Here is a 56,513-nt window from a genome sequence, read left to right as displayed (position 1 = left end):
CCCGCGACGTGGGTCTGTGCTTCATCGGGGACGGCTTCATCTCCGGCTACGGCGACCCCAAGGCCCTGGGCTGGGTCAGCCGGGTGGTGGGCCGCAGCGACGTCGCCGCGGCGGGGGCCGACCTCACGGCATACAACCTGGGGGTGCGCGGGGCCAGCTCCGCGGACGTGATGACCCGCTGGCGCACCGAGTGCCCGGCGCGCTGGGAGGGTCGGTCGGAACGGCGCCTCGTCGTCGGTGTCGGGGGTGAGGACGTGGCCCAGGGGATCACCACGGCGCGCTCCCGGCTGAACCTGGCCAACGTCCTGGACGAGGCCAGCTCCACCGGCATCTCCACCTTCGTGGTGGGGCCCACCCCGACGCTGGACAGCGAGGTCAACGAGCAGCTGCGGGTGCTGGCCGCGGCGCAGGCCGACGTGTGCGCCCGCCGCGACGTGCCCTTCGTCGACTGTTTCGCCCCGCTGCTCAGCCACGACCAGTGGCAGTCGGACCTGGCTGCCGGGGACACCGTGCACCCCGGCCAGGCCGGCTACGGGCTCATCGCCTGGCTGGTCCTGAACGGCGGCTGGGCCCCCTGGCTGCGGCTCTGACGCCGACCTGCTGACCCGCGTCAGCCGCGGGTCGGTCGGGCGAGCCCGGCCAACCAGGCGCCCGCCTCCTCGTAGGCCTGTTCGTCGGCGTGCAGCGGCACGGCCGGGACCCGGCCGTCCGCCCGCGGGTAGGACCCGAGGAAGCGCACGTCACGGCAGGTGCGTCGGAGTCCGAGCAACGCCTCGGCCATCCGCGGCTCGTCCAGGTGCGCGTCCGCGTCGATCCAGAAGCAGTACTCCCCCAGCCCCTCGCCGGTGGGCCGGGACTCCAGGCGCGTGAGGTCGATGCCCCGCACCGCGAACTGCTCCAGCAGCTCCAGCAGGGCACCGGGGCGGTTCTGCCAGATCAGCGCCACCAGGGTGGTCCGGTCCGCGCCGGTCGGTGGCGGCACCGGGGCGCCGTCGCGGAGCACCACGAAACGGGTCATCGCCCCGGCCCGGTCGGCGATCCGCTCGGCGACCGCCTCCAGTCCGTAGGCCCCGGCCGCCCGGGGGGCCGCCACGGCCGCGTCGTAGGAGCCCTGGGCCACGGCCTGGGCGGCCCGGGCCGTCGAGGACTCCGGGACCAGCGTGGCCGCGGGCAGCTCGGCCGCCAGCCAGTCCCTGGTCTGCGCAGCCGCGTGCGGGTGGGTGGCCACCACCCGCACGTCCTCGAGCCGGACGCCGGGCCTCGTCAGCAGGCTGAACTGGACCTCGACCAGCACCTCCTCGACGATCCGGACGCTCGGGTCGTCGGTGAGGGCGGCCAGGGTGGCCGGCACGGACCCCTCCACCGAGTTCTCGAACGGGACGACGGCGATGTCCGCCGTGCCGTCCCGCAGGGCGGCGATCGCCGCCGGGACGGTCGGTGCCGGCCAGGTGGTGTGCCGCTGGTCGGCGTCCCACTGCCGGACGGCCTGCTCGGTGAAGGTGCCCTCGGGGCCGAGGTAGGCGATGCGGGTGCTCACGCCTGGCACCCTATCCGGCACCAGCGGGTCAGTAGGCGCCGCTCTTCTCGGGGTTGAGCACGACCATCGCGGTGCGCCACAGGATCATCAGGTCCAAGATCGGCGTCCAGTTCTCCACGTAGTAGAGGTCGAGCCGGACGGCCTCGTCCCAGGCCAGGTCGCTGCGGCCGCTGATCTGCCAGAGGCCGGTCATCCCCGGCCGGACCAGCAGGCGGCGACGGGTGTCGGTCTCGTACTCGGCGACCTCACGGGGCAGCGGCGGACGGGGGCCCACCAGGCTCATCTCGCCGCGGACGACGTTGAGGAGCTGGGGCAGCTCGTCGAGGGAGAACTTGCGGATGACCGCGCCCACCCGGGTGACCCGCGGGTCGTCCCGCAGCTTGAACAGCGGGCCGGCCCCGTCGTTCACCGACGCCAGCTCGGGGAGCCGGTCCTCGGCGTCGGTCACCATGCTGCGGAACTTGAACATCCCGAAGCTGCGGCCGTCCCGGCCCACCCGGGTCTGCCGGAACAGGACCGGGCCACCGTCCTCGAGGCGGACCGCGATGGCCACCCCGATCAGCACCGGGGCCAGCAGCAGCGTGATGACCAGGGCACCGAAGCGGTCGCTGATGCTCTTGGCGATCCGCTGCGGGCCGTCGAAGGTCGGCGCCTCGACGTGGATGAGGGGCAGCCCCTGCACCGGCCGGGTGAGCACCCGCGGTCCGGCGACGTCCATGATCCCCGGTGCCACGACCAGGTCGATGTCGGTGGACTCCAGGGCCCAGCCGAGCCGGCGCAGCCCGGTGCCGCCCAGGCCGGCGGAGGAGGAGACGGCCACCACGTCGACGTCGAGCTTCATCGCCTGGATGAGCACGTCGGACTCCGGGCCCAGGACCGGCACCCCGGGGATCTCTGCGCCGGCGTTGTCCACACAGGCGCCGAGGACGTTGTAGCCGGCGTCCGGGGAGCGGCGCAGCGCGGTCACCAGGTTGGTGACGTGGTCGTAGTCACCGACCAGCAGCACCCGGTCCGAGAGCAGGCCACGCTGGCGCTGACGGACCAGCCACCGGCGGGCGATCCATCGGGACTGCAGCAGCAGCAGCGTGCCGAGCGGGAAGGCCAGCAGCACGAAACCGCGGGCGAACTCCAGCTGGAAGGCATACCCGACGATCGCGAGCAGCACGAAGAGCCACAACGAGGCCTGGAATACCTGCCGGTACTCCTGGACGCCGTGCCCCACCAGCCGTCCGTCGTAGGAGTTCTGCAGGTGCAACGCCATCATCCAGAAGGCGACGAAGGCGACCGCCAGGTACTCGTACCGGATCTGCAAGGTCCCCAGCACGGCCGGATCGGTGCCGAAGCGGCTGACGTAGGCCGCCAGCACCGCCAGCGACACGGCGACGAGGTCGAGGATGCGCACGGTCCGCAGGTACCCTGACAAGTACCGACGGGCGCGGTGCGGCATCCTGCCGACACCGATCCGGTCGGTGCCGGCCCCCATCCCCTCCGGCATGACGAACTGCGGGTAGGCGTGTGCGACGGACGACGTGTGGCTCTGGTTGAGCAACTTGTCGGCGGAAGCGTTGGTCAACGCGGTCACGGAATGTCCCATCTGTCCCAGAAGGAACTGTGTGCCCGCCCCACGAGCCGAAGTTCCTTACCATTTCTTTACTTACTTCACAGTAAGGCACGGGAGGGCTCCCGTCCACCCTTCCGGATGAGGTGTTTTGGGGAGAGATACATCTTTTAGGCTTCCGGGGTGTCCCTGACCCGTTCTTTTCCCCCGCAGATCGGTCTGGCCCGGGTCAGCGGTGCCTCCATGCTCCCCACCCTGCGCGCGGGTGACCGGCTCCTGGTGCTGCACGGCGTCCACCCCCGGACCGGCGACGTGGTGGTGGTGCGGCTGCCCCCCGCGGCGCACGGCCCCCGCCCGCTGGCGGTGAAGCGCCTGGACCACGTGCTCCCCGACGGCTCGTGGTGGGTGACCTCGGACGGCGTCGGCACCGACTCGACGGAGCTGGGCGCTCTCCCCGCGGGGGCGCTGCTGGCCGTGGCCGTGCTCCGGCTGCCCGCCCGCGGCAGACGGCTCAGCTGGTTGCGGCCCCGCCGCTGAGCGCCCGCTCCAGCGGGCCCAGGGCGGCCCGGACCTGGTCCCGCACCTGGACGTACACCTCGTCGCCCCGCCGGTACGGGTCCACGATGTCCAGGTCGAGCGGTCCACCGGTCAGCAGCGCGCCACGGGCGCCCCGCGCCCCTTCGGTCAGCTGCCGCAGGGCAGCGCCCGGGTCCTCCCAGGAGGGGAGCTCCTCGGCCGGCACGTGCCGCAGCAGGGCCGCGAACTCGCGCACCGTGAACGTGCGGCGCAGCGCCCGGGGATCGAGGCGGACCACGTCCGCGCGGTGCTCCCGGGCCGCCGTCAGCACCAGGGCCGCCTCCTGGACCATCCCCGCGGAGAGCCGGCGTGCGGTGAAGTCACCCGCGGGACCACCGCCCAGGTCGCCCAGCAGGGCAGCCGAGCGGACGTCCATCCCGCTGCCCACCAGGGCTGCGGTCCCGGCGGACCGGACCCGCACCGAGCCTGGTCCCGCCGCGCTGTCGAACCGGTCCTGCAACACCCTCTCCAGCAGGGGCGAGCGGCACACGTTCCCGGTGCACACGACCAGGACGACGGGCGTGCTCACGACGACCCCAGCCGGTCCAGGGGCACCCCCGCCCACCGGGGACCCACACCACGTAGCAGGACCGTGCGCACCTGGTCGTGCTCGTCCTGGCTCGCGGAACGGCGCAGCACCAGCTCCAGCCGGTCCGCCGCCAGCGTCTCGGCCAACCCCTCACCCCACTCGACCACCGTCACCGACTCCTCCAGCGAGGCGTCCAGGTCGAGGTCGTCGAGCTCCTCCACCCCCCCGAGCCGGTAGGCGTCCACGTGCACCAGCGCGGGTCCGCCGCTCAGGCCGGGGTGGACCCGCGCGATCACGAAGGTCGGTGAGGTGATCGGGCCGCGCACCCCCAGGCCCTCGCCGAGCCCCTGGGTCAGCGTGGTCTTGCCGGCACCCAGGTCGCCGGTGAGGACCACCAGGTCACCGGCCCGCAGCAGGCCGGCCAGGGCACGCCCGAGGTCCTGCGCGGCCTCCGCCGTGGCCACCTCCAGCCGCACGCCCGACGCATCCGCGCTCATGCCCCCACCCCCTGGTACACCCGGGGGACCCGCGGCCCGAACCGGGTGACGATCTCGTAGCTGATGGTGCCGACGGCTTCGGCCCAGTCCTGCGCCGTGGGCTCCCTGTCGTCCCCGGCGCCGAAGAGCACGACCTGGTCACCGGCCGCGACCTCCAGGTCGCCCACGTCCACCACCACCTGGTCCATGCAGACCCGACCGGAGAGGGTGAACCTGCGCCCATGCACCTGCACCGGCGCCACCCCGGACGCGTGCCGGGGTATGCCGTCGGCATACCCCAGGGGGACGTCGATCACCGTGCTCTCCTGCCGGGGCGCGTAGGTGTGCCCGTAGGAGACGCCCTGCCCGGCCCGGATCCGCTTGGCGAGCGCCACCGTCGCGGTCACCCGCATCGCGGGACGCAGCCCGAGCTCGGCCGCGCTGGCCAGCTGCGGGACCGGCGACAGCCCGTAGACCGCGAGCCCTGGGCGCACCATGTCCCACACGGCGGTCGGCTCGGTGAGGGTGGCGGCGGAGTTGCTCAGGTGCCGGACCGCCGGGCGCAGGCCGGCCCGCTCCGCCTCGTCCACGGCAGCGGCGAAGGCGTCCTGCTGGGCCCGCACCGAGGGGTGCCCGGGCTCGTCGGCGCGCGCCAGGTGGGAGAAGAGGCCCACCACCTCGAGCAGGCCGGTGGACTCCAGCCGGGCCGCGTGGGTCACCAGGTCGGACCAGTCCGTGGCGCCTCCTGCCGCGAGCGGGAGGGCGTAGGCACCGTTGCGGGCCAGCCCGGTGTCCGCCTTCAGCTGGGTCACCGCCGGGCGTCCGGCCGCCCGGGACGCGGTGACCAGGGCGTCCAGCACCCAGGGGGCGGCGGCGGCGACCTGCACATCGGCGGCGACCAGCGGGGTGAGGTCGGCCCCGTGCGGCACCAGCCAGCACAGCACCGGCGCCTCGACCCCCGCCTCCCGCAGGGCCAGTGCCTCGGTGGGCTGCGCCACGCCCAGCACGCTCGCGCCCCCGGCCAGCGCCGCGCGGGCGGCCGGCACCAGACCGTGCCCGTAGGCGTCGGCCTTGACCACCGCCATCAGGGCGGCGCCACCGGCCCGCTCGCGCAGCACCCGCACGTTGTGGGCGATCGCGTCCAGGTCGATGCTGGCCGCGGCGGGCCAGAGGTCCCTCACGCAGACATCACCCGCGCGAGCTGGCTCATCAGGCTGTTCTCCACGACCGGGGCACCGCCCTCCCGCACGGAGCCGGCGATACGCTCCCCCAGCTCCCGGGTGCTGGCACCCATCCCCTCCCCGGCGAGCGCCGGCATACCTGCCAGCACGCCCGCGGTGGCGGACTCGACGGCGGCGGCGGCCTCGCCCTCGCCGAGGTGGCCCAGCATCAGCGCCAGGGACAGGCAGGCCCCGGCCGGGTTGGCCCAGCCGCGCCCGGCGATGTCCGGCGCCGACCCGTGGATCGGCTCGAACATGCTGGGGGCCTGGCCGTCCAGGTGCAGGTTGCCGCTGGCCGCCACCCCGAGACCGCCCTGGAGCACGGCGCCGAGGTCGGTGACGATGTCGCCGAAGAGGTTGTCGGTCACCACGACGTCGAAGCGCTCCGGGCTGACCGGCAGGTGCATGCACATGGCGTCCACGTGCACGTAGTCGGTCTCCACGTCGGGGTAGCGCTCCCCCACGGCCTTCATCACGTCGACCCAGAGCGCACCCGCCTCCACCAGCACGTTGGTCTTGTGGCACAGGGTCAGCCGGCCGCGCCGCTGGGCGGCCAGGCGGTAGGCGAAGTCGACGGCGCGCTCCACCGCGAACCAGGTGTTGATCGACTCCTGGACCGCCACCCGCGAGGTGGTCCCGCGGTGCACGGTGCTGCCCTGGGCCACGTAGGCGCCCTCGGTGTTCTCCCGCACGATCACCAGGTCGCAGCGCTCCGGCGTGAGCCCGGCGATCGGGGTGGGCACCCCGGGGTAGAGGCGCACCGGGCGCAGGTTGATGGCCTGCCGCATGGCGCCGCGCAGCGCCAGGATGATGCCGCGCTCGAGCACCCCGGGGGTGACGTCGGGGCTGCCGATCGCGCCGAACAGGATGGCGTCGTGGGTCCGCAGCTCGGCGACCATCTGCTCGGTGAGCAGCTCGCCGGTGCGCAGGTAGTGCTCAGCTCCGAGCGGGACCTCGGTGCGCGCCGTGCTGAAGCCGAACCGCTCCTGGGCGGCGTCGAGCACGGTCAGGGCGGCCTCGGTGACCTCGGGCCCGACGCCGTCCCCGGGGAGCACGGCAAGGGTGTGGGAGCGCATGATCTGAAGGGACCTCCGTGACGTGGCGTCAATGTCGGGGATTACAGTGACCGCATTGTCTCTCACCCACCGCCGGCAGAAGGAAGGGGCCGACCCATGACCGGGCAGACCATGGCCGAGAAGCTCTGGGCACAGCACCTCGTGCGTGCCGTTCCGGGAGAGCCCGACCTCCTCTACATCGACCTGCACCTGGTGCACGAGGTCACCAGCCCGCAGGCCTTCGACGGTCTCCGCGCCGCCGGGCGGCCGGTACGTCGTCCGGACCTGACGCTGGCGACGGAGGACCACAACGTGCCGACCACCCTCGGCCCGGTCGTCGACCTCACCTCCCGCACCCAGCTCGAGGCCCTGCGCACGAACTGCGCCGAGTTCGGCATCGTGCACCACGAGCGTGGCCGTCGCGGCCAGGGCATCGTGCACGTCATCGGCCCCGAGCTCGGGCTGACCCAACCGGGGATGACCATCGTCTGCGGCGACAGCCACACCTCCACGCACGGCGCCTTCGGGGCGCTGGCCCTCGGGATCGGCACCTCCGAGGTGGAGCACGTACTCGCGACCCAGACGCTCCCGCTGCGGCCCTTCCGGACGATGGCGATCACGGTCGAGGGCGAGCTCCCCGAGGGGGTCGCGGCCAAGGACATCATCCTGGCGGTGATCAACCGGATCGGCACCGGCGGCGGGCAGGGCTACGTGCTCGAGTACCGCGGCTCCGCCATCGAGTCCCTGTCGATGGAGGGACGGATGACGATCTGCAACATGTCCATCGAGGCCGGGGCCCGGGCCGGGATGGTGGCCCCCGACGAGACCACCTTCAGCTACCTGCAGGGACGGGCGCACGCACCCCAGGGCGCCGACTGGGACGCCGCGGTGCAGGCCTGGCGGGAGCTGCGCACCGACGACGACGCCGTCTTCGACGCCGAGGTCGTCATCGACGCCGGCCAGCTGTCCCCGTACGTCACCTGGGGCACCAACCCGGCCCAGTCGGTGCAGCTGGGGCAGGCCGTCCCGGACCCGGCGGACGCCGGGGACGACGACGCGCAGGACACCGCCCGTCGGGCGCTGGAGTACATGGGCCTGAACGCGGGGACCCCGATGCGGGAGATCGGCGTCGGCGCCGTCTTCCTCGGCTCCTGCACCAACGGCAGGATCGAGGACCTGCGGGTCGGTGCCGAGGTGCTCCGCGGACGGCACATCGCCGACGGGGTCCGGATGCTGGTGGTGCCGGGCTCGCACGCGGTCCGTCAGCAGGCCGAGGCCGAGGGCCTGGACCAGGTCTTCCTCGAGGCCGGTGCCGAGTGGCGCCTCGCCGGGTGCTCGATGTGCCTGGGGATGAACCCGGACCAGCTGGCCCCGGAGGAACGCTGCGCCTCCACCTCCAACCGCAACTTCGAGGGCCGTCAGGGCGCCCGCGGGAGAACCCACCTGGTCTCCCCGGCGGTCGCTGCCGCCACCGCCGTGCGCGGCACCCTGTCCGGCCCTGCCGACCTGGAACCCGCCACCGCCCGGGAAGGGGCACTGCTGTGATGGAGCCGTTCACCACGCATACCGGCATCGGGGTCCCGCTGCGACGCTCCAACGTCGACACCGACCAGATCATCCCGGCGCACTGGCTCAAGCAGGTCTCCCGCACCGGGTTCGAGAAGGGGCTCTTCTCCCGCTGGCGCGAGGATCCGTCGTTCGTGCTCAACACGCCGCCCTACGACCAGGGGTCGGTGCTGGTGGCCGGTCCCGACTTCGGCACCGGCTCCAGCCGTGAGCACGCGGTCTGGGCGCTGCAGCAGTACGGCTTCCGGGCCGTGCTGTCCAGCAAGTTCGCCGACATCTTCCGCGGCAACTCCGGCAAGCAGGGACTGCTCACCGCCCAGCTCGACCAGGGCGACGTGGAGCTGATCTGGAAGCAGCTGGAGGCCGAGCCGGGCACCGAGGTGAGCATCGACCTGCCCGCGCGCAGCGTGGTCTGCGGCGACGTCACCGCACCCTTCGAGGTCGACGACTACGTCGCCTGGCGCCTGGAGAACGGGCTGGACGACATCTCGCTCACCCTGCAGCACGCCGAGGACATCGCCGACTTCGAGGGCCGGCGCCCGACGTGGAAGCCCGTCGTCACCGCCGCGGTGGACTGAGGAAAGGTGCGGGTTGACCCGGCGTCAGGAGTGTGGGCTAGAGTGCTGAGCATGACGCACCAGCTCCTTCTTGGCTGCCGCAGCGAGACCACCTAGGTCCGGCCCTCGCTGCGGAGTCCTGCTGTCCCCGGACCATCAGCCCCCAGCGAGAAGCGAGCCAGACAGATGAGCGTCACCACCCCCGCCGCCGGCAGCCACGTCGTCCGCGCGAACCCCCAGCAGCCCAGCGGTATGCCCTTCGCCCGGTACACCCCGTTCCCGGCGGTCGACCTGCCGGACCGCACCTGGCCCACCCGGACCATCACCCAGGCACCGCGCTGGTGCGCGGTGGACCTGCGGGACGGCAACCAGGCGCTGATCGACCCGATGACCCCGGACCGCAAGCGGCGGATGTTCGAGCTGCTGGTGCGGATGGGCTACAAGGAGATCGAGGTCGGCTTCCCGGCCGCCAGCCAGACCGACTTCGACTTCGTGCGGATGCTCATCGACGAGGACCTGATCCCCGACGACGTGGTCATCCAGGTGCTGACCCAGGCGCGGGAGCACCTGATCGAGCGCACCTACGAGGCCATCGCCGGGTGTCGGCAGGCCATCGTGCACCTCTACAACTCCACCTCCACGCTGCAGCGACGGGTGGTCTTCGGCGCGTCCGAGGACGAGATCGTCGACATCGCTGTGCGTGGTGCGCGGGCCTGCAAGAAGTACGAGGAGCAACTGCCCAGCGGCGCCGAGATCTCCTACGAGTACTCCCCCGAGTCCTACACCGGCACCGAGCTGGAGTTCGCCGCCCGGGTCTGCAACGCGGTGATGGAGGTCTTCGTGCCCACCCCCGACAAGCCGGTCATCATCAACCTGCCGGCCACCGTCGAGATGGCCACCCCCAACGTCTACGCGGACTCGATCGAGTGGATGAGCCGGCACCTGGACCACCGGGAGAACGTGGTCCTCTCGCTGCACCCGCACAACGACCGGGGCACCGGGGTGGCCGCCGCCGAGCTCGGCTACCTGGCCGGGGCGGACCGGATCGAGGGCTGCCTGTTCGGCAACGGCGAGCGCACCGGCAACGTCTGCCTGGTCACCCTGGGGATGAACCTGTTCACCCAGGGCGTGGACCCGCAGATCGACTTCTCCGACATCGACGAGGTGCGCCGCACCGTGGAGCACTGCAACCAGCTGCCGGTCCCGGAGCGTCACCCCTACGGCGGTGACCTGGTCTTCACCGCCTTCTCCGGCAGCCACCAGGACGCCATCAAGAAGGGCTTCGAGGCCCTGGAGCGGGACGCCGCCGCGGCCGGGGCGCCGGTCGCGGACGTCGGCTGGGAGGTGCCCTACCTGCCGGTCGACCCGAAGGACATCGGCCGCACCTACGAGGCCGTGATCCGGGTGAACAGCCAGTCCGGCAAGGGCGGTGTCGCCTACGTGATGAAGTCCGAGCGCAAGATGGACCTGCCACGCCGCCTGCAGATCGAGTTCAGCGCCGCCGTGCAGCGGCATACCGACAGCGCCGGTGGGGAGATGACCCCGGCCCAGATCTGGACGTCCTTCCAGCACGAGTACCTGGAGCAGAGCGGCCCGGTGGTGCTGCACGACTTCACCAGCTCGCACGTCGAGGGCGACCAGGTGCGGCTGGAGGCCCAGGTCAGCGTCGACGGGCGGGACCACGAGGTGACCGGTCAGGGCAACGGCCCGATCGCTGCCTTCGTCGACGCCCTGGGCTCGCTGGGTCTGGACATCCGGGTGCTGGACTACGCCGAGCACGCGCTCTCGGCGGGTGAGGACGCGCTGGCGGCGGCCTACCTCGAGTGTGCCGTGGACGGTGCCGTGCGCTGGGGCGTCGGCATCAACGCCTCCACCATCCGGGCCTCACTGGCCGCGGTCTGCAGCGCGCTGAACCGGCCCGCCGGCTGAGCTCAGCCGCGACCGTCGCCCAGCAGGGTCCGGCCGTCCTCGGTCACCGTCCAGTACGGGTTGTAGGCGATCTCCCAGACGTGCCCGTCGATGTCGGTGAAGACCCCGGAGTAGCCGCCCCAGAAGCGGGTGCAGGGGTCCCGGAGCACGGTGGCGCCGGCCTGCTGGGCGTCGGCGAGCTGCTCGTCCACCTCGGCGGCGCTGGCGACGTTGAGGCCGAGCAGCTTGCCGCCCCAGGTGTCTCCGCTGCCCGGGGTGTCCTCGGTGTCGTCCGCGATGTCGATGCCGGAGTCCACGGCGAGCGCGGCCCGCTCCCAGAGCGCGACCACCATCCCCCCGGTCTGGAAGAAAGCGATGTGCTCCGGTGAGGGTCCGGGGGTCCAGCCCAGGGACCGGTAGAACTCACGGGCACGCTCGAGGTCGCTGACACCCAGGGTCACCAGGGAAACTCGCTGCTCCATGGCTGACAACCTACACAGCGAGCAGGTCGGCCACCGTCGCGGGGATCGCGGCCGCCACCGCACGGGCCCGGACCGGGCCACCGGGGTTGGCACGGTGCGCGGCACGGCCGTGCAGGTATGCCGCCAGCGACCCGGCGTCCCGCGGCGCGAGGCCTGCGGCGAGCAGGGCGCCGGCGACACCTGCCAGCACGTCGCCGGCCCCGGCGGTGGCCAGCCAGGCGGGGGCGTCCGCCTGCACCCGCACCGGCACGGCCGGGTCGGGGTCGACGACCAGGGTGCTGGAGCCCTTCAGCAGGACCACGGCCCCGGTCAGGGCGGCGGCGCGGCGCGCGTGCCCGACCGGGTCCTCCTGCACCTGATCACGGGTCACCGGTGCTTCCTCCACGGTGCTGAGGAAGCTCGCCAGCTCGCCGGCGTGCGGGGTGAGCAGCGTGGGGGCGGTGCGCCGGCGCAGCTTGCCCTCCACCGGCACACCGTCGCGGCCGGACTGACGCGTCCAGAACGCCAGGGTCTGCAGACCACCGGCGTCCACGACCAGAGCCGTGTCAGCGTCCAGGGCCTCGCGTACCTTCTGCACCTGCCCGTCGGAGCACTCGGGCTCCTCGCATCCCTGCGGGTCGATCCCTGGCCCCACCACCGCTGCCTCCACCCGCCCGGGTCCGGGCACCGCCTCGGGGCAGCTGGCCAGCACCAGGTCCTCCGCCCTGCGCGGCCCCAGGTAGCGCACCATCCCGGTGCCGGTCTCCAGCGCCGCGGTGACGCACAGCACGGCCGCACCGGGGTAGCCCTCGCTGCCGGCCACGACACCCACCACGCCCCGGGTGTACTTGTGGTCGGCCGGCCCCGGCACCGGCCAGAGGTCAGCGGCATCGGTGTGCTCCAGGCGCTCCACCGCGGGGGGCACCTCCATCCGGACACCGATCTCCACCACCGTCAGGACACCGACGGCCGGCTCGGTCGCGGGCAGCAGGTGCACCGGCTTGAGCATCGAGAAGGTCACCGTCTCGTCGGCGAAGACCGCTTCACCGAGCGCCTCCAGGCCGGCCGGGTCAGCACCGCTGGGCAGGTCCACGCTGAGCAGGTATGCGCCGTCCGGCACCGCCCGCACGGCAGCGGCCATCGCCCCGCGCAGCCCGGCCCGACCGCCGATCCCGAGCAGACCGTCGACGACCAGGTCCGCCTCGGCGAGGGCCGCGAGCGCCGCCGGCGGCAGCAGCTCGGCGTCCGCCTCGGGGTCGACCAGGTGCACGCTGACCCCTGCCCGGTGCACCGCCTCTGCCGCCGGTTCGTGCAGGGCGGTCGCGATCCCGATGACCTCGACCGCGTGCTCGCCGGCCAGCATCCCAGCCGCGTAGAGCGCGTCCGCGCCGTTGTCACCCCCACCGGCCAGGACGACGATCCGGGCGGCGTCCTGCTGCCGGGCACGGATCGCGACCACCTCGGCCAGTCCGCGGGCGGCACGCAGCATCAGCTCGCCATCCTCGAGCCCGGCGCGCACCCGGTCCTCGGCGGCGCGCACGTCGGCGACGGCATACCCCTGGATCATCTCAGTCCTCCTCCTCGAGGGTGACGGGCTCGCCCTCGGCGATCACCACCGCCGAGGCGATCCCGGCGTCGTGCGAGAGCGAGAGGTGGAAGCGTTCGACGCCCAGCCGAGCCGCCCGCGCCGCCACCGTCCCGGTGGTGCGCAGGTGCGGGCGACCGTCGCCGGCGCGCACCACGGTGGCGTCCGTCCAGCGCAGCCCGACCGGGGCGCCCAGCGCCTTGGCGAGCGCCTCCTTCGCCGCGAACCTGGCCGCCATCGACGCAGGTCGCAGCCCGAGCTCCTCCTCGGTGAAGAGACGCTCCCCCAACCGGGGGTTCGCCTCCAGCCGGGCGGCGAAGCGCGAGATGTCGACGACGTCGATCCCGACGCCGACGATCACCGGCCACCACCGCCCCGCAGCACCGGCGGCCTACTCGACCGTGACCGACTTGGCCAGGTTGCGCGGCTGGTCCACGTCCAGCCCCTTCGCCGTGGACAGCTCCAGGGCGAAGACCTGCAGCGGCACCACGGTCAGCAGCGGGGCCAGCAGCGGGGAGGTCTTGGGCACCCGGATGACCTCGTCGGCGAAGGGGACCACGTCCTCGTCCCCCTCCTCGGCGATCACCAGGGTGCGGGCGCCACGAGCGCGGATCTCCTGGATGTTGGAGACGACCTTGCCGTGCAGCCCGTGCTCGCTGTCCGGCGAGGGGACCACGATGAAGACCGGCTGGCCGGGCTCGATCAGCGCGATCGGGCCGTGCTTCAGCTCACCCGCGGCGAAGCCCTCGGCGTGGATGTAGGCGAGCTCCTTGAGCTTGAGCGCCCCCTCCATGGCGATCGGGTAGCCGACGTGCCGGCCCAGGAAGAGCACGGAGCGGGAGTCCGCCATGAAGTAGGCGATCTCCTTGACCCGGTCCATCGTGGTCAGCAGGTGCTCGATGTGGCCCGGGATGGTCTGCAGCTCGGCCATGATCTCGGCGGCGTCCCGGCCGTAGGACTCCCCCCGCAGCGAGGTGAGGTAGAGCCCCAGGATGTAGGAGGCGGTGATCTGGGCGAGGAAGGCCTTGGTGGAGGCCACCGCGATCTCCGGGCCGGCGTGCGTGTAGAGCACCGCGTCGGACTCGCGCGGGATCGTCGACCCGTGGGTGTTGCAGATGGACACCGTCTTGGCGCCCAGCTCCTTGGCGTGCCGCACCGCCATCAGGGTGTCCATCGTCTCCCCGGACTGGGAGATGGAGACGACCAGGGTCTGCGCATCGACGACCGGGTCGCGGTAGCGGAACTCGTGCGCCAGCTCGACCTCCACCGGGATCCGGGTCCAGCGCTCGATGGCGTACTTGGCGACCATGCCCGCGTAGGCCGCGGTACCGCAGGCGACGATGACGATCTTGGTGACGCCGCGCAGCTCCTCGACCGGGATGTGCACCTCGTCCAGGATGAGGTTGCCCTCGGCGTCGGTGCGGCCCAGCAGGGTGTCGGCCACCGCGTGCGGCTGGTCGTGGATCTCCTTCTCCATGAAGGTGTCGAAGCCGCCCTTCTCCGCGGCCGCCGCGTCCCAGGTGACCTCGTAGGCCTTGCCGTCGCTGGGGGTGCCGTCGAAGTTGATGACGGTGTAGCCGTCCGGGGTGATGGTGACGATCTGGTCCTGGGCCAGCTCCAGGGCGTGCCGGGTGTGGCCGATGAAGGCGGCCACGTCCGAGCCGAGGAAGTTCTCCCCCTCGCCCAGACCCACCACGAGCGGGCTGTTGCGCCGGGCCCCGACGACGACGCCCGGCTGGTCGGCGTGCACCGCGAGCAGGGTGAAGGCGCCGTGCAGGGTCCCGACCACCTCGCGCATCGCCTCGGTCAGGTCCTGGGTCCGGGCGAAGGCCCGGTCGACGAGGTGGGCGACCACCTCGGTGTCGGTCTCGGAGGTGAAGCTCACCCCGTCCTCGAGCAGCGCACCCTTGAGGGCGTGGAAGTTCTCGATGATCCCGTTGTGCACCAGGGCCAGCTTGCCGTCGGCGCCACCCCGGTGCGGGTGGGCGTTGGCGTCGGTCGGCCCGCCGTGGGTCGCCCACCGGGTATGCCCGATGGCCGTCGCGGTGTCCGCCAGCGGGGCGTCCTCCAGGGCGGCGACGAGGTTGCTGAGCTTGCCGGCGCGCTTGCGCGTCCGGACGGCGTCACCGTCGACGACGGCCACCCCGGCGGAGTCGTAGCCGCGGTACTCCAGCCGCCCCAACCCCTCCATCACGACCCCGAGGGCCTTCTCGCTCGTCACCGGGCCGACGTAACCGACGATTCCACACATGGGGGCAAGCCTACGGGGGTCCGGACGGTATCCCCGCCTGCGCCACGGCACCGGCCTCGCGCGCGCCCCCGACGACGCCTTGGCAGAATGCCGACATGTCCTCCCACGGCAACGCCGGCCTGCCCTCCCCCTACGTCGAGCTCGACCGCGACGACTGGGCCCGGCTGCGCGAGGAGCACCCCATGCAGCTGGACCTGCACGACGTCGAGCGGCTGCGCGGCCTCGGGGAGCGGCTGGACCTGGCCGAGATCGAGCAGGTCTACCTGCCGATCAGCCGCCTGCTCTCCTTCTACGAGCGCGCCACCGAACGGCTGCACCACGTCACCAGCGACTTCCTGGACGAGCGGCACGAGCGGACACCCTTCATCATCGGCGTCGCCGGCTCCGTGGCGGTCGGCAAGTCGACCACCGCACGCATCCTGCGCGAGCTGATCTCCCGCTGGGACTGGCAGCCCCAGGTCGACCTGGTCACCACCGACGGTTTCCTGCTGCCCAACGAGGTCCTCGAGCGGCGCAACCTGATGGCTCGCAAGGGCTTCCCCGAGTCCTACGACCGGCGGGGCCTGCTGCGCTTCGTCAGCGAGGTGAAGTCCGGCAAGGCGGAGGTCTCGGCCCCGGTCTACAGCCATCTGGTCTACGACATCGTGCCGCAGGAGCGCACCGTGGTCCGGCGGCCGGACGTGCTCATCGTGGAGGGGCTCAACGTGCTGCAGCCGCCGCGGGCCGACGAGAATGGTCGGACCGGGATGGCGGTCAGCGACTTCTTCGACTTCTCGGTCTACGTGGACGCCCACGTCGGCGACATCAAGAAGTGGTACGTGGAGCGGTTCCTCGAGCTGCGCAGGACCGCGTTCGCCGACCCGGACTCGCACTTCCACCGGTATGCCTCGCTGAGCGACGACGCGTCCGTGGACATCGCCGAGAACATCTGGGACGCGATCAACGCACCCAACCTGATGGAGAACATCCGACCCACCCGGAGCCGGGCCACCCTGGTGCTGCTCAAGGGAGCCGACCACAGCGTGGACCGGGTGCGCCTGCGCCGCCTCTGACCGTCACCACGGACGGGCACCACCGCGCAGGGACACCCGCCCCTACATCCGGGCGTAGCGGGCCCGGATGACGCTGTAGACGCCGAAGAGGATGAGGCCGAGGGCCACCGCGAGCAGCAGCACGGTGCCGAAGGGCTGCTCTGCCAGGGCCTTGAGGGCAGCGTCCAGCCCGGCCGCCTCGTCGGCGTCGGCCCGCCAGGCCGCCACCCCGAAGAGCCCGCCCAGCACGACCAGGGCGACCCCCTTGGCGGCATACCCGAGGGTGCCGGTGACGACGATCGCCCGGCCCAGGTCGCCACCGCCGGAGGACCGCAGGTCCTCCAGGAAGCGGTGGGTGAGGCCCTTGAACACGTGGTAGGCGCCGACCGCCGCGACCGCGACCCCGACCGCGGCCACCAGCCACCGGCCCAGCGGCGCCTGCAGCAACGTCGCGGTCAGGTCGGTGGTGCTCTCCCCGCTGTCGCTGCTCCCGCCCCGCGCGTAGGTGAAGGTCGTCACCCCGAGCGCGGCGTAGAGGATGCCCTTGCCGACGGCCTTGAGCCGGTCCGTGAGGTCGGGCCCGCCGAGGACGCCCTCGACCAGCTGGAAGATCGCCAGCGTCGCGAAGCCGACGACGCAGACCCAGAGCAGTACGCCCCCGGCAGGGGCCTCCCGGACCGCGGCCAGCGCTCCTCCCTGGTCGGCCTCGCCACCACCCCCGAGCGCGACCCGCGCCGCGATCCAGCCGATCAGCAGGTGGATCAGCCCGCTGCCGGCGAACCCCAGCCGGGCGACCCGTTCGAACCAGCGGTGGTTGGTGGCCTGTCGGGCGGCGCGGGCGCCCTCGTCGACGATGTCGTTCACCGCCCTACTGTGACGTACCCCCGGCCGCTGGGCGACCGGGGGTACGTCAGGACGGTGGAGCGGTGGGGCTCAGTACCAGTTGTTGGCCTGCGAGTGCGCCCAGGCGCTGCAGGGGCTGCCGTAGCGGCCCGAGATGTAGGTCAGGCCCCACGAGATCTGGGTGGCGGGGTTGGTCTGCCAGTCGGCCCCGGCGCTGGCCATCTTGCTGGCCGGCAGCGACTGCGGGATGCCGTACGCACCCGAGCTGGGGTTGGTGGCGCTGGGGTTCCAGCCGGACTCCTTCTGCCACAGCGAGTCCAGGCAGCCGAACTGGTCCTGGCCCCAGCCGTAGCTGCCCAGCATCGACTGCGCGATGGAGCGCGGGTCGCCGGAGGGTGCCGGGGCGGGAGCAGGGGCCGGGGCAGGCTCGGGCTCCGGTGCGGGAGCGGCCTCACGGGCGGTGGAGCGCGAGGCGACCTCCTCGGCGGCGACCCGGTCGGCGGCCTCCTGCTGGGCGCGCTCGGCGGCGGCGGCCTCCTCGGCAGCAGCCTCCTCGGCGGCGGTCTCCGCTGCAGCAGCCTCCTGGGCGGCGCGCTCGGCAGCAGCCTCTTCCGCGGCCTTCTCGGCAGCGGCACGCTCCGCCGCGCGCTCGGCGGCCATCTCGCGGGAGATCTCGTCGGACTGCTCGCGCAGGGTCGACACGCTCTCGCCGAGGATGCCCGTGGAGACCCCGAGCGCCTCGTCGGCCTGCTGGGCGCGCAGCTCACGGGCCTCGGCGAACATGCCGGTGGACTCGGTGGCGGCGGTCGTGCTGAGGGCGGCGACGGCATCCGCGGCGACGGTCGGGGAGAACTGGCCGACCGAGGCGCGAAGGTCCGCGGTGGAGTCCTCGGAGGTGCCGGAACCGGCGGTGGCGGCGTACGTCGCGAGTGCCAGGGACCCGGCGGCGATCGAGGCGGTCACCGCGGTGGCGGCCGGGGACATCCGGCGACCGCGGGCGTGGCGACGCGCGGTGGCGTCCGTCTTCGGGGCAGGGCTCATGGGGGAAACTTCCTCACTGGGCAGGCGGCCGCCGTAGGACAGACAGGGAGCCCGACGTCAGGGGGACACGTGTCGGGACGACACGCTCGGGCGCACGGCGTTACCACATCGTGATCTTTCCACTCCACCGTGCCCGGCCTGCACCGGTGGCGTCAAACCCTCACCCCCGAGAGTGGCGAACGTCACACTTCAGCACGAACTCACGCCTCAGGAGACTTTGTGCGCCACATCCGTCACAACAACCCCTCGTTACCCTCCAGCATCTCCGTGACCAGAGCAGCGATCGGGCTCCGCTCGCTCCGCGTCAACGTGATGTGCGCGAAGAGCGGGTGCCCCTTGAGCGCCTCGATGACCGCCGCCACGCCGTCGTGCCGTCCCACCCGCAGGTTGTCGCGCTGCGCGACGTCGTGGGTGAGCACCACCCGGGAGCTCTGGCCGATCCGGGACAGCACGGTCAGCAGGACGTTGCGCTCCAGGCTCTGGGCCTCGTCGACGATCACGAAGGCGTCGTGCAACGAGCGCCCGCGGACGTGGGTCAGCGGCAGCACCTCGAGCATGTCCCGGTCGAGCACCTCCTCGACGACCTCCTTGGAGACCACCGCGCCGAGGGTGTCGAAGACCGCCTGGGCCCACGGGCCCATCTTGTCGTTCTCGGACCCGGGCAGGTATCCCAGCTCCTGCCCGCCCACGGCGTAGAGCGGGCGGAAGACGATGACCTTGCGGTGCTGCCGCCGCTCCATCACGGCCTCCAGACCCGCGCACAGGGCGAGCGCGCTCTTGCCGGTGCCGGCCCGACCGCCCAGGCTGATGATGCCCACGTCCGGGTCGAGCAGCAGGTCCAACGCGATCCGCTGCTCCGCCGAGCGCCCGTGCAGGCCGAAGGCGTCCCGGTCCCCGCGCACCAGCCGGATGGTGCGGTCCGGGGCCACCCTGGCCAGCGCGCTGCCGGAGGGTCCGAGGACGGTCAGCCCGGTGTGGATCCGCAGCTCCTGGGCGCTGGGGTGCTCCAGCCGACCCAGGTCGTACAGCTGGCGCATCTGCTCGTCGTCGACCTCGATCTCGCCCATCCCGGTCCAGCCGCTGTCGACCGCGAGCTCGGCCCGGTACTCCTGGGCGTCCAGCCCGACCGCGGAGGCCTTGACCCGCATCGGCAGGTCCTTGCTGACCACCGTGACGTCCCGCCCCTCCCCGGCGAGGTTCGCGGCGACCGCCAGGATGCGGGTGTCGTTGTCACCCAGCCGAAACCCGGCGGGCAGGGAGGTGACGTCGCTGTGGTTGAGCTCGACGCGCAGCGAGCCCCCCGCCTCACCGACCGGGATGGACTCGCTCAGGGTGCCGTGGTTGACCCGCAGGTCGTCCAGCATCCGCAGCGCCTGCCGGGCGAAGTAGCCGAGCTCGGGGTGGTGCCGCTTGCCCTCCAGCTCGGTGATCACCACCACCGGGAGCACCACCTCGTGCTCGGCGAAGCGCAGCAGCGCCCGCGGGTCGGAGAGCAGGACGGAGGTGTCCAGCACGTACGTCTTGCGGCCGGTGTCCGGCAGGGCGTCGAAGGGGGTCACGGACCGTTGGTCCAGCAGGTCGGTGGACCGGGTGCTCGGGCTGCTGCTCATGCTCACTCCCTGTCAGACGCGTGCCGGCGGGCTACGCGGCTGGGCGGTGGACTGGCCGGGACCGGGCCGCACCACGAGGGTGGGTGCCGGTGCCGGCCCTCCCCCGTGCACGCATGCGCTGCATGTGGTGGGCCTCCCGAGAGGCGGGGCGGGATGCTCCGCGTCTGCCTCGACGGTATGCCGCCGCACCGGCGACGCCACGGCATACCGCGGCGTGTCGCTCAGCTGCCGAATCGGCGCTCGCGCTCCGCGTAGGCGCGCAGGGCGCGCAGGAAGTCCACCTTGCGGAAATCCGGCCAGTAGGCCTCGCAGAAGTAGAACTCGCTGTGCGCGCTCTGCCAGAGCAGGAAGCCACCGAGGCGCTGCTCGCCCGAGGTGCGGATCACCAGGTCGGGGTCGGGCTGGCCGCGGGTGTAGAGGTGTGCGGCGATGTCCTCGACGGTGACCGTGCCGGCCAGCTCCTCGAGCGTCGACCCCTTGCCGGCGGCGTCCTGGAGCAGCGAGCGCACGGCGTCGGCGATCTCCCGGCGGCCGCCGTACCCGATGGCCACGTTGACGGCGATGCCGTCGACCTCCTCGGTGCGGGCGGCGGCCTCGGTCAGCCGGCGCGCGGTGTCCTCGGGCAGCAGGTCGAGGGCGCCGACCACCTGCATCCGCCAGCGCCCCGCGGCGGCGAGGTCCACGACCACCTGCTCGATGATGGACAGCAACGGCTCCAGCTCGGGCGCGGCCCGGTTGAGGTTGTCGGTGGAGAGCAGCCACAGGGTGACCACCTCGACGCCCGCCTCCTCGCACCAACCGAGGAAGGGCGCGATGTTCTCGGCACCGGCGCGGTGCCCGTCGGCCGAGGCCGCTCCCCGTCGCCGGGCCCACCGGCGGTTGCCGTCAAGCATCACCCCGATGTGCCGCGGCAGCCGTTCGCTGGGCAGATGCCGACGCAGGGAGGAGGTGTAGGCCCGGTAGACCAGGTCCCGAGGCGTCTGCATGGGGCCAACCTACCGGTGACCGCCCGCCCCGAAACCTACGGTTGCGTAACCTACGGTTGCGTAGGTTACGCTGGGGCGATGACGAGGAGAGCGCCCGTGCCCGGGGATGGCAGCCCGCTCGCGAGCGTCGTGGAGCAGGTCAAACCGCACCTTCGCGGGTGGCTGCACCTGGGCATGGTGCCGCTCGCGGTCGCCGCCTCGGCGGTGCTGGTGGTGCTCGCCGAGGGCACTGCGGCCCGCACCGCGGCCGTGGTCTTCGGCATCTCGGCGGTGCTGCTGTTCGGCACCTCCGCGGTCTACCACCGGGGCCGGTGGAGCCCGCGGACGGCGCGCATCCTCAAGCGCTGGGACCACGCCAACATCTTCGTGATCATCGCGGGCACCTACACCCCCTTCGCGGTCATGCTGCTGCCCGAGGGACAGGCCCGTCTGCTGCTCTGGACGGTCTGGGGAGGCGCGCTGGCCGGGGTCTTCTTCCGCGTCTTCTGGGTGGGCGCCCCGCGCTGGCTCTACACGGCCGTCTACATCGCGCTGGGCTGGGTGGCCGTCTTCTTCATGGTGCCGTTCTGGAACAACGGCGGCCCGCTGGTCGTCGTCCTCATCGCCGCCGGCGGACTGCTCTACACGCTGGGCGCCGTGGTCTACGGCACCAAGCGCCCCAACCCCTCGCCGCGGTGGTTCGGCTTCCACGAGGTCTTCCACGCCTTCACCGTCGCCGCCTTCGCAGCGCACTGGGGGGCCGCCTACCTCAGCGTCACCGGGCCCCCGGCGGCCTGACCGCGGTCGGGCCGCTGCTCAGCCGATCGGGTCACCCTCGTCGGAGCCGTCGGCCGGACGCCCCTCCTCGCGGGTGCGGCGCAGGGCGGCCTCCTGCTCCAGCCGCCGGTCCTCGGCCCGCCGCATCCGCCGCAGCCGGCGGGTCAGGTCGCGCCCCAGGAACCAGACCGCGAGCGCCAGGGCGAAGACGACCAGGAAGCCGCCCAGCCCTGCGGTGACCTCCACCCCGGTGGCATTCACTCCTCGTGACCTTCCTGGCGTCGGACGTCGTCCACCCCGTCACCGTCGGCGTCGTCGTCGACCGGCACACCTGTGGGCGCACCGGCCTCCTCGGGCTCCAGGGGCGGCAGCGGCGGCTCACCGCGGTGCTCCAGCACCAGCTCGCCCCCTTCGTCGCGGGGGTGGACCCGGGTGCAGCGACGGTCCAGCTCGTCGACCTCGAGCTCACGCAGCCCGGCGAAGAGGTCGTCCTCGGGGACGTCCACCGGGACCAGCGATCGGGCCAGCTCGAAGTCCTCGTGCGGCCAGACCCGGCGCTGGATCTCCATCGGCACCCGGAACCAGTGCCCGTCCGGGTCGACCTGGGTCGCGTGCGCGCGCAGCGCGTCGTCCCGGGCGCCGAAGTGGTCGGCGCAGGGGACGCGGGTCGTGATGACCCGGCGGGGGCGACGGCCCAGGTGCTTGCGCCAGTCGGCGAACGGCTGCTCGAGCCCGGCCGCCTCCATCGCCTCGTCCAGCCTGATCATCCGCTCCGGCGCCCACCCGTTGTAGTAGACCTTGAGCGGCTGCCACGGCTCGCCGGCGTGCGGGAACGCGTCCGGGTCCCCGGCCGCCTCGAAGGCGGCCATCGTCACCGTGTGGGTCATCACGTGGTCGGGGTGCGGGTAGCCGCCGTTCTCGTCGTAGGTCGTCAGCACGTGCGGACGCACCTCCCGGATGACCCGGACCAGGGCCTCGGTACTGACCTCCAGCGGCTCCAGGGCGAAGCACCCCTCGGGCAGCGGTGGCAGCGGGTCCCCCTCCGGCAGACCGGAGTCGACGAACCCGAGCCAGATGTGCCGGATCCCCAGGATGGAGGCGGCGAGCGCCATCTCGTCCCGGCGCACCTGCGAGATGTCGCGCAGGATGTGCGGGTCGTCCTTGAGCCTCTCGTTGAGCACGTCCCCGCGCTCCCCGCCCGTGCAGGAGACCACGCTCACCTCGACGCCCTGCGCCACGTAGTGCGCGCTCGTCGCGGCTCCCTTGCTCGACTCGTCGTCGGGGTGGGCGTGCACCGCCATCAGGCGCAGCCCGGTTCCCGTACGTGCCATCGCGCTCGTCCTTCCTCGCTGCTGCGTCGGCGACGCGCCCCGGCACGAGGCCGGCCGGCGCGTGCCGGACAATGGGTGACGTGCCGTCCTGCGGCACCGACCTATTCTCTCACCGCCCGGAAGGCGAGGCGCACGTGACCGCACCAGGGACCTCGGACGAGGGCCGGAGCCCGGACTGGGACGAGATCGAGGCGGAGGCCGAGGCGACCCCCCGCACCGGCAGCCGTCGCTGGTGGGTGATCGGCGTCGCGGCCGTCCTGGTGATGAGCGCGCTGGCGGTGGTCTGGGGGGTGTCGGCCACGCACGGCCGGGTGCACTGGGTCTACACCGGTCACCAGGTGGTCTCGGACACCGAGGTGGAGGTCCGCTTCGACCTGCGGCGGGACCCTGCCCGGGCGGTGACCTGCCGGATCGAGGCGCAGGCGGAGACGCACGTGGTGGTGGGCAGGACCGAGGTGGACGTCGAGCCCACCGAGTCCTCACCCAGCCGCCACATCGTCGGCGTCAGCACCGCCTCCCCCGCGATCACCGGCTACGTCGACCAGTGCTGGTATGCCGACGAGGCGCCCCGCAGCTGAGCTGCGGGGCGCCTCGGGGACCGTCGAAGGGTCGGCTCAGGCCTGGTAGGGCACGGCCTTGACGACCTTCACCTCGACGGTGCTGCCGTTCGGGGCCTCGTAGCTCACCGTGTCACCGGTCTTGGCGTTGAGCAGGGCCGCGCCGAGCGGGGAGCGCTCGCTGTAGACGACCAGGTCGCTGTCGTCGGCGATGATCTCGCGCGAGCCCAGCAGGAAGGTCTCGGTCTCCTCGAACATCTCGACGGTGACGACCATGCCGGGCTCGACGATGCCGTCGTCCTTGGGGGAGGAGCCGACCACCGCGTTCTGCAGCAGGTGCTCGAGCTGGCGGATCCGGGCCTCCATCTTGCCCTGCTCCTCCTTGGCCGCGTGGTAGCCGCCGTTCTCCTTCAGGTCGCCCTCCTCGCGGGCGGCCTCGATGCGTCCGCTGATCTCGGAGCGTCCCTCACCCTTGAGCTGGGACAGCTCGGCCTGGAGCCTGTCGTGGGCTTCCTGGGTCAGGTAGCTGGCTGCTGCGGTCTCGGTCACGTCGCTCTCCTTGTGGTGCATCGTGTGGCCAGGGCCTTCCCGGCCGCCGGCACGCGATCATGGGCATGAGGGTGTTCTCTGCCCCATAGACAAGGTCCGGGCACCAGGGCCCGGACCGTTGCGTCGAACCTCCAGTTTAGCCCGCGGCCGCGCGGGAGTCGACCCCATCGGGCCGGGCGGGCCCCTCCCCGCCCGGTCCGGCCGCTCGCGGCGGGGCGTGGGAGAATCGAAGGTATGCGCACCCACACCCTGTCCGGACGGCCCGACCCGCTGCCTGACATCCCGCGCGAGCACGTGGTGCTCGGCACCTCGATGCACGCCCCGTGGCCCGAGGGCACCGAGCTGATGACGGTCGCGATGGGCTGCTTCTGGGGTGCCGAACGGATCTTCTGGTCGCTGCCGGGCGTGGTCTCCACGGCCGCCGGGTACCAGGGCGGCAGCACCCCGAACCCGACGTACCAGGAGGTGTGCACCGGACTGACCGGGCATACCGAGGCGGTCCTGATCGCCTACGACCGGTCCCGCACCGACCCCGAGCGGCTGCTGGCCGCCTTCTGGGAGAACCACGACCCGACCACCCGGGACCGGCAGGGGAACGACCGTGGGACCCAGTACCGGTCGGCGATCTACTGGACGACCCCGGAGCAGGAGCAGGCCGCCCGCGCCACCCGGGAGGCCTTCGGCACGGTGCTCGCCGAGGCCGGCCATCCCCCGATCGTGACCGAGATGCTGCCCGCCGAGCAGGCCGGTCCGTTCTACTACGCGGAGGCGTTCCACCAGCAGTACCTGCACAAGAACCCGGGTGGCTACTGCAACCACGGCCCGAACGGGTACACCTGCCCGGTCGGGCTGCTGGCCCAGGACCAGCTGCCCTCTCAGACCTCCATCGCGCCGCCGGACTGACCGACCCCTGCTGTTCACCCCCTAGACTCCTGCCAGTCAGATCCGGTCGAGGACAGGGGCGAGCTTGGGCGACACCACCAGCTCCCGCCGTCCCGGCCGACCCTCGCTGGCGCAGGTCCGCGCCGTGGGGCAGCCCCCGGAGGTGCTGGCCCGTGGGAGCGCGGAGCACTGGACAGGTGATCTCTACCTGCGCCGGCTCTCCCCCCACCTCACCCGGCTGTTGATCCCGACCCCCGTCACCGCGAACGGCGTGACGGTGCTGATGATGGTCGCCGGCTGGGCCGCCGCCGGGGCGTTGCTGCTCCCCGGCCTGTGGGGTGCCCTGCTCGGCGCGCTGCTCGCCCAGCTGCAGATGCTGCTGGACTGCTCGGACGGCGAGGTGGCCCGCTGGAAGGGCCTGTCCGGTCCGGTGGGCGTCTTCCTGGACAAGGTCGGGCACTACACCGTCGAGGGCGCGATCGCGCTGGTCCTCGGCTGGCGCGCCGCCGGGATCGTGGCCGGTCAGGAGCAGGACCCCGCCACCTGGTGGCGGTATGCCTTCCTCGGCGCCCTGCTGGCCGCGGTCCTGGTCCTGAACAAGGCCCTGAACGAGATGGTGCACGCCTCCCGGGCGTCCGCCGGTCTCGGACCCCTGCCGGACACCGCCGCCTCCCGGGCGGTCCCTCCCCGCACCCTGCTCGGTCGGGTGCGTCGGGTCGCGGGCCTGCTGCCGCTGCACCGGATGTTCCACTCCATCGAGATGACGTTGGTCACGCTGGCGGTCGCCGTGCTCGGCCTGCTGCTGGGCGAGGAGCTCGCCGCAGCCCGGGTCCAGCTCGTGGTGATGACCGTGCTCATCGTCCCGGTGACGGTGGGCCACGCGCTGGCGATCCTCTCGTCCCCCCGGCTCGCCCGGGAGGACGCGTCGTGAGCCGCCCCAGCTTCGCGGTGGTGGTCCTCACCCAGGGGCGTCGCCCGTCGGAGCTGACCCGGGGGCTGGAGTCGCTGCAGCGCCAGCAGGGCGTCGACCTGGACGTCGTGGTCGTCGGCAACGCCTGGGTCCCCGTCGGGCTGCCGGACGACGTGAAGACGCTGGCCCTGCCCACGAACGTCGGCATCCCCGCCGGGCGCAACGCGGGGGTGCCGCACGTCGACGGTGAGTTCCTCTTCTTCCTGGACGACGACGCCTGGCTGATCGACGACGACGTGCTGGCCCGGGCCGCGACCTACCTGCGCGAACACCCCGAGGTGGGGCTGATCCAGCCCCTCGTGGAGGACCCCACGTCCCTGGACCCCACCCCCGGCCGGTGGATCCCCCGGCTCGGGGCCGGGCACCGGCACGCCGAGTCGGACGTCTTCAGCGTGGTCGAGATGACGGTGGCGATGCGACGGGACGCCTTCGCGGCCACCGGCGGATGGCCCGGCATCTTCTTCTACGCGCACGAGGGCATCGAGCTGGCCTGGCGGGTGTGGGCCGCCGGGTTCCGGGTCCGGTACGTGCCCTCGCTACGGACCGGGCACCCGGTGGTCGACCCGCGCCGGCACCCCGACTACTACTTCAAGAACGCCCGCAACCGGGTCTGGCTGGCCCGCCGCAACCTGCCCTGGCCGCTGAGCTGGGCCTACGTCGGCAGCTGGACGGGGGTGCAGCTGGCGCGCTCCGTGCGTCGCCCGGAGGGCCTCGGCTCCTGGTGGGCCGGCTGGCGGCACGGGTGGTCCTCCGACCCGTGGGAGCCGGACGAGGACCGTCGTCGGCTGCGCTGGCGGGACGTCGCGACGATGGCGCGGCACGGCCGGCTGCTGATCATCTGAGCCGCTGCCGGGCATAATCCGCCGTACCCACAGAAGGAGGAACCACCCAGTGCGAGTCATCACCTACGGGACGTTCGACCTGTTCCACGAGGGGCATCGTCGTCTGCTCGAGCGAGCCAGGGCCCTCGGCGACTACCTCATCGTGGGGGTCACCACGGAGAACTACGACGACGCACGGGGCAAGCTCAACGTCCAGCAGAGCCTGATGACCAGGATCAAGAACGTCGAGGAGAGCGGCCTCGCGGACAAGATCATCATCGAGGAGTTCGAGGGCCAGAAGGTCCAGGACATCCAGAAGCACAAGGTCGACGTCTTCGCCATCGGCTCGGACTGGGTGGGCAAGTTCGACTACCTCGGCGACTACTGCGAGGTCACCTACCTGGACCGCACCACCGGGATCTCCAGCACCCAGCTGCGCAACGAGGCCGGCGTCATCAAGCTCGGCCTGGTGGGGGCCGGGCGGATCGCGCACCGCTTCGTCCAGGAGGCCAGGTTCGTCAGCGGGGTCAGCGTCGAGGGGGTGCACAACCGGACGTTCCGCACGGCGCAGGAGTTCACCCGCGAGCACGAGCTGGACCAGGCCTTCGAGGACTACGACAGCCTGCTCGAGTCGGTCGACGCGGTCTATGTGGCGACCCCGCACGAGACGCACGAGGGGTATGCGCGGCGGGCCCTGGAGGCCGGGGTGCACGTGCTCTGCGAGAAGCCGATGACGCTGACCCGGGACGAGACGGAGCGCCTGTTCGCGCTCGCCGGGGAGCGCGAGCTGGTCCTGATGGAGGCGATCAAGACGGCTTTCGCCCCGGGATTCCAACGGATGGTGGCAGTGGCCCGCAGCGGTGCCATCGGCCAGGTGCGCTCGGTCGACGCCACCTTCACCAAGCTGGTCGACGAGGGGCGGGAGCTGCATCCGCCGGCCGGTGGCAGCATCTCTGAGCTGGCCAGCTACCCGCTGGTGGCCGTGGTCAAGCTGCTCGGTACCGACGTCACCCACGTCGCCGCCAGCTCGCTGCGCCCGGAGGGTTCGGAGGTCGAGGTCTACTCCCGCATCACCGTGGAGTTCGCGCACGGGGAGGCGACGGCACGCACCGGTCTCGGGGTCAAGGCCGAGGGCGACCTGGTCGTCGCCGGCAGCGAAGGCTACCTCCACGTCCCGGCACCGTGGTGGAAGACGGAGTACTTCGAGGCCCGGTTCGAGGACTCGCGCAACAACAAGAAGTACTACTACAAGTTCGACGGGGACGGGCTCCGGTACGAGCTTGCCGAGTTCGCGTGGCTGATCCGCAACCACAGCCCCGAGTCCTACAAGCTGCGCGCCCGGGAGTCGGTGGCGATCGCCGACATCATCGAGCGCGCACGGACCCAGGCCCGGACGTTCTCCTGATGGCCCGCCCCATCACGCCCCGCGCCCTCACCCGGGCCCGGTTGCTGCTCACCGAGAGCGCCGACGTGCTCGCGCTGCGGGCCCGCAAGGAGCTGCGCCGCCAGCTGACCGCCGTGTCGTCCTCGGACAGCCCGCGCCGGCGCCGGGCATACCAGGTGGGGCGGCAGGCCGCCCGCCGCGGCATCAACACGCTCACCCGTCGCCAGGTGGGCTGGGTGGCGACCCTGTGGCGTGCCCGCTGGCTCGCGGACAACCGGTACGAGATCACCGGCTGGGCCTACGAGCGCGGCTACGGCTACCCCACCCCGCCACGGTTCCGGGTGTTCCTGCGGCGTCCGGGGTCCCGGCTGCGTGTCCAGGCGCAGGTGCGCACCGTCTCCGAGATGGAGATCAACGGGTTCGCCACCCGGGCGGAGTTCGACTACGCCAACACCGGCTTCGTGGCAACCTTCGACCTCGCTCCGCTGGTCGCCGACCCCTCGCCGGAGAAGTGGCAGGTGCACGTCGAGGTCACCGGGGCGGACGGACGGACCCGGTCGGGGACGCTGAAGTACCGGCACCGGCGCGGGTCGGCCCGGGTGCTCGGGGCCGGGACCGACGCCTCCGGTGTCCAGCTGGTCCCGAGCTGGCGTCGCCGGCGGGGTCTCTTCTTCGCGCGCAAGGTGCCGACCGCGCTGGCCACCGGCCTGCGGCTCGACCGGCGCCACGTGCAGCTGGACGTGGGCCTGCGCGGGCTCGCGCCGGTGCGTGCGGAGCTCGTCTCGCGCCAGGCCCGGCGCCCGCTCCGGATGGAACGGACAGCGGCGGGCACGGTGCGGCTGGACGCCGACGTCCCCGAGACCTGGGTGGTCACCCAGGCCGCCGAGGAGCTGGAGGCCGAGACCGAGGAGAGCGCCCTGGACCGGGGACGACGCCTCGGCGACGAGAGCGAGGACGCGATCGAGGAGGTGGGCTCGGAGCAGGGCGGGGACGAGCGGTCGGCCGCCACCGTGCAGGAGCGTCTCGGTCAGCAGCTGGTGGCCCAGACCTACCGGGTGGTGCTCACCGACGCCGACGGGTCCGAGCACCGGGTCGCCACCGCGCTGGGCCAGGGCGACCCGGTGCAGAGCACCGGGTCGGGGCTGATGGCCTATGCCGGCGGAGGCGGCCTGCTCTACCTCAGCGACACCTCCTCGCGGCTGGTCGTCACCGAGGTCCGGCTGGAGCCGGGCGAGGCACCGCGGCTGGAGCTCGGGGGCACCTGGGGCGGCACCCTGGACGCCGTCGAGATGACCCTTCGGGGGCGGCGCCAGGAGCTGCCGGCTCAGGCGGTCCTGCACCCCGACGGCACCTGGACGGCGAGCGTCGAGCTGCTCCGCAGCCAGTGGGGCGGCCCCGAGCAGCTCCCCCGCACCGGCACCTACACGCTGCGGGCCACCGACCCCGCCGGCGGTTCGGTGCGGATGATGTCCAGCCCCGCCGTGGTCGCCCGCACCCCGGAGAAGCTGGACGTCCCGCAGGCCCGGATGCGGCTGGAGATCGGCAAGGGCCGGGCCCTGGTGCTGCGGGTCGGGCTGACCCGCGGCGAGCACGAGCTCGGGTCCTTCCACCAGCGTCGGATGGACCGGGCCTACCTCGAGGGCGAGCACGCGCCGCAGCGTTCGGTCTACCTGGAGAGCTTCTACGGCCGGCTGGCCACCTGCAACCCCTACGCCATCGACCGGGTGCTCGCCCGCGACCACCCGGACTGGACCCGGTACTGGGGCGTCGCCGACATCTCGGTCCCGGTCCCTCCGGGGGCGGTGGCGGTGGTCGAGGGCACCCAGGCCTGGTTCGACGCCCGGGCCCGTTCCCGCTACGTGGTCGTCAACGACTGGCTGCGTCGCCGGTTCGTCCCGCAGCCGTTCCAGACGGTGCTGCAGACCTGGCACGGCTCCATGTTCAAACGGATCGGGCTGGACCGCCCGAACGTCGGTGCCTCGACCCGCCAGGCGCTGGAGACCGAGCGCGACAAGTGGGACGTCCTGCTCAGCCAGAACGCACACAGCACCGAGATCCTCCGCAGCGCCTACGGCTGGACGGGGACCTTCTACGAGGAGGGCTACCCACGCAACGACGCGCTGGTGCAGGGGTCCGGGGAGGCGGTCCGCGCCGCCCTCGGCATCCGTCCCGAGCAGAGGGCGGTGCTGTACGCCCCGACCTGGCGGGACAACGCCGCCGGCCTGGTCGTCTTCCTCGACCTGCACCGCCTCACCGAGGAGCTCGGCGACGACTACGTAGTCCTGCTGCGCGGGCACTCCCGCACGGTGGGCCACGGGGCGAGCGTGCGCCAGGCCGGGGTGATCGACGTGACCACCTACCCGAGCATCACCGAGCTCTTCCTGGCGGCCGACGCGATGATCACCGACTACTCCTCGGTGATGTTCGACTTCTCCGTGACCCGACGGCCGATGATCTTCTACGTCCCCGACCTGGACGCCTACCGGGACGACATCCGTGGCGTCTACTTCGACCTGGAGGAGCACGCGCCGGGTCCCGTGGTCGCCACCCAGCAGCAGGTGGTCGCGGCCATCCGGGCGATGGACGACCCTGCGCCCTACGCCGGGCGCTACGCGCGCTGGGTCGAGCGGTTCAACACCCTCGACGACGGGCACAGCGCCGACCGCGTCGTCGCCCGCCTGCTCGAAGGTCTCGAAAGCACCGACGGGCCCTGACCCGCCGGCCTCTCAGAGCATCGCGGCGACGATCCCCACCAGCGAGCGGTTGCGGCGCGACGGTCCGACCGTTCCCGGGACCGGCGGGACCCCCTTGGCCGGCGGCGCGACCGCCGGAGCGCTCCCACCCCACGCCAGGTCGTCCACCGCCCGCCGCAGGCTGATCTCGGACACCGGCTCGAAGAGCACCACCGAGGCCGGGGCCAGCTCGGGAGGAAGGCTGCCGTCCTCGACCAGCACGACGTGCGGGATGCCCCGCTCCACGCAGCGCGCCCGGTCCTGCTGCTGGGCCGGCCACCGGATCATCCGTACCGGCACCCATCCTGATGACATGAGGCTGGTCCTTCCGGGTGGGACGTCGACGTGCGTGCCGTCCCAGTCTGACGCGGCGTGGAGGGTGCCGGGGGCCGGATCCGCCCCGATCGGGGAAGGTTCACGGCCCGTTCACCGCGGCGTCGGGCCCCGGTCCCCCGGACGACGCCGGAGGGGCCGCGACCGTGCTGGTCGCGGCCCCTCCGGGCGTCGTGCCGTGCGGGCTCAGCCGTCGCTGCCGGACCCCGGCATCTCGTCCATCTCCATCACCTGGTCGGCGGCGGGGGCCTCGATGCTCTGGTCCTGGCCCCAGTCGTCCATCGACATCTCCACCATGACGCCCTCCAGGTCGAAGGAGAGCTGGCGCATGAGGTTGTCCTGGTCCAGCCACACGTCGTAGACGATCGTGTCCGTCCCGCTCAGGGCCTCCGCGTCCTGACCCATCGCCTCCGCCGCCGCGGCGGGGTCCACGGTGACCTGGTAGTGGCCGAGCTCGGTGCCGTCCAGATCCTCGTCCCCGAGGAACCGGACCTCCTGCGCACCCTGCTCCCAGGCCTCCCACTGGGAGCTCACGTCCAGCTCGTCCAGCGCCCCGGCCTCCCCCAGCATCTCCTCCGAGGCCTGCATGTACATGCCCTCAGGGGTGACGCCCGGCATCGCCAGGAAGATGTCCCCGCCCACCGTGATCATCTCGATCTCGCCCAGCTCGGCCATCGTCATGGTCATGTTCATGGCGGGCTGGTCGCCGCTGAGGTCGACCGCCCCCTGGGCCTCGATGTCCTCGCCCTCGGCCTGCATCGCCATCGTCATCGTGTAGCTCGCCAGGGTCTCCTCGCCCGGCTCCTGCAGCATGGCCAGGAACTCCTCGATCGGCACCTCCTCGCCCTCGCCGGCGGCGGCACCGGGGTCCTCCTCTGCTGCCGAGGTGGTCGCGGCGTCGTCATCGGCGGCGGGGGCCTCGCTGGTCTCGGCCGCGGTGTCCTCCACCGCCTCCTGCGTGTCCTCGGCGGCACTCGAGGTGCCCGGGTCGTCCCCGGTCTCGTCGCCCCCTCCGCACGCGCTGAGCCCCAGACCCAGCACCCCCGCGGTGACCAGTGCGCCCAGGCGCCTACGAGTCGTCGTCATCGGTCTCTCCCTCTTCCCAGCGGCCCGGCCGGGGCCGTCGACGGTATGCCCATCGTGACACAGGGGATCGGTCCATTCTTCCGACTCGGCCCCGCTGTGGTCGAATGGTCGTCTGTCCCGTCACCCCTTGAGTCAGACCGAGGCCCCCTTGAACGGCAACGCCACCTTCCGGCACCGCGACACCGCTGTGCTCTCCGTCACCGCCGTCGACGCCCCCGTGGTGAAGACCTCGGCCGAGTTCGACGAGGTGATCGGTGACTCCTACCGGCGCAACGGTCTGCGGCCGGGCATGCTGGCACAGCTGGCCGGCATCGAGGAACGGCGCTGGTGGGGCGAGGACCAGACGTTCGTCGACGGAGCCGTCGAGGCGGCCCGGGCGGCGCTGCAGCAGGCCGGGGTGGACGCAGGTTCGGTCGGGCTGCTGATCAACACCTCGGTGAGCCGCGAGCACCTCGAGCCCTCGATCGCCGTGTCGATCCACCATGACCTGGGTCTGCCGTCCGCGTGCCTGAACTTCGACCTCACCAACGCCTGCCTGGGCTTCGTCAACGGGATGCAGCTGGCGGCCACGATGATCGACGCCGGGCAGATCGACTACGCCCTGGTGGTCTGCGGGGAGGGCTCGCGATCCCCGCAGGAGCGCACCCTGGAGCGGCTCGCGGCCGACGACTCCACCGCAGAGGACATCCTCTCCCAGTTCGCCACGCTGACCCTGGGCTCGGGAGCGGCCGCGATGCTGCTCGGACGGGCCAGCGAGCACCCGCAGGGCCACCGTGTGGTGGGCGGGGTGACCCGTGCGGCCACCGAGCACCACGAGCTGTGCGTCGGCGACTTCACCGAGATGCGGACCGACGCCCAGGGCCTGCTGGTGGCCGGGGTCGGTCTGGCCACCACCCTCTGGCAGGACGCGGCCGAGGAGTTCGACTGGGACGACATGGACCGGTACATCGTCCACCAGGTCTCGCGGGTGCATACCAGCAGGACCGCCGAGGCGCTCGGTCTGGACCAGTCGCGGATCCCGCTCACCTTCCCCACCTACGGCAACGTGGGTCCCGCCGCCGTCGCCATCACCCTGGCCAAGGAGGCGGACTCCCTGACCCGCGGGGACCGGGTCCTGATGATGGGGATCGGCTCCGGGCTCAACATGACCTGCCTCGAGATCGAATGGTGAGCTGAGGGCCGCGTGTCCAGCAGCAAGCAGCCCGCGAACCACCGGATCCACGACCCGGCCCGGGCGCAGACGCAGCACCAGGTCGGGCTCCCGGCAGGGACGCTGCCCGGCCTCGAGCGCGGGTGGTCCCGCGTCGTCCTGGCGAGGGACGCCGAGGGCCTGACCCGGCGCTGGCACGTGCTGGACAACGGTCCGGCGTTGGAGGAACGCGGCGAGCAGGCGCACACCACGGTGCTCGCCGTCCACGGCAACCCGACCTGGTCCTACCTGTGGCGCCGGGTGATCGCCCAGGCGCCCCCCGGGTGGCGGGTGGTCGCCGTCGACCAGCTCGGGATGGGCTGGTCCGAGCGGCCCGGCCGGGCCCGCAACCTGGGTCAGCGGATCGAGGACCTGGGCGGCCTGACCGACGCCCTGGGACTCACCGGTCCGGTGGTGACGCTGGCGCACGACTGGGGCGGCCCGGTCAGCCTCGGCTGGGCGCAGCGCCACCGGACGCAGCTCGCCGGGGTGGTGCTCACCAACACGGCGGTCCACCAGCCGGCCGAGCACGCCCCGCCCCCGGTGATCCGCCTCGCCCGGGCCCCCGGCCTGCTGGCGCAGGTGTGCCAGCGGACCCCCGCCTTCGTCCGGGCGACCACCGCCCTGTCGTTGCCGCCGCTGCCGCGCGAGGTGCGCGCCGCCTTCGCGTCGCCCTACCGCACGGCCACCCGCCGCGCCGCGGTCGCCGACTTCGTCCGGGACATCCCCTTCGAGGCCACCCATCCCAGCCGGCCCGCCCTGGACGCCGTCGCCGAGGGACTGGACGGCCTGCGCGACGTACCGGCGCTGATGGTCTGGGGACCGCGCGACCCGGTCTTCTCCTCCCGCTACCTGGAAGACCTGCTCACCCGCCTGCCGCAGGCGGACGTGCAGCGCTACGAGAGCGCCTCGCACCTGGTCCTGGAGGACGCGCCGGAAGGGGTGGGGGTGATCTGGGACTGGTTGCAGCGCACCGTCGCTCCCGGTGACGTGACCGACGTGACGCCTGCCGGCGAGGCGCAGGACAGTGAGACGCCGGTCGACGAGGTCCCGATCCATGTCGACGTCCGCCGCCCGGAGGAGGTGGCCGTCGTCGAGCTCTCCGGCGCCGGCCGCAGGATCACCTTCGGTGAGCTCGCCACCCGCGTCGACGACGTGGCGCGTGGCCTCGCGGCGCGCGGTGTGCAGCCCGGGGACCGGGTCGCCGTCCTCGTCCCCCCCGGGATCGACCTCACCACCGTCGTGTATGCCGTGTGGCGGCTGGGTGCCGTCGTCGTGGTCGCAGACGCCGGCCTCGGGCTGGGGCGGCTGGGAGCAGCCCTGCGCAGCGCCGGGCCGCGGCACGTCATCGGGATCCCGTCGGCGCTGGCGCTGGCCGCACTCACCCGCGTCCCCGGCACCCGCATCCGGGTGGAGCCCGACGGCGCCGCCGTCGACGAGCTGGCCGCACAGGGGGCCGACGACGGGGCACCGCTGCCCGACCCGCAGAGCCTGTCGGAGAGCGCCGACGGCGCCGTCCTCTTCACCTCCGGGGCCACCGGGCCACCCAAGGGCGTGGTCTACACCCGGCAGCGGCTGGCCGCCCAGGTCGGTCTGCTGCGCACCGCCTTCGGCTTCGGGCCCGGCGAGCGGTTCGTGGCCGCCTTCGCCCCGTTCGCGCTCTACGGCCCGGCCCTCGGGCTGCCCAGCGCCGTCCCCGACATGGACGTCACCGCCCCGCACACCCTGACCGCCGCCGCCCTCGCCGAGGCCGTGGCCGCGGTCGACGCGAGCATGGTCTTCGCGGCCCCGGCGGCCCTGCGCAACGTGGCCGCGACGGCGCCCTCGCTCACCCCCGGACAGCGCACCGTACTGGCCGGACCCCGACTGGTGCTGTCGGCGGGGGCACCGGTCCCGGTGGAGCTGCTGCACCAGGTGCGCGAGGTGCTCACCGCAGCGGAGACCCAGACCCCGTACGGGATGACCGAGGCGCTGCCGGTGGCCAGCCTGGACCCGACCGGGCTCACCGAGGAGGACCGGCGCAGCGGGGAGGGCGTCTGCGTGGGGCAGCCGCTGCCCGGCGTGCAGGTCCGCATCGCGCCGCTGGGCGCGGACGGCATACCGGCGCAGGACCTGGGGTCCGCACCGTCCCCGGGCGTGGTCGGGGAGATCGTGGTGCGCGGACCGCACGTCAAGGACCGCTACGACCGGCAGTGGGCCGCCCAGGCGCGCAGCGAACGACCGGCCGGCTGGCACCGCACCGGAGACGTCGGCCAGCTGGACGGTGACGGTCGGCTCTGGGTGCAGGGGCGCCTGGCACACGTCATCGACACCGCGGACGGCCCGCTGACGCCGTACCCGGTGGAGAACCGGGTGCGTCGCCTGCCCGGGGTGGCCGACGTCGCCGCGGTCGGCATCGGGCCGGCCGGGGCGCGACTGGTGGTGCTGGTGCTGGTCCCGGAGGCCCGCGGCGGCTGGTCGACCCGGCTGCGCGGGGCGGCGCCCGGAGCCGGTGCGCTGGCACCGGCGGACCTGGCCGCGGCGGCACGGGAGGCTGCGGAGGTCCCGACCCCGGTCGCGGCGGTGCTGGTGCGGGACTGGTTACCGGTGGACGTGCGGCACGCCAGCAAGGTCGACCGCACGGCCCTGGCCCGATGGGCCGAGGGCGTGCTGCACGGACGTGGCGCGCGGGAGCGTGCCGGTGGCCTGCTGCGGGGGCTGACCGGTCGGCAGGCGCCCCGGACCAGGAGCCGCTGATGGCAGGCCGGGTGCTCGTCACCGGGGCCAGCGGCATGCTCGGCGGCGCGGTCGCCGACCTGCTGGCCACCCGCGGCTGGGAGGTGACCGTGATGCAGCGCCGCACCGCCGGCGGACGGCACCGCGAGACGCTCGGTGACGTCCGGGACCCCGAGGCGGTCCAGCGGGCGGTGCGTGGTCAGGACGCCGTCGTGCACCTCGCGGCCAAAGTGGACGTGGTCGGGCCCTGGCGCGACTTCGTGGACGTCAACGTGCGCGGCACCCGGCGGGTGATCGAGGCCCTGCGCGCCCAGGGTGGCGGCTCGCTGGTGCAGGTCAGCTCGCCCTCGGTCGCGCACACCGGCAGCTCCCTCACCGGCGCGGGGGCGGGGACGGCCACCCCCATGCACGCCCGCGGCTCCTACGCCCGGACCAAGGCCGCGGCCGAGCTCTTCGCGCTGGAGGCCGACCGGGACGACCTGGCGGTGACCGCCGTGCGCCCGCACCTGGTCTGGGGCCCTGGGGACACCCAGCTGGTCGGCCGCATCGCCGAGCGGGCCAGGCAGGGCCGGCTGGCGCTGGTCGGCTCCGGGACGGCCATGGTGGACACCACCTACGTGGACAACGCGGCCGCGGCGATCGTCGCGGCGCTGGAGCGGATCGACGTGGCCCGGGGCGAGGCCCTCGTGGTCACCAACGGTGAGCCGCGCCCGATCGGCGAGCTCATCGGCGCCATCTGCCGTGCCGTCGGTGCTCCCGAACCGCGGCTGCACCTGCCGGTGCCGCTCGCCTGGGGGCTGGGCGCCGTGGTCGAGGGTGCGGTCGCCCTGTCCGAGCGGCTGCCCGGGGTCCCGGCGATCACCCAGCCGCCGATGACCCGGTTCCTGGCCGAGCAGCTCTCCACCGCGCACTGGTTCGACCAGCGACGGACCCGTGCGGTGCTGGGCTGGACCCCGGAGGTGAGCCTGGACGAGGGGCTGCGTCGACTGGCCGACGCGAGCTCGTCCTAGACTCCGGGCATACCGCTGCCGTCAAGGAGGACACCATGGCCGAGGCCGTCATCGTCGCTGCCGCCCGCACCCCGATCGGGCGTGCGTTCAAGGGTTCGCTGACCACCGTCCGACCCGACGACCTGGCCGCCGGGGTGATCCGGGCCGCGCTGGAGCAGGTCCCCGGCCTCGACCCCACGGACGTGGAGGACCTGTACCTGGGGTGCGCGGAGCCCTGGGGCGAGCACGGCTTCAACATGGCCAGGGTGGTGAGCGTGCTGCTCGGCCTGGACGAGCTGCCCGGGGCGACCGTCAACCGCTTCTGCGCCAGCTCGGTGCAGACCACCCGGCAGGCCTTCCACGCGATCCGCGCCGGTGAGGGCGAGATCTTCATCAGCGCCGGGGTCGAGTGCGTCTCGAGGTATGCAGACTTCACCGGCGCCGGTGGCGGCAAGGAGTCCTGGCGCAACCCGCTGTTCGCCGACGCGGTCGCGCGGACCGAGGCGATCGCCGCGGAGAACCGCGGGTGGACCGACCCCCGGGACGAGGGCCTGCTGCCGGACGTCTACGTCGCGATGGGGCAGACCGCGGAGAACGTCGCCACCTCGCTGGGGATCTCCCGGCAGCGGCAGGACGAGTGGGGCGTGCGCAGCCAGAACCGCGCCGAGAAGGCCATCACCGACGGTGTCTTCGCGCGGGAGATCGCGCCGGTGACATTGGCGGACGGGACGGTCGTCAGCACCGACGACGGTCCGCGCGCGGGGGTGACCCTGGAGAAGGTGAGCCAGCTGCAGCCGGTGTTCCGCGAGGACGGGACGGTGACCGCGGGCAACTGCTGCCCGCTCAACGACGGTGCCGCCGCGCTCGTCGTGATGAGCGACACCCGGGCCCAGCAGCTGGGGCTGACGCCGCTGGCCCGGATCGTGTCCACCGGGGTCTCCGCGCTCTCGCCCGAGGTGATGGGCCTGGGCCCCGTCGAGGCGTCCCGGCAGGCGCTGGCCCGCGCCGGGATGGGCATCGGGGACATGGACCTCTACGAGATCAACGAGGCCTTCGCCGTGCAGGTGCTGGGCTCCTCGGACGCGCTGGGGATGGACGAGGACAAGCTCAACGTGCACGGCGGTGCGATCGCCCTGGGGCACCCGTTCGGCAGCACCGGGGCCCGCATCTCGACCACGTTGATCAACGCCCTGCAGACGCACGACGGGCAGTACGGGCTGGAGACCATGTGCGTCGGTGGCGGGCAGGGAATGGCGATGGTGATCGAGCGCCTCTCCTGACCGAGCGTCTCGTCGTGCCGGACCAAGCGTCCCGGTATGCCCGACCGGACGTCTCGTCGTGCCGGTCCGGGTGTCCCGGTATGCCTGACGGAGCGTCTCGTCGTGCTCGACCGGGCGCGGGTGGGACGGCATACCCGGCTCGGAGGAGTAATCTGACGCGGTCGATCCCCCTGTCACGTGAGGTGCCTTGATGGCCGCTGGTCTTGCTGCTCTGCTCGACGACATCGCGGCGATCGCCCGGGTCGCTGCCGCGTCCGTGGACGACGTCGCCGCCGCAGCCGGTAGGGCGAGCGCCAAGGCCGCCGGCGTGGTGGTCGACGACGCAGCCGTCACGCCGCGTTATGTGACCGGGTTCGACCCGAAGCGGGAGCTGCCGATCATCCGCAAGATCGCGATCGGGTCGATACGCAACAAACTGCTCTTCATCCTGCCGGCGATCTTGCTGCTGAGCCAGTTCCTGCCGTGGGTGGTGACGCCGCTGCTCATGCTGGGCGGGGCATACCTCTGTTACGAGGGTGCACACAAGGTGCTGGAGTGGTTCGGGGTGGGTCACCACGACGCCGAGGCGGAGACCCCGGTGGTCGAGCAAGGCCCCGAGCAGGAGAACAAGATGGTCAAGGGGGCCATCCGCACCGACTTCATCCTCTCCGCCGAGATCATGGTGATCGCGCTGCGCGAGGTGGCGGCCGAGAGCTTCGTCTCACGCGCGGTCATCCTCTTCGTGGTGGCCATCGGGATCACGGCGCTGGTCTACGGCGTGGTCGCGCTCATCGTCAAGATGGACGACGTGGGGCTGCACCTCGCGGGTCGCGAGTCCGCGACCACGCAGCGTCTGGGCCGCGGGCTGGTCAAGGGTATGCCGGTGGTCCTCACCGTGCTCTCCACCGTCGGCGTCGTGGCCATGCTGTGGGTCGGCGGGCACATCATGCTGGTCGGCATCGACGAGCTGGGCTTCCACCCGATCTACGACTTCGTGCACCACGCGGAGGAGCTCGTCACGGGCTGGATCCCCGCCGTCGGCGGGGCCCTGGCCTGGCTGACGAACACCCTGTTCTCCGCGATCCTGGGGCTGGTCATCGGGCTCGTGGTGGTCGGGGCCGTCACCCTCGTGCAGCGCGTCCGGCGTGGGGACGACGCCGCGGTGGGCGCACACTGAGCGTCCGGATGTGCACGCCGAGACGCTCGGCTCGGCATACCGGGACGCTCGGACCGGCACTCCGATACGGCCGGACCGGCATACCGGGACGCTCAGACCGGCATACCGGGACGCTCGGACCGGCATACCGGGACGCCCGGATGGGCACGCCAAGACGCTCGGTCAGGGGAGGGAACGGCGCAGCGCCGTGAGCCGTTCTGCCAGGCCCTCTCCGCAGTCCTCTTCTCCGAAGTCCCCGCCGTCGGGATCTCCGTCCTCCTGCTCCTCGTCCCCCGATCCCCCGTGTGCCTGCTCCCCCAGGCTCCCCTCGCCCTGTGCCGGCAGCCCGGCGGCCTGCCAGTCGTAGGCCATCACCTGCAGCTGGTCCATCAGGACGGCCGGCCCCAGGTCCGGCACCTGCGTGCACGGCAGCCCCTGCGCCGCGGCCACCCGGTCGGCGAGCTCCTGCACCACCAGGCGCACCCCCGGGACAGCAGAGAGCGCGTGGTCCAGCGGCAGCTGCTGCCACCGTCGGACCACGCGCTCCAGCTCGGTCTGGACCAGGGCCGCGGCGGTGTCTCCACCTGCGGCACCCGGTCCAGCGCCGGTCATCTCAGTCGCTGCTCTGCAGGATCGCGAAGAGCCGCAGGAACTCGATGTAGAGCCACACCAGGCTGGCGATCAGGCCGTGGCCCAGCAGCCAGGAGTACTTCTCCGGGGCGCCGCCGCTGACCGCGCGGTCCACCGAGTCGAAGTCCACCGCCAGCGAGTAGGACGCCAGCGCCACACCCAGCAGCGCGATCAACCAACCCCACTCACCGCCGTAGATGCCCCAGCCGTCGCCGAAGCCCAGGAACGAGGCGCCGACGTTGACGAGCATGAACACCAGGTAACCCATGGCGACCATGCCGAAGATCCGGCGCGACTTGCTGGTGACCCGGATGAAGCCCAGCTTCCAGCCGATGAACATGCCGGCGAAGGTCGCCATGGTGGCGACCACCGCGGTGGCCACGACACCGGGGAACATGGAGTTGAAGGTGACGCTCACGGCGCCCAGGAACAGGCCCTGCAGCACCGCGTGGGTGAGGATGAGGCCGACGTTGACCTTCTTGCTGAAGCCGATGGCGAAGCTCAGGCCCAGTGAGCCGAACATCCCGAGCAGCCAGACCGGCATCGCGATCCCGGGCTGCTCGCCCACGAACAGCCAGGTCCCGACGGTGACGGCGAGCACGATGCCGAAGAGCATCAGCGACTTCATCACCACGTCGTCCAGGGTCAGTCGACCGGTGTCCACCGGGCCGGCGGACGCCTGGTTGTACATGTCCTGCAGCTGCTGCTCGGACATGGTCTCGCTCGGGCCGGCGGGGAACGCCGGGGAGCCCTGCGGGGCGGCGTACCCGTGCGGCTGGGGCTGCTGCTGGCCGAAGCCGGCATACCCGCCCTGGGCTGCTTCCCTGTCGATGCGGCTGAAGGCCGGATTCATGGCCATGGATCCTCCAAGTCGTGCGGCACCGTGACCGAGCGGCCACGATGTCTGTCTCACCAGGATAAACGTGCAGACCCCGCCAAGGATTCCGGCATACCGACTCATCCACAAGGGTGGCCCCTCCGCAGCGGCAACCGGTACCCTGACCTGCGGACTTCATCGTGCACAGAGGAGAGGTATGGCGTACCCCCGGCGGACCGTGACGCTCACCGCAGCGCTGGCGCTGGCGCTGCCGACCGGCGCCACGGTGCTCGGCACGCCCACCGCCTCCGCCGGGGCGCACCCCGCCGCGGCCCTCTCGCGGACCACCCCGCTGCAGCCGGCGCTCCCGTCCACCTCGGAGGCCGCCTACCCCCGTCAGGACCCGCTGCCCGAGCCCCCCGTGGACGAGACGGACGCGGCGCTGCGGCTCGGCGCGACCCCGTACCACGACATCTCCCGCCGGCTGAACGCGGCGATGGCGGACTCGGACCGGGTCTCCGCCGAGGTCATCGGCACCACCGGGGCCGGCAGGGACCTCGTGCTGGTCACCCTCACCGCGCCGGAGAGCGAGGCCGAGGTCCGCCGGCAGAGCCGGATGCGTGACCGGATCACCGAGCGCCCCGCCCAGGCCGCCCGGGACCAGGGGCTGGCCCGCTCCTACAAGCTGCCCGTCCTGGTCAACAGCAACATCCACGGCAACGAGTTCGAGGGCACCGACGCGGCGCTGCGGCTGGTGGAGGACTACGCCGGCAGCGAGGACCCCGCCGTCACGGACCTGCTGGAGACCTCCCGCATCCACCTGGTCATCTCCGCCAACCCCGACGGACGGCACGACAACACCCGCCGCAACAGCGCCGGCTTCGACCTCAACCGGGACATGGTCACCGCCAGCCAGCCGGAGACCCTGGCCCTGCGCGACACCCTGGTCGGGACCCAGCCGGTGCTGATGCTGGACCTGCACGGCTACGTGAACGGCACCCTGGTCGAGCCGACCACACCGCCGCACGGCGAGAACTACGAGTACGACCTCTTCGTGAAGCACGCGTACCCGAACGCCCTGGGCATCGAGGAGGCGATCGCCGACCTCGGGCTCGACGAGGACGAGGACGGGGTGCGCCCGGTGCAGGTCCCGCTGCGGGACTGGGAGGAGGGCTGGGACGACTGGCCGCCGATCTTCACCCCCCAGTACGCGGCCCTGCACGGTGCGGTCGCGCATACCATCGAGCTGCCGCTGCGGGTCAACAACGCCTCCTACGAGCTCCCCGAGGCCGAGCTGCAGCGTCGCGCGGCGATCAACACCGACATCGCGGAGGCGAGCATCCTCGCCACCCTGGGGTATGCCGCCGAGCACCACGACGCGCTCCTCGCCGACCAGATCGAGATCTTCCGCCGCGGCGTGGACGGGGAGCGGCAGAGACCGGTCGAGGACGGCCTGTTCGACGTCATCGGACCCGAGGACGTCTGGACCACCGACTACCCGCGCGCCTACGTCATCCCGGTCGGCGCGTCGCAGCGCTCCGCCCCGGCCGCCGCCCGCCTGGTGGACCACCTGCTCGCCAACGACGTCGAGGTGACCCAGCTGCGCCGGGACAGCACCATCGCCGGCCGCAGCTACCCCAGCGGCAGCTACGTCGTCGACCTGCACCAGGCCAAGCGCGGGATGGCCAACACCCTGCTGGGCCGCGGCAGCGACCTGTCCGACCGGGTGGACGCGATGTACGACATCTCCGGCTGGAGCCACGCCCTGCTCTGGGGCGCCGACGTGGACACCGTGCCCGACGGCGACCCGCTGCGGGTGGTCGGCACCCCGGTCACCCGGACCGACCCGACCGGCGACCTCGCCGACAGCGACACCGGCTGGCTGCTGCAGATGGAGGACCCCGCCGACGTGCAGGCCCTGAGCACGCTGCTGGAGCAGGGGGTGCCGGTCGAGCTGCTCGAGGACGGCACCGTCCTGGTCCCCGCCGCCTACCCGTGGGCCGCCGGCAACGCCGCGGACACCTACGGCGTGCAGCTCGCCGCGGCCCCCGAGCAGGCCACCGGCACGATGCTCGACCCCGGCGACCGGGTGGTCGGGGTGGCCGGCACCGCCGAGGAGCGCTTCGCCCTGGAGGAGATGGGCCTGACCGTGCAACCGGTCGGCACCGACGACCTCAACGAGGGCCTCGAGCTCTCCGGGCTGGACGCGCTCTACGTCTCCTCCGGCCTGTCCTGGCGTGACCTGGACGAGGACGCCCGCGAAGAGCTGCAGGGCTTCGTGGCGGACGGCGGCGGGATCGTCGGACGCGGCACCCGCGGGGTCGCCCTCAACGACGCGCTCGAGCTGCTGGACGTCGGCACCGAGAGCGGTCGGGGCGACGCCAACGGTGTGGTCCGGCTGGACAGCAACCCGGGGAGCCCGGTCGCCTCAGCGGCCACCCGGCACTCCTTCGTCTACTCCCCGCTGTGGTTCACCGACCTGGGCGAGCAGGTGCGGGTCGACCAGCGTCTGGCCGAGGGCCCGCTGGTCAGCGGGCACTGGCGCCCCGACACCGAGGGTGAGGGCGGTCCCGAGGACGCCGCCGGCCAGGCGCTGGTGGTCAGCGGTGAGGTCGACGGCTCCCGGGCGGTGCTCTTCGGCTCCGAGCCGCTCTTCCGCGCCCACCCGAAGGGTCAGTACGCCCTGGTCGCCCGCGCCCTGATGTGGGTCGGCGCGGCCGGTGGACCCACCGGCTGACACGGCTGCCTAGACTCCTCAGGTGCCCGCCCCCGTAGCCCAACCGGCAGAGGCAGCCCACTTAAAATGGGCACAGTGCGGGTTCGAGTCCCGCCGGGGGCACCAGGACCAGGAGGGCCGGTATGCCTGACCCGCACCCGATCACCGGGGAGCCGTTCGACTCCCCGGTCCGGCCCGGCGCCGGTTGGCCGGGTGACCCGGCCCCGGCCGGTACCCGGGTGGCCAGGACCTCGGCAGGTGTCCGCCGGTCCGCCGCGGGTGCCCGCGACCTGGCCGAGCTGGACGCGCGGGTGAGCGTCTGCGGCGCCTGCCCCCGCCTGGTCGGCTGGCGCGAGGAGGTCGCGCACACCCGCAGGTCCGCCTTCGCCGACCAGCCCTACTGGGGCCGTCCCGCCGCGGGCTTCGGGGACCCGGCCCCGGCGGTGCTGGTGGTCGGCCTGGCGCCGGCCGCGCACGGGGCGAACCGCACCGGCCGCATCTTCACCGGGGACCGCTCCGGGGACTGGATCTACGCCGCCCTGCACCGCGCGGGCTACGCCTCCCAGGCCTCGTCCCGGCACGCCGGCGACGGGATGGCGCTGACCGGCGTCCGGATCACCGCCGCGGTGCACTGCGCGCCGCCCGGCAACGCCCCGACGACCGCGGAGAAGGCGACCTGCAGCACCTGGCTGGAGCGGGAGCTGGCGCTGGTGGAGCCGTCGCTGCGCTCGGTGCTCGCGCTGGGTGGGATCGGCTGGGACGCGTTCCTGGCGGCGGCCCGGGCGTCCGGGTGGCAGGTCCCCCGGCCCCGGCCGCGCTTCGGCCACGGGGCGCAGGTGGACCTGGTCACCGCGGCGGGGCGCCGGGTGCGGCTGCTCGGCAGCTACCACGTGAGCCAGCAGAACACCTTCACCGGGCGGCTGACGGAGCCGATGCTGGACGAGGTCGTCGCCCGCCTCTGAGTGTGTGTGGCTCAGGCCTGACCCGGCCCGTCTCAGGCCTGGGAGAGCGCGATGCCGTCCAGGATGTCGGTCTCGGAGGCGCGCACCCCGGTGATCCCGGCGTCGTGCGCGACCCGCTGCACGACGGTTCGCCAGACCAGGGCCCCGGCGCCGATCACGTCGACCCGCCCCTCGTGCATGAACGGCAGCGTCCGCCGCCGCGACCGGGGGCTGAGCAGCAGGTCGGTGCAGGTGTCGATGACCTGCTCCACCGGCAGGCTCGCGCCGTGGATCCGCTCGGGCAGGTATGCCGGCAGCTCCAGCGCGTGCGCAGTCACCGTGGTCACCGAGCCGGCGAGCCCGACCAGCGTGCCGACCCGGGACAGGTCCACCGTTGCGGCCGCCTCGTCGATGCCACGGACGATGTCCGACAGCGCCGCCCAGACCTGGTCCTCCCCCGGCGGGTCGTCGTGCAGGTGCCGCTCGGTCAGCCGGACGCAGCCGATGTCGACCGACCGGGCCGCCGCCACCCCGGTGCCCGCGTCGTCCCCGAGCACGAACTCGGTGGAGCCACCGCCGATGTCGACGACCAGGAACGGGCCGGGTGCCGACGCCGCCCGCAGGGCGCCGGTGGCCCCGGCGAAGGACAGAGCCGCCTCCTCGTCCCCGGTGACGACCTCGGGCGCCACGTCCAGGTCGCCGAAGGCGGCCCGGACCCCGTCCACGAACTGCTGCGCGTTGGAGGCGTCCCGGGACGCGGAGGTGGCCACGAACCGGACCGAGGTGCAGCCGGCCTCCCGGCAGCGGGCGGCATACTCCCCGGCGGCGCTCAGGGTACGGGCCATCGCCGCGTCGCTGATCGCGCCGGTGGCGTCGATCCCCTCGCCGAGGCGCACGATCCGCATGTCCCGCTCGACCTGGGTCAGCCGGGGCAGACCGTCGGGGCCGACGTCCAGGTCGGCGATGAGCAGCCGGATCGAGTTGGTGCCGCAGTCGACGGCGCCGACCCGCCTCATGCGGTGGCCTCGCCGTCGCCCTGGGCGGGCTCGTCGATCCGGTCGATGGGGTGGTGCTTGGGGCAGGTGTTGCCGCGCGACTCCTGCACGAGCTCCGGCTCGCTGCAGCAGCCACCCTCCCACCAGTCGGGGAGCGCGGTGATCGCCTCGTCACCCAGCGGGTTCACGCCCGGCCCGGCCGCCAGGCTGTGGGCCACCAGCACGTGCAGGCACTTCACCCGGTTCGGCATCCCGCCGGCGCTGATGCCGGCGATCTCCGGCACGTGGGCGAGCTCCTCGCGGCGGCGCAGGTAGTCGTCGTGGGCCTGGGCGTACTCCCAGCGCAGGCTGTCCTCGGCGGTGAGCCGCTTGGACATCTGCTTCATCAGGCCGTCGCTCTCCAGGGTGGAGATGGCGCCGGTCAGCCGGGGGCAGGTGGCGTAGAAGCTGGTCGGGAAGGGCGTCCCGTCCGGCAGCCGCGGCTCGGTGCGGACCACGGTGGGGCATCCGCACGGGCAGCGGTGGGAGATCGAGATCACGCCTCGGGGCTCACGGCCCAGCTGGCGTCGGATGGTCTCGAGGTCCTCCGGGGTGGGGCTCTCCTCGAGCGTGGTGCGATCGAGTTCCGTCATGTCTCCGTCTCAGAGGAGCCGGGTGTCAGGGCTCCGTGGTCTCGGGGAGGCCCTCGTTCGCGATCTTCACGGATTCCCACACCTGGCCGTACCAGGGACTGTCGGCAATCACGTCATCACTCACCGGGGCCATTCCGGGCAGCGACTCAGTGTAGTCGCTGCCGGTGTCGTCGATGACCGTGAAGGCGGTCTCCCCCTCCTTCACGAAACGCAGCCGCTCACGGGCCTGCTGCTCCACGTAGTCGGAGTCCTGCCAGCGCTCCAGCTCGGTCTCCAGCGCGGCGATCTCCCGGCGCTCCGCCTCGATCTCGCGCTCGGCCGCGGCGATGTCCGAGCGTTGGCTCAGGTAGCCGGACAGGGCCGGGGCCAGCACCAGGGCCATCACGACCAGCAGCGCGCCCAGGGCGATGAGCCGGCGCACGTGCGGCGGCGCCGGCCGGGCCGGCACGGTCGCCCCCGCGCGGGGGGTGGCCCGCTGCCCGGGGCGGCTGGTCGCGCGCGTCGTGGAGCGCGGGCGCGAGCCGGCACCGGAGGGACGCCGGTCGCGCGGGCCGCGGGCCGTGCTCATGGTGCTCCTCGGACGGGTGCGATGGACGTGACGGGTGGGATCAGCGTATGCCGTGCCCGCCCGCCCCGGGCGGAGGCCGCGCCGGGCCGGGCGGGCAGCAGCGGACGGCTCAGGGGTGGAAGCGCGGGAAGGCGCCGGCGCCGGCATACACCGCCGCGTCGTCCAGCTCCTCCTCGATCCGCAGCAGCTGGTTGTACTTGGCGACACGCTCGGAGCGGGCCGGGGCGCCGGTCTTGATCTGGCCGCAGTTGGTGGCGACCGCGAGGTCGGCGATGGTGACGTCCTCGGTCTCGCCGGAGCGGTGGCTCATCATGCAGCGGAATCCGTTGCTCTGGGCCAGGGTGACGGCGTCCAGGGTCTCGGTGAGCGAGCCGATCTGGTTGACCTTGACCAGGAGGGCGTTCGCGGCGCCCTCGCTGATGCCGCGCTGCAGCCGCTCGGGGTTGGTGACAAACAGGTCGTCGCCGACCAGCTGCACGGAGGCGCCGAGGCGCTCGGTGATGGCCACCCAGCCCTCCCAGTCGTCCTCGTGCAGCGGGTCCTCGATGGAGACCAGCGGGTAGGCGTCGACCAGCCCGGCGTAGTAGGTGATCATGTCGGCGGCCTTGCGCTTCTTGCCCTCGAAGGTGTACTTGCCGCGGTCGTAGAACTCGCTCGCGGCGACGTCCAGCGCCAGCGCGATGTCGGTGCCGGGGACGTAGCCGGCCTTCTTGATGGCCTCGACGATGAGGTCCAGCGCGGCGCGGTTGGAGTCCAGGTTCGGCGCGAAGCCGCCCTCGTCACCGAGGCCGGTGGCCAGCTTGCGCGACTTCAGCACGTCCTTGAGCGCGTGGTAGACCTCGGTCCCCCAGCGCAGCGCCTCACGGAAGCTGCCCGCCCCGATCGGGGCGATCATGAACTCCTGGATGTCGACGTTGGAGTCGGCGTGCGAGCCGCCGTTGAGGATGTTCATCATCGGCACCGGCAGCACGTGCGCGTTGGGCCCGCCGACGTAGCGGAACAGCGGCAGCCCGGCCGAGTCGGCGGCGGCCTTGGCGACAGCCAGGGACACCCCGAGGATGGCGTTGGCGCCGATCTCGGCCTTGTTGTCGGTGCCGTCGGCGGCCAGCATCTCGGCGTCGACGAGGCGCTGCTCGGAGGCGTCGAAGCCCAGCAGGCGGGGCTCCAGGTCCTCCATCACGGCGGTGACGGCGTGCTCGACGCCCTTGCCGAGGTAGCGCGACGGGTCGCCGTCCCGGCGCTCGACGGCCTCGAAGGCGCCGGTGGAGGCACCGGAGGGGACGGCGGCGCGGGCGACGGTACCGTCGTCCAGGGCGACCTCCACCTCCACGGTCGGGTTGCCGCGGGAGTCGAGGATCTCGCGGGCGATGATGGCGTCGATGGCAGCCATGTGCGCTCCTTTCGAAGGGGGGAACGTCGGGGTCGTCGGTCCGGCGGCGTGCGCCGTCTGTCGTGCGTCAGCCTAGTCCTCGTCGGCGGCGCGGGCAGCCTGCTCCAGGGCGCGCAGGGTATGCCGCAGCGCACCGTCCGGGTCCAGGCCGCGCGAGCGCAGGTCCAGCACCGCGGCCAGCAGGTCGGCCCCGGCCTCGCCCTCGGCCCGGCCGCGGGTGGACCAGTCCTGCAGCCACTGCCCCCGGCCGTGCCGCTCCAGCCGGGAGGCGACCTTGGCGGCGCGGGCGAGCGGGGGCATACCGGTGGGGACGCCGTCCAGCGGGTGGTTGCGCACGGCACCGGCGGCCGCCTGCTCCTGCGCCTTGATCCGCTCCCAGCCGGCCTCCACGGACGCCGGGGTGGCCAAGTCGTGATCGGCGCCGTCGGTGCCGTCGGGCGCCGCGAAGACGTGCGGGTGCCGGCGGACCAGCTTGGCGACGAGGGTGGCGGCGACGTCGTCGATGTCGAAGGGGTCGTCCGCGTGCTCGGCGCCCACCCGGGCGTGGAAGAGGACCTGGAGCAGCACGTCACCGAGCTCGTCGACCGCGTCCTGGCGCAGCTGCTCGTCGGTCTCGTCGTCCAGCTGCTCCAGCACCTCGGCCGCCTCGTGCGCCTCCTCGATGAGGTAGCGGGTCAGCCCGGCGTGCGTCTGCTCGGCGTCCCAGGGGCAGCCACCGGGCGAGCGCAGCCGGTCCATCACGGCGACGGCGTCGAGCAGCCGGGCACCGGGGGTGTCCCAGGAGCCGACGAGCAGCTCCAGGGTGGGGGCGCCCTCCTCCGGGAGCGTCACGGCCAACGCCTCCGCGAGACCGGGGTCGCCGTCCGGGGAGCCGACCCAGACCAGGTCGCCGTCCAGCCCGAGCAGGTGGCCGGCCACCGCCTGCGGGCTGCCGGTCACGTCGCCCGGGAGAGGCCGCACGGCCACCCCCGCCGCGGCGACCGCCCGGGGGGTGTCCGCCTCCACGTCACGGGCGAGCACGTGGTCGGCGGCCCGCAGCGCCTCCCAGGCGGAGGCCGAGAGCAGCCCCGGGGCGACCCGGGGCGAGGTGAGCAGAAGGGTCAGCTGTCGGACGACTGGATCCACGCGGGCACCTGGGGCACGACGCCGCCGCCGGAGGCGTCCCACGCGCCGAAGCGGGGGTTGACCTCGACCGGGAGGCCGGCGATGTCCTCCTGTGTCACCGACTGCAGGGCGACGAGCACCGGCTCCAGCTCGGGGTCGGCCGCGGCCTCGGGCGAGCTGAGCACGGACCCGTAGTGCCGGAAGGTGGCGGCCTCGAGGGTGAGGTCGCTGGCCTCCTCCTCGAGCCCGGCCTCGGCAAGGTTGCTGCGCAGCACGGACTCGGTGGCCTCGTACGGGGTGCCGACGAAGGCCGGCTCCAGCAGCGGGATGACCCCGGCCTCGTAGATCACCGTCTGCACGTCGACCGGCTCGGCCGAGACCTGGCTGAGCTGGGCCGCGGCCTCCTGCACGTCGGCGATGGAGTAGGCGGTGCCGTCGATGACGGCTCCCTCGCTCATCCCCATCCCGCTGCACCCGGCCAGGGCGAGCGTGGCGGTCACGGCGAGGGCCACGGAGGTCGGCGTGCGTGTCGTGCGCTTCACGCGGACATCATCGCACGCCCCCTTCCCCGGCCTTCTCCCCCGACCGGGCGAGCACTCTGTCCCCACCGGGCGAGCGTTGTGCACCCACCAGGCGAGCACTCTGTCCCCACCGGGCGAGCGTTGTGCACCCACCGGGCGAGCACTCTGTCCCCACCGGGCGAGCGTTGCGCACCCACCGGGCGAGCACTCTGTCCCGACCGGGCGAGCGTTGTGCACCCGGGGTACCGTGCGTCGGTGCCGTCCACCACCGCCACGCGACCCGATCCGGCGCGGTGGCGCATCCTCGGGGTCACGCTCGCCGTCGGGTTCATGTCCCTGCTTGACGTCACCATCGTCAACATCGCGCTGCCGTCCATGCGCTCCGGCCTGGACACCACCCCGGCCACCATCCAGTGGGTCGTCTCCGGGTATGCCCTCACGTTCGGTCTGATGCTCGTCACCGGTGGTCGGCTGGGCGACGCCTTCGGGCGACGCCGGTTGATGCTCATCGGCCTCACCGGCTTCGTGCTCGCCAGCGCTGCCTGCGGGCTGGCGCCGACCGCCGAGTGGCTCATCGCGGCGCGGCTGCTCCAGGGCGTCTCGGCCGGGCTGCTCTCACCGCAGAACACCGGCATCATTCAGCAGTTCTTCGACGGTGACGAACGAGGGCGGGCCTTCGGTCTCTTCGGCTTCACCGTCGCCGTCTCCTCCGCCATCGGCCCCCTTGTCGGCGGACTCATCCTGGCCGTGGCGGGGACCGACGACGGCTGGCGCTGGATCTTCCTGGTCAACGTGCCGATCGGTCTGGCCCTGCTGGTCGCCATCTCCCGGATCGTTCCCGGCCGCCAGCAGCAGGGACGGGGTGACCCCCGGCTCGATCTCGTCGGGTCCGCCCTGGTCGGCCTCACCGTGATCCTCCTGCTGCTCCCGGTGGTCGCCCTGGAGAGCGGGCGGCCGATGGCCCTGCTGCTCCTGGTGCTAGCGCCGGTGGCAGGGTGGGCCTTCGTGCGGTGGGAGCTGCGGCTGGCACGCCGCGAGGGTGCACCGCTCCTGGACGTCGATCTGCTGCGCCGCACCCCGGGCTACGGCAACGGCATCGTGGTCGGCACCCTCTACTTCACCGGGTTCACCGGGGTCTTCCTCGTCACCTCGATCTTCCTGCAGGACGGGCTGGGGTATGACGCCCTGGCAGCCGCGCTGGTGATGACGCCCTTCGCGGTGGGAGCCGCCGTCTCCGCCCCCGCCGCGGGCCGGCTGGTGGCGCGCTGGGGCCGTCGGATCACCGTCCGGGCGCTGAGCGTGATGATGAGCGGGCTGCTGGTCCTGGCCCTCGTCGTCCCGTACGTCGACGACCGACAGCTGCTGTGGCTGTGGATGGGGATCCCGCTGCTGGTCTCCGGGCTCGGCGGCGGCGGGGTGATCTCCCCCAACTTCACGCTGACCCTGGCGCAGGTCCCGCCCCGGATGGGCGGCGCCGCCGGTGGCGCGCTGCAGACGGGTCAGCGGGTGGGCTCCTCCATCGGGGCGGCGCTCCTGGTCACCGTCTATCAACTCACCCTCGGCACCGACGCCACCGACCCGGCGGTGGCCCTGCGGGCAGCGCTCCTCGCAGCTCTGGTCCTGCTCAGCGCGGCGCTCGCCGCCGCCTGGTGGGACCTGCGCCGACGGTGACCGATCCCCGCCCCTGACGCGCGCACCCGCCCCCGCGCGGGGGCATACCCGTGCCATGCTCGTCCGATGAGCACTCTGAGCACCGCACTCCTCGCGCCGGAGACCCGTCCGCAGGTCACCGAGGCCCTGCTGCGGCTGGCCGACTCCGAGGTCGCCGGCAAGAAGGGCATCTCGGGCACCATGCTGCGGACCGCCTACTCCGGAGCCAAGAAGGCCAGCGAGAGCAGCGTCCGCAAGGGCATCGACCGGTTGCTGCCCGGCGTAGCACGCGCCCTCGACCCCCACTTCGACGCCAAGGGGGACGAGCCGTTCGGCACCTACCTCTCGGCACCCGGTCGCTCCGGCCAGGTGGCCGACGAGCTCCTGGCGGTCGCGGACGCCTCGGCCAGCCGGGTCGAGGGCAACCCGTTGGGCAGGGTGTACAGCTCGTTCCGCGGCAAGGCCAAGGACCACGTCATCGCTGCCCTGCCGGGGCTCGGCGCGACGCTCGAGGGCTTCGTGCGCTGACCTTCCGCTCGCCCGGTCAGGACACAACGCGCGCCCGGTCGGAACACGACGCGCGCCCGGTCAGGACACAACGCTCGCCCGGTCGAGACACAACGCTCGCCCGGTCGGTGATGGGGTCAGGCCAGGTCAGGTCAGGTCGACGTCGAGCTCGAGGCGAAGTCGTCCAGGAAGATCGACCGCAGCAGCTGGGACGCCCAGTCCAGGATCTCCTGGTCGCGCAGCGGCTTCCCGCCGACCGGGGCGGTCTTGGGCACCGGCACCAGCACCTGCCGGGTCGCGGGCTTGATGAGCGTGCCCTTGTAGACCCGGGTGAGGCGCAGCTGCTGGCTCTCCCGCAGGTTCTCCACCGGCCCGAAGCGCACCATCTGCCCCTGCAGCGCGACGTCGCTGATCCCGGCGGCACGCGCGACGGTCCGCAGCCGCGCCACCTCCAGCAGCGTCTGCACCGGCTGCGGCGGCTCGCCGTAGCGGTCCACCAGCTCCTCGCGGATCCGGGCCAGCCCGTCCTCGTCACCGACCTGCGCCAGCTTGCGGTATGCCTCCAGCCGCAGCCGCTCGCCCGGCACGTAGTCGTGCGGCAGGTGGGCGTCCACCGGCAGCTCGATCTTCACCTCCGCCGGTGCGCTCTCCCCGGCCTCGCCCTTGTAGGCCGCCACCGCTTCGCCGACGAGCCGGATGTACAGGTCGAAGCCGACGCCCTCGATGTGCCCGGACTGCTCCCCGCCCAGCAGGTTGCCGGCACCGCGGATCTCCAGGTCCTTCATCGCCACCGCGATCCCGGCCCCGAGGTCGGTGTGCGAGGCGATCGTCTGCAGCCGGTCCACCGCGGTCTCGGTCAACGGCTTCTCCGGCGGGTAGAGGAAGTAGGCGTACGCCCGCTCCCGGCCGCGCCCGACCCGCCCCCGCAGCTGGTGCAGCTGGGAGAGCCCGAAGGCGTCGGCCCGCTCCACGATCAGCGTGTTCGCGTTCGGGATGTCCAGCCCGGTCTCGACGATGGTGGTGCACACCAGCACGTCGAAGCGGCGCTCCCAGAAGTCCAGGACGACCTGCTCCAGCCGGTGCTCGCCCATCTGCCCGTGCGCGGTCTCGATCCGCGCCTCGGGCACCAGCTCGCGCAGCCGGGAGGCCGCCTTCTCGATGGAGCCGACCTTGTTGTGGACGTAGAAGACCTGCCCCTCGCGCAGCAGCTCGCGCCGGACCGCCGCCCCGATCTGCTTCTCGTCGTAGCCCCCGACGAAGGTGAGCACCGGGTGCCGCTCCTCCGGCGGCGTCGCCAGGGTGGACATCTCACGGATCCCGGTGACCGCCATCTCCAGGGTCCGCGGGATCGGCGTCGCCGACATCGCCAGCACGTCGACGTCGGTGCGCAGCGCCTTGAGCTGCTCCTTGTGCTCGACCCCGAAGCGCTGCTCCTCGTCGATGACGACCAGCCCGAGGTCCTTGAAGCGCACCGTCGAACCGAGCAGCCGGTGGGTGCCGATGACCAGGTCCACCGAGCCGTCGGCGATCCCGGCGATGACCTCCTTGGCCTCCTTGTCGGTCTGGAACCGGGACAGCGCACGCACCACCACGGGGAACTGGGCATACCGCTCGGTGAAGGTCTGCAGGTGCTGCTGGACCAGCAGCGTCGTCGGCACCAGGATCGCCACCTGCTTGCCGTCCTGGATCGCCTTGAAGGCCGCACGCACCGCGATCTCGGTCTTGCCGTAGCCGACGTCGCCGCTGATCAGGCGGTCCATCGGCACGGTCTTCTCCATGTCCGACTTGACCTCCTCGATGGAGATCAGCTGGTCGGGGGTCTCGGCGTGCGCGAAGGCGTCCTCCAGCTCGCGCTGCCACGGGCTGTCCGGCCCGAAGGCGTGCCCGGTGGTCGCCTGCCGCGCCGAGTAGAGACGGATCAGCTCGCCGGCGATCTGCCGCACGTGCTTGCGGGCCCGTGACTTGGTCTTCTGCCAGTCGGCGCCGCCGAGGCGGTGCAGGGTCGGCGCCTCACCACCCACGTACTTGGTCAGCTGGTCCAGCTGGTCGGTGGGCAGGTAGAGCCGGTCCGGCTGCCCGTGCCCGCGCGGCTTGGAGGACGCGTACTCCAGCACCACGTACTCGCGGACCGCGCCCTGGACCGAGCGCTGCACCATCTCCACGAAACGACCCACCCCGTGCTGCTCGTGCACCACGTGGTCCCCCGGGCGCAGCTGCAGCGGGTCGACCTGCTGGCGGCGCCGCGACGGCATCCGGCGCATGTCCCGCGTCGACCCGCCGGTCGACTGACTCCCGGTCAGGTCGGTCTCGCCGAGCAGCACCAGCGACCCTGCGAGCTGGAACCCGCGACCCACGTGCCCGGAGGTGACGGTGACCAGGTCGGTCGGCAGCGGCCCCGCGGGCAGCTCGTCCAGCACCGTGTTCGGGACCTCGTGCTCGGCGAGGACCTCACCGACCCGCCGTGCGAGGCCGTGGCCCTCCAGGGCCAGCACCACCGGGCGGCCCTCGGCCAGCCACCCGCGCACGTCCCCGACGATCGCCTCGGCGTCGCTGCGGTATGCCGTCACCGGCACCGAGGGCACGTTCAGCGAACGCACCTCGACGTCGGTCCCGGTGCCCTCGCCGTCCGCGGCGAACTCCTGCAGACTCTCGTCCGCGGTGAAGGCGGACAGCGACCACCAGGACCGGCGCGAGCCCAGGGTGTGCGAGCGCATGTCCGCCAGCGACCACGAGGACGCGGTGCCGAGGACCTGCTGCAGGTCGATCGGCACGCTGGCCCCTCCCCCGGCGGCCGCGGCCCAGCCCGCCTGCAGGAACTCCTCGCTCGTGCTCACCAGGTCGTGCGCACGGGTGCGGACCCGCTCGGGGTCCAGGACCACCACCCGGGAACCGGAGGGCAGCACGTCGACGAGTGTCTCCATACCGTCGACCAGGGCGGGGGCCAGGGACTCCATGCCCTCGACCGCGATGCCCTCGGCGACCTTGGCCAGCATGTCCTCCGCACCGGGCAGCACGTCCACCAGTTCGGCGGCCCGCGCGCGCACCGCGTCGGTGAGCAGCAGCTCCCGGCAGGGCGGGGCGTAGAGCCCGTGCGGGGCGATCTCCAGGCTGCGCTGGTCGGCGACCTTGAACCAGCGCACCTCCTCCACCTCGTCGCCCCAGAACTCCACCCGGACGGGGTGCTCGTCGGTCGGCGGGAAGACGTCCAGGATCCCGCCCCGGACCGCGAACTCGCCGCGCCGCTCCACCATGTCCACCCGGGTGTAGGCCGCCGCGACCAGGGCCTGCGCGACGTCGGTGAGCGGCCGCTCGTCCCCGGCCCGCAGCTGCACCGGCACCAGCTCGCCCAGTCCCCTGACCAGGGGCTGGAGCAGCGCCCGCACGCTCGCCACCACGACCTTGACCGGCCCGGTGCCGGGGTCTGCGGGGTCGGGGTGCGCGAGCCGGCGCAGCGTGGCCAGGCGTCGCCCGACGGTGTCCGAGCGGGGGCTCAGCCGTTCGTGCGGCAGGGTCTCCCAGCTGGGGAAGCCGGCCACCGCGTCCGGACCGTCCGGGAGCAGGTCCCCCAGGGCCAGGACCAGGTCCTCGGACTCGCGGCCGGTGGCGGTGACCGCCAGCAGCGGCTGCTCGTCCCCGGCGGCCAGCAGCCCCACCAGGGCGGCGTGGGCCCCCGGGGCGGCCGAGACCTCGAGCGCCGGCTCACCCGCACGAGCCGCCTCCAGCACGGGCGCCAGCGAGGCCTCGGCGCGCAGGGTGTCCAGCAGGGGTGCCAGGGGCATGACGAGAGGATCCTCACGGAGGGAGCGGTCGGGAGAGACCCACAAGTCTACGCCGCCGGGCCCCTGCCGCTCCCCGGCACGAGCCCACCTCGTGGCATGCTGGGCCGAGCATGCCAGGGGGTGGCGTGCGGGCCGCCGGTCGAGGAGGATCACCCCGTGAGCCAGACCAGACGCAGCACGTCCCCCGGGCGCGCCCGGGCCCGCCTCGGGCTGGCGCTGGCCGCCGGTGCCCTCGTCCTCGTCGCCGGCCCGCTGGCCCCGGCCGTGCAGGCCCAGGAGCCGCTCTACCTGGAGGAGCCGGTCCTCGACTCCGCGGACGTCCTCACCGACGAGCAGGAGCAGCAGTCCGTTGAGCGGATCGAGGAGCTGCGCGAGGAGACCGGGCTGCAGCTCTTCGTCGCCTACGTCGACGAGTTCACCGACGCCTCCGGCGCGCCGGTCGCCGGCCCCGAGTGGGCCGAGCTCACCTCCGAGGAGTCCGGTATGGGCGCCGGGGACCTGCTGCTGGCGGTGGCGGTCGACCAGCGGGCCTACGGCGTCGGTGACGCAGGTGGGACCTTGTCCGCGTCCGCGTTGGAAACCGTGCAGCTGCAGGACATCGAGCCGTTCCTGGCGCAGGACGACTGGGCGGGAGCGGTCGAGGGGGCCGTCGACGGCTTCGCCCGGGAGTATGCCGGTTCCTCGGGTTCGGGGTCCGGCGTCGCCGTCCCGGACGGGGAGTCGGTCTACCCCAGCGCCTCGGGACCCGGCCTGGGCGTCGCCTT

General features: G+C 72.9%; 51 protein-coding genes and 1 tRNA gene (2 of these 52 running past the window's edge). 24 read left to right on the top strand and 28 right to left on the bottom strand.

Annotated features, from left to right (window positions below; translation table 11 throughout):
- Positions 1–590 carry the 3' portion of a GDSL-type esterase/lipase family protein gene (locus ACI3EY_RS04245; protein WP_405035893.1) on the top strand. It extends 76 nt beyond the left edge of the window, so only the last 590 of its 666 coding nucleotides appear in the window; the start codon falls outside the window, past its left edge; the stop codon is at positions 588–590.
- Between the two features lie 20 nt (positions 591–610).
- On the opposite strand, the gene pheA is transcribed toward ACI3EY_RS04245, so the two are convergent.
- Together pheA and ACI3EY_RS04235 are read right to left on the bottom strand one after the other, a co-directional pair.
- Positions 611–1,537, bottom strand: coding sequence for a prephenate dehydratase (gene pheA / locus ACI3EY_RS04240; protein ID WP_405035892.1), 927 nt, complete (start codon positions 1,535–1,537; stop codon positions 611–613).
- Positions 1,538–1,565: 28 nt separating this feature from the next.
- A complete protein-coding gene (locus ACI3EY_RS04235; protein ID WP_405039515.1) occupies positions 1,566–3,119 on the bottom strand; it encodes a sugar transferase in 1,554 nt (517 codons plus the stop codon).
- 159 nt (positions 3,120–3,278) lie between these two features.
- Here ACI3EY_RS04235 and ACI3EY_RS04230 point away from each other — a divergent pair, with 159 nt between their 5' ends.
- Positions 3,279–3,632 carry a S24/S26 family peptidase gene (locus tag ACI3EY_RS04230; RefSeq protein ID WP_405039514.1) on the top strand — a complete coding sequence of 118 codons (354 nt, stop codon included), beginning with the start codon at positions 3,279–3,281 and terminating at the stop codon, positions 3,630–3,632.
- Here the strand turns inward: ACI3EY_RS04230 and ACI3EY_RS04225 are convergent.
- From ACI3EY_RS04225 to ACI3EY_RS04210, 4 genes are read right to left on the bottom strand one after another with little or no spacing between them, the layout of a single operon-like run.
- On the bottom strand, positions 3,607–4,200 hold the full coding sequence (locus ACI3EY_RS04225) for an arsenate reductase/protein-tyrosine-phosphatase family protein (protein WP_405039513.1): 594 nt from the start codon (positions 4,198–4,200) through the stop codon (positions 3,607–3,609). The genes ACI3EY_RS04230 and ACI3EY_RS04225 overlap by 26 nt on opposite strands.
- Positions 4,197–4,697: a tRNA (adenosine(37)-N6)-threonylcarbamoyltransferase complex ATPase subunit type 1 TsaE gene (gene tsaE / locus ACI3EY_RS04220; RefSeq protein ID WP_405035888.1), complete on the bottom strand. Its 501-nt coding sequence runs from the start codon at positions 4,695–4,697 to the stop codon at positions 4,197–4,199. Before tsaE ends, ACI3EY_RS04225 begins: the two co-directional genes overlap by 4 nt.
- Positions 4,694–5,857: an alanine racemase gene (gene alr, locus ACI3EY_RS04215; protein WP_405035887.1), complete on the bottom strand. Its 1,164-nt coding sequence runs from the start codon at positions 5,855–5,857 to the stop codon at positions 4,694–4,696. Before alr ends, tsaE begins: the two co-directional genes overlap by 4 nt.
- Positions 5,854–6,972 (bottom strand): 3-isopropylmalate dehydrogenase, encoded by a 1,119-nt coding sequence (locus ACI3EY_RS04210; RefSeq protein WP_405035886.1) that lies wholly within the window; start codon positions 6,970–6,972, stop codon positions 5,854–5,856. Before ACI3EY_RS04210 ends, alr begins: the two co-directional genes overlap by 4 nt.
- Positions 6,973–7,068: 96 nt before the next feature.
- On the opposite strand from ACI3EY_RS04210, the gene leuC reads away from it, so the two are divergent.
- The 3 genes from leuC to leuA all read left to right on the top strand — a co-directional run bounded on the left by leuC (position 7,069) and on the right by leuA (position 11,003).
- Positions 7,069–8,496, top strand: coding sequence for a 3-isopropylmalate dehydratase large subunit (gene leuC / locus ACI3EY_RS04205; RefSeq protein WP_405035885.1), 1,428 nt, complete (start codon positions 7,069–7,071; stop codon positions 8,494–8,496).
- Entirely contained in the window at positions 8,496–9,095 is a 600-nt protein-coding gene (gene leuD, locus ACI3EY_RS04200; protein ID WP_405035884.1) for a 3-isopropylmalate dehydratase small subunit, read from the top strand. Before leuC ends, leuD begins: the two co-directional genes overlap by 1 nt.
- Before the next feature lie 165 nt (positions 9,096–9,260).
- A complete protein-coding gene (gene leuA / locus ACI3EY_RS04195; RefSeq protein WP_405039512.1) occupies positions 9,261–11,003 on the top strand; it encodes a 2-isopropylmalate synthase in 1,743 nt (580 codons plus the stop codon).
- Positions 11,004–11,005: 2 nt separating this feature from the next.
- Here leuA and ACI3EY_RS04190 read toward each other — a convergent pair whose 3' ends face one another.
- The 4 genes from ACI3EY_RS04190 to glmS are packed head-to-tail and all read right to left on the bottom strand — an operon-like array spanning position 11,006 to position 15,279.
- Positions 11,006–11,464: a VOC family protein gene (locus ACI3EY_RS04190; protein ID WP_405035882.1), complete on the bottom strand. Its 459-nt coding sequence runs from the start codon at positions 11,462–11,464 to the stop codon at positions 11,006–11,008.
- A gap of 10 nt (positions 11,465–11,474) precedes the next feature.
- A complete protein-coding gene (locus tag ACI3EY_RS04185; RefSeq protein WP_405039511.1) occupies positions 11,475–13,010 on the bottom strand; it encodes a bifunctional ADP-dependent NAD(P)H-hydrate dehydratase/NAD(P)H-hydrate epimerase in 1,536 nt (511 codons plus the stop codon).
- A gap of 1 nt (position 13,011) precedes the next feature.
- Positions 13,012–13,389, bottom strand: coding sequence for a holo-ACP synthase (locus tag ACI3EY_RS04180; RefSeq protein WP_405035880.1), 378 nt, complete (start codon positions 13,387–13,389; stop codon positions 13,012–13,014).
- A gap of 30 nt (positions 13,390–13,419) precedes the next feature.
- A complete protein-coding gene (gene glmS / locus ACI3EY_RS04175) occupies positions 13,420–15,279 on the bottom strand; it encodes a glutamine--fructose-6-phosphate transaminase (isomerizing) (RefSeq protein ID WP_405035879.1) in 1,860 nt (619 codons plus the stop codon).
- A gap of 95 nt (positions 15,280–15,374) precedes the next feature.
- Between glmS and coaA the strand changes: the two genes are divergently transcribed.
- Positions 15,375–16,331 (top strand): type I pantothenate kinase, encoded by a 957-nt coding sequence (coaA, locus tag ACI3EY_RS04170; protein ID WP_405035878.1) that lies wholly within the window; start codon positions 15,375–15,377, stop codon positions 16,329–16,331.
- A 42-nt stretch (positions 16,332–16,373) separates the two neighbouring features.
- On the opposite strand, the gene ACI3EY_RS04165 is transcribed toward coaA, so the two are convergent.
- From ACI3EY_RS04165 to ACI3EY_RS04150, 4 genes are all read right to left on the bottom strand, one after another.
- Entirely contained in the window at positions 16,374–17,174 is an 801-nt protein-coding gene (locus tag ACI3EY_RS04165; RefSeq protein ID WP_405039510.1) for a DUF1206 domain-containing protein, read from the bottom strand.
- A 69-nt stretch (positions 17,175–17,243) separates the two neighbouring features.
- Positions 17,244–18,194, bottom strand: coding sequence for an aggregation-promoting factor C-terminal-like domain-containing protein (locus ACI3EY_RS04160; RefSeq protein ID WP_405039509.1), 951 nt, complete (start codon positions 18,192–18,194; stop codon positions 17,244–17,246).
- Between the two features lie 233 nt (positions 18,195–18,427).
- Positions 18,428–19,804 (bottom strand): PhoH family protein, encoded by a 1,377-nt coding sequence (locus tag ACI3EY_RS04155; RefSeq protein WP_405035875.1) that lies wholly within the window; start codon positions 19,802–19,804, stop codon positions 18,428–18,430.
- Positions 19,805–20,025: 221 nt separating this feature from the next.
- Positions 20,026–20,790, bottom strand: coding sequence for an isoprenyl transferase (locus ACI3EY_RS04150; RefSeq protein WP_405035874.1), 765 nt, complete (start codon positions 20,788–20,790; stop codon positions 20,026–20,028).
- A gap of 78 nt (positions 20,791–20,868) precedes the next feature.
- Here ACI3EY_RS04150 and trhA point away from each other — a divergent pair, with 78 nt between their 5' ends.
- Positions 20,869–21,567, top strand: coding sequence for a PAQR family membrane homeostasis protein TrhA (trhA, locus tag ACI3EY_RS04145; protein ID WP_405039508.1), 699 nt, complete (start codon positions 20,869–20,871; stop codon positions 21,565–21,567).
- A gap of 18 nt (positions 21,568–21,585) precedes the next feature.
- On the opposite strand, the gene ACI3EY_RS04140 is transcribed toward trhA, so the two are convergent.
- Entirely contained in the window at positions 21,586–21,807 is a 222-nt protein-coding gene (locus ACI3EY_RS04140; protein WP_405035872.1) for a hypothetical protein, read from the bottom strand.
- The gene (gene mca / locus ACI3EY_RS04135; protein ID WP_405035871.1) at positions 21,804–22,877 is read right to left on the bottom strand and encodes a mycothiol conjugate amidase Mca; all 1,074 of its coding nucleotides are present in this window, start codon (positions 22,875–22,877) and stop codon (positions 21,804–21,806) included. Before mca ends, ACI3EY_RS04140 begins: the two co-directional genes overlap by 4 nt.
- 134 nt (positions 22,878–23,011) lie before the next feature.
- On the opposite strand from mca, the gene ACI3EY_RS04130 reads away from it, so the two are divergent.
- Positions 23,012–23,455 (top strand): DUF4307 domain-containing protein, encoded by a 444-nt coding sequence (locus tag ACI3EY_RS04130; RefSeq protein ID WP_405035870.1) that lies wholly within the window; start codon positions 23,012–23,014, stop codon positions 23,453–23,455.
- 36 nt (positions 23,456–23,491) lie between these two features.
- On the opposite strand, the gene greA is transcribed toward ACI3EY_RS04130, so the two are convergent.
- The gene (greA, locus tag ACI3EY_RS04125) at positions 23,492–23,983 is read right to left on the bottom strand and encodes a transcription elongation factor GreA (protein ID WP_405035861.1); all 492 of its coding nucleotides are present in this window, start codon (positions 23,981–23,983) and stop codon (positions 23,492–23,494) included.
- A 234-nt stretch (positions 23,984–24,217) separates the two neighbouring features.
- Here greA and msrA point away from each other — a divergent pair, with 234 nt between their 5' ends.
- The 5 genes from msrA to ACI3EY_RS04100 all read left to right on the top strand — a co-directional run bounded on the left by msrA (position 24,218) and on the right by ACI3EY_RS04100 (position 30,754).
- Entirely contained in the window at positions 24,218–24,886 is a 669-nt protein-coding gene (gene msrA / locus ACI3EY_RS04120) for a peptide-methionine (S)-S-oxide reductase MsrA (protein WP_405039507.1), read from the top strand.
- A gap of 64 nt (positions 24,887–24,950) precedes the next feature.
- A complete protein-coding gene (locus ACI3EY_RS04115; RefSeq protein WP_405035859.1) occupies positions 24,951–25,796 on the top strand; it encodes a CDP-alcohol phosphatidyltransferase family protein in 846 nt (281 codons plus the stop codon).
- Positions 25,793–26,677: a glycosyltransferase family 2 protein gene (locus ACI3EY_RS04110; RefSeq protein WP_405039506.1), complete on the top strand. Its 885-nt coding sequence runs from the start codon at positions 25,793–25,795 to the stop codon at positions 26,675–26,677. The genes ACI3EY_RS04115 and ACI3EY_RS04110 overlap by 4 nt, the downstream gene beginning before the upstream one ends.
- 49 nt (positions 26,678–26,726) lie before the next feature.
- The gene (locus tag ACI3EY_RS04105; RefSeq protein ID WP_405035857.1) at positions 26,727–28,061 is read left to right on the top strand and encodes a Gfo/Idh/MocA family oxidoreductase; all 1,335 of its coding nucleotides are present in this window, start codon (positions 26,727–26,729) and stop codon (positions 28,059–28,061) included.
- Complete coding sequence (locus ACI3EY_RS04100) at positions 28,061–30,754, top strand: CDP-glycerol glycerophosphotransferase family protein (RefSeq protein WP_405039505.1); 2,694 nt, start codon at positions 28,061–28,063, stop codon at positions 30,752–30,754. Before ACI3EY_RS04105 ends, ACI3EY_RS04100 begins: the two co-directional genes overlap by 1 nt.
- 12 nt (positions 30,755–30,766) lie before the next feature.
- On the opposite strand, the gene ACI3EY_RS04095 is transcribed toward ACI3EY_RS04100, so the two are convergent.
- Both ACI3EY_RS04095 and ACI3EY_RS04090 read right to left on the bottom strand, forming a co-directional pair.
- Positions 30,767–31,087 (bottom strand): hypothetical protein, encoded by a 321-nt coding sequence (locus ACI3EY_RS04095; protein WP_405039504.1) that lies wholly within the window; start codon positions 31,085–31,087, stop codon positions 30,767–30,769.
- Positions 31,088–31,291: 204 nt separating this feature from the next.
- Positions 31,292–32,191: a hypothetical protein gene (locus tag ACI3EY_RS04090; RefSeq protein WP_405035854.1), complete on the bottom strand. Its 900-nt coding sequence runs from the start codon at positions 32,189–32,191 to the stop codon at positions 31,292–31,294.
- Positions 32,192–32,339: 148 nt separating this feature from the next.
- On the opposite strand from ACI3EY_RS04090, the gene ACI3EY_RS04085 reads away from it, so the two are divergent.
- The 5 genes from ACI3EY_RS04085 (at position 32,340) to ACI3EY_RS04065 (ending at position 39,520) form a co-directional block, all read left to right on the top strand.
- Positions 32,340–33,362, top strand: a complete 1,023-nt coding sequence (locus ACI3EY_RS04085) for a 3-oxoacyl-ACP synthase III (RefSeq protein ID WP_405039548.1) — start codon at positions 32,340–32,342, stop codon at positions 33,360–33,362.
- Between the two features lie 12 nt (positions 33,363–33,374).
- Entirely contained in the window at positions 33,375–36,116 is a 2,742-nt protein-coding gene (locus ACI3EY_RS04080; RefSeq protein ID WP_405039503.1) for an alpha/beta fold hydrolase, read from the top strand.
- A complete protein-coding gene (locus ACI3EY_RS04075; protein ID WP_405039502.1) occupies positions 36,116–37,105 on the top strand; it encodes an NAD-dependent epimerase/dehydratase family protein in 990 nt (329 codons plus the stop codon). Before ACI3EY_RS04080 ends, ACI3EY_RS04075 begins: the two co-directional genes overlap by 1 nt.
- A gap of 35 nt (positions 37,106–37,140) precedes the next feature.
- Positions 37,141–38,364 (top strand): acetyl-CoA C-acetyltransferase, encoded by a 1,224-nt coding sequence (locus ACI3EY_RS04070; RefSeq protein WP_405039501.1) that lies wholly within the window; start codon positions 37,141–37,143, stop codon positions 38,362–38,364.
- 190 nt (positions 38,365–38,554) lie between these two features.
- Positions 38,555–39,520, top strand: coding sequence for a DUF808 domain-containing protein (locus ACI3EY_RS04065; RefSeq protein ID WP_405039500.1), 966 nt, complete (start codon positions 38,555–38,557; stop codon positions 39,518–39,520).
- A gap of 162 nt (positions 39,521–39,682) precedes the next feature.
- On the opposite strand, the gene ACI3EY_RS04060 is transcribed toward ACI3EY_RS04065, so the two are convergent.
- Together ACI3EY_RS04060 and ACI3EY_RS04055 are read right to left on the bottom strand one after the other, a co-directional pair.
- A complete protein-coding gene (locus tag ACI3EY_RS04060) occupies positions 39,683–40,111 on the bottom strand; it encodes a hypothetical protein (RefSeq protein WP_405039499.1) in 429 nt (142 codons plus the stop codon).
- A 1-nt stretch (position 40,112) separates the two neighbouring features.
- Positions 40,113–40,988 (bottom strand): Bax inhibitor-1/YccA family protein, encoded by an 876-nt coding sequence (locus ACI3EY_RS04055; protein WP_405039498.1) that lies wholly within the window; start codon positions 40,986–40,988, stop codon positions 40,113–40,115.
- Positions 40,989–41,163: 175 nt separating this feature from the next.
- On the opposite strand from ACI3EY_RS04055, the gene ACI3EY_RS04050 reads away from it, so the two are divergent.
- From ACI3EY_RS04050 to ACI3EY_RS04040, 3 genes are all read left to right on the top strand, one after another.
- Positions 41,164–43,683: a M14 family zinc carboxypeptidase gene (locus ACI3EY_RS04050; protein ID WP_405039497.1), complete on the top strand. Its 2,520-nt coding sequence runs from the start codon at positions 41,164–41,166 to the stop codon at positions 43,681–43,683.
- A 28-nt stretch (positions 43,684–43,711) separates the two neighbouring features.
- A tRNA-Leu gene (locus ACI3EY_RS04045) sits at positions 43,712–43,788 on the top strand.
- A gap of 17 nt (positions 43,789–43,805) precedes the next feature.
- Entirely contained in the window at positions 43,806–44,624 is an 819-nt protein-coding gene (locus ACI3EY_RS04040; RefSeq protein ID WP_405039496.1) for a uracil-DNA glycosylase, read from the top strand.
- Positions 44,625–44,656: 32 nt separating this feature from the next.
- On the opposite strand, the gene ACI3EY_RS04035 is transcribed toward ACI3EY_RS04040, so the two are convergent.
- The 6 genes from ACI3EY_RS04035 to ACI3EY_RS04010 all read right to left on the bottom strand — a co-directional run bounded on the left by ACI3EY_RS04035 (position 44,657) and on the right by ACI3EY_RS04010 (position 49,834).
- Entirely contained in the window at positions 44,657–45,619 is a 963-nt protein-coding gene (locus ACI3EY_RS04035) for a Ppx/GppA phosphatase family protein (protein ID WP_405039495.1), read from the bottom strand.
- Entirely contained in the window at positions 45,616–46,230 is a 615-nt protein-coding gene (locus ACI3EY_RS04030) for a DUF501 domain-containing protein (protein ID WP_405039494.1), read from the bottom strand. The genes ACI3EY_RS04035 and ACI3EY_RS04030 overlap by 4 nt, the downstream gene beginning before the upstream one ends.
- Positions 46,231–46,255: 25 nt before the next feature.
- Positions 46,256–46,798: an FtsB family cell division protein gene (locus ACI3EY_RS04025; RefSeq protein ID WP_405035843.1), complete on the bottom strand. Its 543-nt coding sequence runs from the start codon at positions 46,796–46,798 to the stop codon at positions 46,256–46,258.
- Positions 46,799–46,907: 109 nt separating this feature from the next.
- Positions 46,908–48,188, bottom strand: coding sequence for a phosphopyruvate hydratase (gene eno / locus ACI3EY_RS04020; protein ID WP_405035842.1), 1,281 nt, complete (start codon positions 48,186–48,188; stop codon positions 46,908–46,910).
- A gap of 72 nt (positions 48,189–48,260) precedes the next feature.
- Positions 48,261–49,313 carry a MazG nucleotide pyrophosphohydrolase domain-containing protein gene (locus tag ACI3EY_RS04015; RefSeq protein WP_405039493.1) on the bottom strand — a complete coding sequence of 351 codons (1,053 nt, stop codon included), beginning with the start codon at positions 49,311–49,313 and terminating at the stop codon, positions 48,261–48,263.
- Positions 49,289–49,834, bottom strand: coding sequence for a hypothetical protein (locus ACI3EY_RS04010; protein WP_405035840.1), 546 nt, complete (start codon positions 49,832–49,834; stop codon positions 49,289–49,291). Before ACI3EY_RS04010 ends, ACI3EY_RS04015 begins: the two co-directional genes overlap by 25 nt.
- A gap of 234 nt (positions 49,835–50,068) precedes the next feature.
- Between ACI3EY_RS04010 and ACI3EY_RS04005 the strand changes: the two genes are divergently transcribed.
- On the top strand, positions 50,069–51,484 hold the full coding sequence (locus ACI3EY_RS04005; protein WP_405039492.1) for an MFS transporter: 1,416 nt from the start codon (positions 50,069–50,071) through the stop codon (positions 51,482–51,484).
- A 66-nt stretch (positions 51,485–51,550) separates the two neighbouring features.
- Positions 51,551–51,991, top strand: coding sequence for a DUF6918 family protein (locus ACI3EY_RS04000; protein ID WP_405035838.1), 441 nt, complete (start codon positions 51,551–51,553; stop codon positions 51,989–51,991).
- A 131-nt stretch (positions 51,992–52,122) separates the two neighbouring features.
- Here ACI3EY_RS04000 and mfd read toward each other — a convergent pair whose 3' ends face one another.
- Positions 52,123–55,749: a transcription-repair coupling factor gene (mfd, locus tag ACI3EY_RS03995; protein WP_405039491.1), complete on the bottom strand. Its 3,627-nt coding sequence runs from the start codon at positions 55,747–55,749 to the stop codon at positions 52,123–52,125.
- 156 nt (positions 55,750–55,905) lie between these two features.
- Here mfd and ACI3EY_RS03990 point away from each other — a divergent pair, with 156 nt between their 5' ends.
- A protein-coding gene (locus tag ACI3EY_RS03990) for a TPM domain-containing protein (RefSeq protein WP_405039490.1) crosses the window boundary here: on the top strand, positions 55,906–56,513 show its 5' end (the start). Its footprint extends 1,465 nt past the window's final position; only the first 608 of its 2,073 coding nucleotides appear in the window; it begins with the start codon at positions 55,906–55,908; its stop codon lies off the right edge, out of view.

Source organism: Serinicoccus shuyuelongi (genome assembly GCF_045032955.1).
In the GTDB taxonomy this organism is placed as follows: domain Bacteria; phylum Actinomycetota; class Actinomycetes; order Actinomycetales; family Dermatophilaceae; genus Ornithinicoccus.
The sequence above is the reverse complement of the archived record's forward strand: the minus strand, read 5'-3'. Positions and strand labels throughout refer to the sequence as shown.

Coding starts and splice junctions, on each gene's coding strand:
- ACI3EY_RS04190 (WP_405035882.1), bottom strand. CDS start 11,464: ATGGAGCAGCGAGTTTCCCTGGTGACCCTGGGTGTCAGCGACCTCGAG.
- ACI3EY_RS04035 (WP_405039495.1), bottom strand. CDS start 45,619: ATGAGGCGGGTCGGCGCCGTCGACTGCGGCACCAACTCGATCCGGCTG.
- ACI3EY_RS04160 (WP_405039509.1), bottom strand. CDS start 18,194: ATGAGCCCTGCCCCGAAGACGGACGCCACCGCGCGTCGCCACGCCCGC.
- coaA (WP_405035878.1), top strand. CDS start 15,375: ATGTCCTCCCACGGCAACGCCGGCCTGCCCTCCCCCTACGTCGAGCTC.
- ACI3EY_RS04095 (WP_405039504.1), bottom strand. CDS start 31,087: ATGTCATCAGGATGGGTGCCGGTACGGATGATCCGGTGGCCGGCCCAG.
- ACI3EY_RS04155 (WP_405035875.1), bottom strand. CDS start 19,804: ATGAGCAGCAGCCCGAGCACCCGGTCCACCGACCTGCTGGACCAACGG.
- trhA (WP_405039508.1), top strand. CDS start 20,869: ATGACGAGGAGAGCGCCCGTGCCCGGGGATGGCAGCCCGCTCGCGAGC.
- glmS (WP_405035879.1), bottom strand. CDS start 15,279: ATGTGTGGAATCGTCGGTTACGTCGGCCCGGTGACGAGCGAGAAGGCC.
- ACI3EY_RS04050 (WP_405039497.1), top strand. CDS start 41,164: ATGGCGTACCCCCGGCGGACCGTGACGCTCACCGCAGCGCTGGCGCTG.
- leuD (WP_405035884.1), top strand. CDS start 8,496: ATGGAGCCGTTCACCACGCATACCGGCATCGGGGTCCCGCTGCGACGC.
- ACI3EY_RS04000 (WP_405035838.1), top strand. CDS start 51,551: ATGAGCACTCTGAGCACCGCACTCCTCGCGCCGGAGACCCGTCCGCAG.
- leuA (WP_405039512.1), top strand. CDS start 9,261: ATGAGCGTCACCACCCCCGCCGCCGGCAGCCACGTCGTCCGCGCGAAC.
- tsaE (WP_405035888.1), bottom strand. CDS start 4,697: ATGAGCGCGGATGCGTCGGGCGTGCGGCTGGAGGTGGCCACGGCGGAG.
- mfd (WP_405039491.1), bottom strand. CDS start 55,749: ATGCCCCTGGCACCCCTGCTGGACACCCTGCGCGCCGAGGCCTCGCTG.
- leuC (WP_405035885.1), top strand. CDS start 7,069: ATGACCGGGCAGACCATGGCCGAGAAGCTCTGGGCACAGCACCTCGTG.
- ACI3EY_RS04090 (WP_405035854.1), bottom strand. CDS start 32,191: ATGACGACGACTCGTAGGCGCCTGGGCGCACTGGTCACCGCGGGGGTG.
- ACI3EY_RS04100 (WP_405039505.1), top strand. CDS start 28,061: ATGGCCCGCCCCATCACGCCCCGCGCCCTCACCCGGGCCCGGTTGCTG.
- ACI3EY_RS04065 (WP_405039500.1), top strand. CDS start 38,555: ATGGCCGCTGGTCTTGCTGCTCTGCTCGACGACATCGCGGCGATCGCC.
- ACI3EY_RS04040 (WP_405039496.1), top strand. CDS start 43,806: ATGCCTGACCCGCACCCGATCACCGGGGAGCCGTTCGACTCCCCGGTC.
- ACI3EY_RS04030 (WP_405039494.1), bottom strand. CDS start 46,230: ATGACGGAACTCGATCGCACCACGCTCGAGGAGAGCCCCACCCCGGAG.
- ACI3EY_RS04070 (WP_405039501.1), top strand. CDS start 37,141: ATGGCCGAGGCCGTCATCGTCGCTGCCGCCCGCACCCCGATCGGGCGT.
- msrA (WP_405039507.1), top strand. CDS start 24,218: ATGCGCACCCACACCCTGTCCGGACGGCCCGACCCGCTGCCTGACATC.
- ACI3EY_RS04060 (WP_405039499.1), bottom strand. CDS start 40,111: ATGACCGGCGCTGGACCGGGTGCCGCAGGTGGAGACACCGCCGCGGCC.
- ACI3EY_RS04185 (WP_405039511.1), bottom strand. CDS start 13,010: ATGATCCAGGGGTATGCCGTCGCCGACGTGCGCGCCGCCGAGGACCGG.
- eno (WP_405035842.1), bottom strand. CDS start 48,188: ATGGCTGCCATCGACGCCATCATCGCCCGCGAGATCCTCGACTCCCGC.
- ACI3EY_RS04055 (WP_405039498.1), bottom strand. CDS start 40,988: ATGGCCATGAATCCGGCCTTCAGCCGCATCGACAGGGAAGCAGCCCAG.
- ACI3EY_RS04075 (WP_405039502.1), top strand. CDS start 36,116: ATGGCAGGCCGGGTGCTCGTCACCGGGGCCAGCGGCATGCTCGGCGGC.
- ACI3EY_RS04210 (WP_405035886.1), bottom strand. CDS start 6,972: ATGCGCTCCCACACCCTTGCCGTGCTCCCCGGGGACGGCGTCGGGCCC.
- ACI3EY_RS04025 (WP_405035843.1), bottom strand. CDS start 46,798: ATGAGCACGGCCCGCGGCCCGCGCGACCGGCGTCCCTCCGGTGCCGGC.
- ACI3EY_RS04150 (WP_405035874.1), bottom strand. CDS start 20,790: ATGCAGACGCCTCGGGACCTGGTCTACCGGGCCTACACCTCCTCCCTG.
- mca (WP_405035871.1), bottom strand. CDS start 22,877: ATGGCACGTACGGGAACCGGGCTGCGCCTGATGGCGGTGCACGCCCAC.